Raw genomic sequence first — 57,671 nt, 5'->3', positions numbered from 1 at the left:
ATCCAGACGCACATGCGCTTCGTTCATGGCTTGCAGCATCAGGCGCGAGACCTGGCTGACCTGCCCCGCCTGCTCGATAAATTCGGCGCCTTCCTTGCCCTGGCTTTCCTTGAGGCCATAGGCGCCGTCGTCCGCCAGCCCGGCCTGCAACACATCGAGGTTGTTGGCGACACTGGAGACCGACCAACTGGCCATTTCCAGGGCCAGGTCCTTGGTCTGGGTCAGTTCGACAAACTCATCGAACGCCTTGCGATAGGCCGCCAGCGCCTGCTCAACGTCGGTCATCACCGGGACGTTGGCGGGCGACTGGCCCTTGAGAATCGTGGCCTGGGCGGCCAATGCGTCGACGCTTTCGTGCAAGGCGTCCACCGACTTGGGGTCGGCATGCAACGCGTAGTCCTGCTCGATCAAGCGCACCTTGAGCAGGCCACTGTTGAGCGCCGACATGGCTTTCAGGCCCTCGAAGCGCTGACCGACGGTTTGCAGCGACCACACGCCGATCGCGGCCACCAGCGCCGTCAACAGCAACACCAAGGCGAAGCCCAAGCCCAGTTTCTTTGCCATACCGAGGTTGGCAAAACGTCGTTGCACGGCAGAAATCATTGCACTTGAGTCCTCTTGCAATGGCGAATGCCATCAAGCCCGGTTTCAATGCAGCGAGATTCGCAACCCCGGGGCCCTGAACACAAGCGTTTGGCGCCACAATAATGGCAAAAAGCTACATCCTCGTCGTTTTCAGAATGGTAGAGGTCGATCCTGCCGGGCCCATGGCCTTGAACAGCGCGAGGGCGCGCTGATCTGAAGCATAGGCCACATTGATGCGCAGCCAGTCACTGTGTTCGCCGGTCGGGCTGAAAAGCGCGCCCGGCGTCAGCAACACCCCAAGCCGGCGAGCCTGCGCGTACAACGTCGAACCATCACCGACACCAGGGCGCGCCCACACAAACATGCCACCCGCAGGCACCGCGAAAACCTCCCACTCCTCGTCTTCCAGCACTTGCAGGGTGATGGCCATTTCGGTGTTCAAGCGCCGACGCAGACGTTGCACCCACTTGCGGTAGGTACCATTAGCCAGCAACGTCGCCACCACCGCCTCGGCGAACCGCGAGGTGCCGATACCGGTCATGGTCTTGACCTTGGACAACTGCGCGATGATCGCCCCGCTGGCCGTGAGATAGCCCACGCGCAAAGCGCTGCTGAGGGTCTTGGAAAAACTCGAGATATAGATCACCCGGTCCTCGTGGGGCAACGCCGACAGCCGAGTGCAGGTGGCATGTTGCAGATCGCCGTAGACGTCTTCCTCGACAATAAAGAAGTCCTGGGAATGGGCCAGTTGCAACAAGCGCTCAGCCACTCCCTGGGACAGGCTGGTACCGGTGGGGTTGTGATACAGGCTGTTGATGAACAGGCACTTGGGCCGATGCCCGAGCAACAGCGCCTCCAGTGCAGGCAGGTCCGGGCCACCGCGTGTGCGCGGCACTTCCAGCAGTTTGATACCGTGAAAGGCCAACTGGCGGTAGAGGTTGCCGTAGCCCGGGCTTTCCACCACCACGGTGTCGCCGGCCTTGAGCAGTGTGCGGATCAACAGGTCCTGGGCATGGCTAGCACCTTGGGTGATAAGGATATGGTCGACCCGGGCCGCCACATGAATGTGGGCCAGGCGCTTGAGCAACTGTTCCCGCAGCGCCGGCAGGCCCAGCGGCGTGCTGTAATTGAAGACGGCAGCGGTATCGGTGCGGGTGACCTCACGAATCGCGTAGCTGATGTCGTCGCTTTCGCGCCAAGTGTCCGGCAGCCAGCCGCATCCCAGTTTCAGTTCACCCAGTTGATTGTCGACAAAGGCGCCCCACCCGGACTCGGCGCCCTCATACCATTGGTTTTCGCAGCGAAGGCCACGCTCGGCGGGTGGCTGGGCCACACAGAAACCCGCGCCTTGCCTTGAGGACAGCACGCCTTGGGCAACCATCCGTTCGAACGCCTCGATCACGCTGGACTGGCTGAGCAGGTTCTCGTGGGCCAGTTGCCGAACCGAAGGCAACCGCGTCCCGGGACTGGCTCCGCTCTCGCGAATCCAGGCGGCCAACGCGCTGACGATTTGCTGCACTACCGGTACAAGGGCTTGTCGATCGATCCCTAAATCCATGAGCCACTCACTTAAACTGTTGTCATTTAACCCAAACCAGTTAAGCACAGAAGCCCAATGACAGCCGTGGTGAAGATTTATTAAATCATTGATTTAATTGGATTATTTACCTACTGATACACATTCGGCCAGGGCACCTGGCCACCTGCAGAAAAGCCTCACAGCGCCGCCAACGCTTTTCTGAATGGCATCAGCATCAGTTCCTAAATCGCGGTCGCACCACCGTCCACCGCCAATGCCTGGCCTGTGGTAAAGGCAGCGCCGTCACTGCACAGATAAAGCACCGCACTGGCGATTTCCTCGACTTTGCCAATACGCCCGACCGGGTGCATGGCGGCAGCAAATTCAGCTTTGCGCGGGTCGGCCTCATAGGCACGGCGGAACATATCGGTGTCGATCACCGCCGGGCATACCGCGTTGACGCGGATTTTCTTCTTCGCATACTCGATCGCCGCCGACTTGGTCAGGCCGATCACCGCGTGCTTGGACGCGGCATAGATGCTCATCTTCGGCGCCGCCCCAAGCCCGGCCACCGAGGCCGTGTTGACGATGGCACCACCGCCCTGGGCCAGCAGCAACGGCAGTTGATACTTCATGCACAGCCACACGCCCTTGACGTTGACGCCCATGATGGCGTCGAACTCATCCAGACTGCCGTCGGCCAACTTGCCCTTCTCGATCTCGATCCCGGCGTTGTTGAACGCATAGTCCAACCGACCATAGGTGGCCACGGTCTGCTGCATCAGCTGCTGTACGTCCGCTTCGAGGGTGACATTGCAGCGTACAAACACCGCTTCGCCACCGGCCTGATGAATCAGCGCCACGGTGCCCTCGCCGCCCGCCGCGTCCAGGTCAGCAACTACAACCTTCAAGCCTTCAGCAGCAAACGCCAGCGCAGTGGCGCGGCCAATGCCCGCGGCCGCGCCGGTCACCAGGGCGACCTGGCCGGAAAATGTCATGCTCATGGTGATGTCCTTCGATGGGGATGCTGGATGACCCCAGTCTAGCCAGAGCGGCCATGGGCACGTCAGCACTATCAAACGCCCGGTTGGCGGACCATGAGCGGCAGTGATAAGAGCACCGGCGTCATTATCATTGCAGTGGATCGACGGGCATTCGCAGGTACCGTGCACCTTGCCGGTGCGGCTCGAAGGGTCTATCACTCAAGGTCCACTTCTCAAGAGTCCCAGCCATGACTGCCCAGACCAACCGCCAATTCCTGCTCGCCAAACGTCCGGTCGGCGCTGCCACGCGGGACACCTTCACCTACCAGGAAGTACCAGTGGGCACGCCCCAGGACGGGCAGGTGCTGGTGCATAACGAATACCTGTCCCTGGACCCGGCCATGCGTGGCTGGATGAACGAGGGCAAATCCTACATTCCGCCGGTAGGTATCGGCGAAGTCATGCGCGCCCTGGGCGTGGGCAAGGTCATCGCCTCGAACAACCCGAAATTTGCCGTGGGGGACTACGTCAACGGTGCCTTGGGCGTGCAGGATTACTTCGTCGGCGAGCCCCGGGGTTTCTACAAGGTCGATCCGAAACTTGCACCTTTGCCGCGCTACCTATCGGCACTGGGGATGACCGGCATGACCGCCTATTTCGCCCTGCTGGATACCGGCGCGCCCAAGGCCGGGGACACCGTGGTGATTTCTGGCGCGGCCGGTGCGGTGGGCAGCATTGCCGGGCAGATCGCCAAGATCAAAGGCTGCCGCGTGGTGGGCATCGCCGGCGGGGCCGACAAATGCAAGTTCCTGGTGGATGAGCTGGGTTTTGATGCGGCCATCGACTACAAGAACGAAGACGTGCACGCCGGCCTCAAGCGCGAGTGCCCGAAAGGTGTGGACGTGTATTTCGATAACGTCGGCGGGGACATTCTTGACGCCGTGCTCAGCCGCCTGGCGTTGAAAGCGCGCGTGGTGATCTGCGGTGCCATCAGCCAATACAACAACAAGGAAGCCGTCAAAGGGCCGGCCAATTACCTGTCATTGTTGGTCAATCGTGCGCGTATGGAAGGGTTTGTGGTGATGGACCACGCGGCGAACTTTGCCACTGCCGGGCAGGAAATGGCCGGCTGGATGGCTCAGGGCAAGCTCAAGAGCAAGGAAGATATCGTCGAAGGACTGGAGACGTTCCCGGAGACACTGATGAAGCTGTTCAACGGTGAGAACTTTGGGAAGTTGGTACTGAAAGTCAGCTGACGCACCGCAGAACCAAATGTGGGAGCGGGCTTGCTCGCGAAGGCGGTGTGACAGTCAATGCATAAGGTGACTGATCTACCGCATTCGCGAGCAAGCCCGCTCCCACATTTTTTTTACCGTGCCCGCTTTGGATCGGGTAAGTCAGGCGATCTCGGCAACCACCGCTGCCAGCGCCTTGGCCGGATCGGCCGCCTGGCTGATCGGGCGACCGATCACCAGGTAATCGGAACCGGCGTCCAGGGCCTGGCGCGGGGTCAGGATGCGACGTTGGTCGTCCTGGGCGCTGCCCGCCGGGCGAATCCCCGGGGTTACCAGTTGCAGCGACGGGTGGGCGGTCTTCAATGCCTGGGCTTCCAGCGCCGAGCACACCAGGCCATCCAGGCCAGCCTTTTGCGCCAGGGCGGCGAGGCGCAGCACTTGTTCCTGTGGCTCGATGTCCAGGCCGATGCCGGCCAGGTCTTCACGTTCCATGCTGGTCAGCACGGTCACGCCAATCAACAATGGCTGGGGGCCGCTGCGTTGATCGAGCACTTCACGGCACGCCGCCATCATGCGTAAACCGCCGGAGCAGTGCACATTGACCATCCACACGCCCATCTCGGCGGCAGCCTTGACCGCCATCGCGGTGGTGTTGGGGATATCGTGGAATTTCAGGTCGAGGAACACCTCGAAGCCTTTGTCACGCAAGGTGCCGACAATTTCCGCGGCGCAACTGGTGAACAGTTCCTTACCGACCTTGACCCGGCAAAGCTTGGGGTCCAACTGGTCAGCCAGTTTCAGTGCGGCGTCACGGGTGGGGTAATCCAGGGCGACGATGATAGGAGTCTGGCAGACGGACATTGGAATGGGCTCTCAGGCAAGTCGAAATCGGCGCGGATTGTAGCGCAAGCAGCGCGTTTGCGGGATCCGATGATCGGTAATTCGCGATTTAGCCGCCAGATTGCGGGCTCCCGAGCAATTGTGTCGAAACAGATACATTCCCGACATGCCTGCAATACCCCCGAAGATTAGCCTCGCACACGTGAACCACCGTACAGAACTTCCAGCCCCGGTGCTGGGCGCCTATGCTGAACGCAACAACCTCGCCGCCGATCCTCGGCCCGGCGGCCCACCAGGTAGATGATCGCACCATGCAAACCCTGACTCCTGTGCTGAATGACGATCAAAAAGGCTCGCTTGTGGGTGAAGACAAGCGCTGGAACACCCGCGCGCTGATCGTCGACGACGACGTGCCGATCCGCGAACTGCTGATCGATTACCTGGCGCGCTTCAATATCCTCGCCAGCGGCGTGACCGATGGCGCCGCCATGCGCCACGCCATGCAAGCCGAAACCTTCGACGTGGTGGTGCTCGACCTGATGCTGCCGGGCGAAGATGGCCTGTCGCTGTGCCGCTGGCTGCGGGCTGAATCGGACATCCCGATCCTGATGCTCACCGCCCGCTGCGAACCCACCGATCGCATCATCGGCCTGGAACTGGGGGCCGACGATTACATGTCCAAGCCCTTCGAGCCCCGCGAACTGGTGGCCCGCATCCAGACCATCCTGCGTCGCGTGCGGGATGACCGCACCGAGCAACGGGCGAATATCCGCTTCGACAACTGGCGCCTCAACAGCGTACTGCGCCAGCTGGTGGCCGACGATGGCCTGGTGGTGCCGCTGTCCAACGCCGAATTCCGTTTGCTGTGGGTGTTTATCGAGCGCCCGCGCCGGGTGTTGAGCCGCGAGCAATTGCTGGATGCGGCCCGGGGTCGCTCCATCGAAGCCTTTGATCGCAGCATTGACCTACTGGTCTCGCGCCTGCGCCAAAAACTCGGTGACGACCCGAAGGCCCCGCAACTGATCAAGACCGTGCGCGGTGAAGGCTACCTGTTCGACGCCCGGGATATCGGCTGATGCGCAACGCCTTCAACACCCTGTTCGGGCGGCTGTTCGGTGTGTTGCTGGTGGCGATTGTGCTGGCCCACGTGCTGGCATTCTTCTGGTTTCACCATTATGGCCCGCCGCCGCCACCGCCCCACGAGACCTTCATCGAGCAGCCAGACGGCACCCTGACGCCAATGCCCAAGGAGCATCGTCGTCCCTGGTTCGGCGGGCCTGTGGTGCCGCTGACCTTCCAGTTTATCTCGCTGATCATCGCCGCCTGGTACGGTGCCAAGCTGCTCAGCCGGCCGATCCAACGCCTGAGCGCTGCGGCCGAACGACTGAGCCTGGACCTCGACAGCCCGCCGTTGAACGAGTCCGGCCCACGGGAGGCACGGCAAGCGGCGTCGACTTTCAACCTGATGCAAAAGCGTATCCGCGAGCAAGTCACCCAGCGTGCCCGCATGCTGGGCGCGGTGTCCCACGACCTGCGCACGCCGCTGTCACGGCTCAAGCTGCGCCTGGAACAGATCGAAGACACCAAGCTGCAGGGCCAGATGCGCCAGGACCTGGACGACATGATCGGCATGCTCGACGCCACCCTGAGCTACCTGCACGAACAGCGCACCAGCGAAACCCGGCATTGGCTGGACGTGCAGGCGCTGGTGGAATCCCTGAGTGAAAACGCCCAGGACCGCGGCTCCGACGTGCAATGCAGTGGTGAATGCGCGCCGCTGCAAGTGCAACCGATGGCCCTGCGCTCGTGCCTGAACAACCTGATCGACAACGCCCTGCGCTATGCCGGCACGGCGCGTATCGAGCTGGCGGACAGCCCACAGGCGCTGGTGGTCAAGGTGATCGACCATGGGCCGGGGATTGCAGCGGATAAACGCGAGGCGGTATTTGAGCCGTTTTATCGGCTGGAAGGCTCGCGCAACCGGAACTCCGGCGGCGTGGGCTTGGGGATGACGATTTCTAAGGAAGCGGTGGAACGCCTGGGCGGAAGGTTGAGCCTGGAAGAAACGCCGGGCGGCGGCCTGACAGCGGTAATGTGGTTGCCGAGGGCGTAGGAGTTATTCCTACGCCCTGTTTGAAACATTACTGCCCGGCTTTATCTTCCCGCCGTACCTGAGCCTGGCTAGCGCTCCAGTCCGTCAGCAAGCTATAGGCTACGGCCAGCAGCGTCGGGCCGATGAACAGGCCGATGAAACCGAACGCAATCAACCCGCCAAACACCCCCAGCAGCACGATCACCAGCGGCAGGTTGCCGCCACGGCTGATCAGGTAGGGTTTGAGCACGTTGTCCACGCCACTGATGATGAATGTGCCCCACACACCCAGAAATACCGCATAGGTGTAGTCGCCCTTCCACGCCAGCCAGGCGGTGGCCGGTATCCAGATCAGCGGCGGCCCCATGGGAATCAGGCTCAGCAGGAACGTGACGATGCCCAGCACCAATGCTCCCGGCACCCCGGCAATCCAGAAGCCGATCAGCGCCAGCAGCGCTTGGGCGGCAGCGGTGCCGATCACACCGTTGACCACCCGCTGCACCGTACCCGCGACCAGTTCGATGTAGTAGCCCGCCCGGTCGCCGATCAACCGCTCCAGCAGGCGATGGACAAACATCGCCAGGCGCGGCCCGTCCCGGTAGAAAAAGAACACGAACACCAGGCTCAGGGTCAGTTCCAGGATGCCGCCACCGATCTGCGCACTGCGAGCCAGTAACCAGTTGCCCACCTGGCCCAAATAGGGTTTCAACGTGACCATCAGCGCCGCGCCCTGCTGGTCGATGCTGTCCCACATCGCCACCAACCGCTCGCCGACAAACGGAATGGAGCCCAGCCAGGTCGGCGCCGCAGGCAAACCATCCACCTGAATATCCTTGATCAGGCCCACGGCGTCGCGTACATGGTCAGCCAGGTTGAATCCCAACCATACCAGCGGTAACGCCACCAACAGCATCCAGACCAGGGTGAGGATTCCGGCCGCCAGGGATTCGCGCCCACCCAGCCAGCGGGTGAGCAGGCGCATCACCGGCCAACTGGCAAACGCCAGTACCGCGCCCCAGAACAGCGCCGACCAGAACGGCGCCATCACCCAGAAGCTGGCACCAAACAACACCAGCAGCAGGATCTGCACCAGCAGGCGATCGTTATTGAGCATGTGGTTTCTCGAAAAGAAGTCTGTTAGAGGAAGAGCTTAGGCGAACGGCGCGGGTCCGTTCGCCCTGGAACGGTCAGCGTATCAGATGCAGGTGCAAACCCTTCGCCTCGGCGGTGCCGGTTTCCAGGCGGGCCGCACGTACGCCCTGATCGATCAAGCCCTGGCGCCATGCCTCGGCAGTGGGCCCGGTCAAACTGACCCGCAGGGTGGCATCCAGGTTCAATCCACGGGAAATAAGCGTGAGCCAGGTGGCGTCAGGTTCGGCGCCCAGCTTGGGGAAGTCCAGCTCGCCGGTGCTTTTCAGCTCCCGCAGCAGCGTGGCGGAAGTCGGTAGCAAGTCGCCCAGCGGTGCGCTGGCGTCCAGTTTCTCTACATGCAGATACGCCCGGCGATTGCCCCGGGTGATACCGTACAGCGCGACCAGGGAGTTGTCCTGAGGTGCTGCCAGACGTAGCAACAGGTATTCCTGTTGGCCGTCGGCGCCCACCAGCTTGGCGTTGCCAAAGACTTCATTGGCCCACAGGCTGCTTTCGCCGCAATCGCGGGCCTGGCACCAGAACAGCAACTGCGCGCCCTGGGCCTGCAAGGCTTCGCGGGTGGCGGTAAAGGCGGCACTGGAGGTGTGTTCAGCGGGCAGTTCGTAGGTGATGGCGGTGTTTAGCCCACGGGCGGTGGCCTGGGCTTCATAGCGCAACTGGCCGCTGATCTTGCGGATCGAGCCCAGCGGGTAGATGCGTTCTTTATCTTCGGCGGGGCGGTAGTCGACGATCTGCGCGTCGACCTGACGGGCCACGGCGGGCAAGTCCTGGCTACCCGGCACGTCGGCGGCAAACACCAGCGGGCTGAAACAGCACAGCCCCAGAATACGGATAAATCCCTTCGGCATACTCATCGGATGAGCGCGCCCTGGCCATTGGGGTGCGCTGCGGTGTTGAGATCGTTCATGGTTGACTCCCTTTCGATCCGCCCAGCCTCGGCAGTTGACCCCGCCAAGTCAAGGCGTGGAGAAGAACCGATTGAAACAGTCTGCAACAAGGGTAGCCCCTGACTCGTCGTTCAGGTGCAAATGATGGCCACCGGGCAAGGTGGTCACCTGGAACGGAAGTCCGGAAAGCAATTCGGAATGTTTCGCCAGCATGCCGTCTTCAGCGACCACCAGCTGTGTCGGACAGCCGACTCGACGGACGAAAGCCATCGCCTGTTCCTCTGTCAGGCGCATGGGGGAAGCCAGGGTCAGACGACTGTCGCTGCGCCAGGTGTAACCGCCCGGAACTGGCATAAGGCCGCGCTGGGCCAGCAGTTCGGCTGCTTCGCGGCTGACCGCCACTACGCCTTTCATCCGCGCTTCCACCGCACGATCAAGGGTGCTGTACACCGGTTTGCGCTTGTCCTGCAGGTTCAATTGCGCCTGCAACGCCATCCCAAGGCGCTCGGCGGCGTTGTCTGCGGTGCCGGTCGGCGGGATCACGCCATCAATCAATCCCAGGTGCGTTACGCGCTCCGGCAAGGCACCGGCCAACACCAGGGAAACGATGGCGCCGAGGGAGTGGCCAAGTAATGCAAAACGTTTCCATCCCAGTTGTTCGGCGACTTGCAGCACATCGTGGATGTAATCCCACAGGGAGTAACCGGCACCGACGGGGCGATGGGCCGAATGACCATGGCCGGCCATGTCCAGCGCGACGATGCGCAGGCCATGGAGTTTCGGCGCCAGGCGCGCAAAGCTGTTGGCGTTGTCCAGCCAGCCATGCAGGGCGATGACCGGCAGGCCGTCTTCAGGGCCGAACAGATGCGCCGCCAACTCGATGTGCGGCAGCGCCAGGCGGACTTCTTCGACAGGCGCAGTCATGCGCAACTGCGCTCGCGCTGGCGAGCTTCCCAGCGGGCAAACAGGTTTTTGATCAAGGTGGCGGTGTCCTGGGGGCGCTCAAGGGGAAACATGTGGCCGCCGGGCATGGTCAGCATTTCGCCCATGGGCATGCGCCCCACACCGCTGGCATGGTGACGCATCACTACCCGGCTCTGCCGACCACGCACCACCGCCAGTGGCACCTTCAGTTGCCGGGCCTGGCCGGGGCTGGTGTGGGGCACGCCACGGTAGATGCTGATCTCGGTGGCCGGATCAAAGCGCAGACGCAGGCGGTCGCCCACCTGCTCCAGGCCGTGATGCAGGTAGGCGTCAAAACAGTCGGGATCAAAGCCGCGAAACAGGGTCTTGCCGGCGAAGTACTGGCGCGCTGCCGCCAGGTCGGCGAACTCTTCACGTCGGCCCAGGGTGCGACCCGCCGGGGTCAGCCGGTCGATAAAGCCGAAGCGCTTGGCCGCACGGATCACCCAGCGATCCGCCAGGGTCAGCACCGGGGAGTCGAGCATCACCACCCCCCGATACAACTGCGGGCAACGCATGGCCGCGTGCAAGTGCAACACGCCACCCAACGAATGGCCCACGCCCCACACCGGCTCGGGTTGTTGCTCAAGGTGGTGGATCAGTTCGTCCACCAGGTTCTGCCAGTTGTCATCCACCGGAAATCGGGGGTCATGGCCGTGTTGCGGCAAATGCGCGACGGCGTACTCCGGGGCCAGGGCGGCAAACAATTTGCCGTAGGTCGCCGAAGGAAAGCCATTGGCGTGAGCGAAAAACACGTGCTGCGACATACCAGATCCATCACCGTAAACAGAGTGTTGATTCTCCCCAGACCGGGCAGTCACGGCAATGACTGTAACTGCCAGGAATGATGACACTCACGCCACGCCTATCGGGCCGGCGGGTTCTCGCCCAGCGGCACCACGGCCATGGTCAGTCGCGATATGCAGCTGGCCTTGCCTTCATCGCTGGTCAGGCGGATGTCCCATACGTGGGTGGTGCGTCCGATATGAATCGGCTTGGCCACCGCCGTCACCCGCCCGCTGCGCAAACCGCGCAGGTGGTTGGCGTTGATTTCCAGGCCCACGCAATAGAACTTGCTGGCGTCGATGCACAGGTAACTGGCCATGGAGCCCACGGTTTCCGCGAGTACCACCGACGCGCCGCCGTGCAGCAGGCCGTAGGGTTGATGGGTGCGGTGGTCGATCACCATGCTGGCGGTCAGGGACTCGTCGTCAAAGCTTTCGAAGCGGATATCCAGCACTTCACCGATGGTGTTTTTCTGGATTGCATTGAGTTGTTCGATATTCGGTTGGGTGCGCCACAGGCTCATTGATCGGTCCTTATTGGTTTTATGTCAGTGCTCAATCCTGCCACAGCACGGCTTCGGAGCGCGCGCTCCAGTCCAGGAACTGTGGCCCGTAGACGGCTTCAATCACGTTACGCTTGATCTTCAAGGTGGGCGTGAGGAAACCGTTTTCCACCGCCCAACTGTCTTTTACCACCACCAGCTGGCGCAAGCGCTCATGTTTATCCAGCGCCTGGTTGACCTCTTCCAGCAGGCGCTCGAGGCTGCCCTGCAATGCCTGCCGCCCCTGTCCATCGGCATCTTGCAGGCCCACCACCGATAACACGCACAGGCCCATGGGCGCGCTCAAGCCATCGCCCACCACGCACACCTGTTCGATACGCGCATGTTCGGCCAGGCGGTTCTCAATCGGCGCCGGGGCCACGTATTTGCCTTTGCTGGTCTTGAAAATTTCCTTGAGCCGTCCAGTCAGCCGCAGTCGGCCATCGGCGCCCTGCTTGCCCTTGTCGCCCGTGCGCAGGAAGCCGTCGGCGGTGATGGTTTCTGCGGTTTTCACCGGGTCCTTGAAATAACCGAGCATGGTCGCGCCGCTGCGCACCTGGACTTCGCCGTCGTCACCGATGCGCACTTCAACGTCCGGGCATGGCGGGCCGATCCAGCCGATTTTCTGCTCGCCGGGGCGGCACACGTGGGAATAGCCGCAGCTTTCAGTCATGCCGTAGACCTCCAGCACATCCAGGCCAAGCCTGCGGTACCAGACCAACAGGGCTTCGGGCACGGGGGCTGCGCCGGAGAGCGCCACGCGCACAGCGTCCAGACCCAACCCGGCGAGCACTTTGTGGCCGACTCGTTTGCCGATGAAGGGCAAGCGTAGCAAGGTGTCGAGGCGGCTTGCGGGGATTTTGCCGTAGACGCCCATCTGGAATTTGGTCCAGATGCGCGGTACGCCGAACAGTGCTGTCGGCCTGGCCCGCTTGAGGTCTGCCAGAAACGTGTCGAGGCTCTCGGCGAAAAATACGGTTTGCCCCGTGTAGATCGACGCCATCTCCACGAACATGCGTTCGGCGACGTGGCACAGCGGCAGGTAAGACAGCAGGCGGTCGCCCTCCCCCAGGCCGAACAGTTCAGTGCCGCGGATGGCCGCGAAGGCCAGGGCGCCGAAGCTGTGCATCACACCCTTGGGCAGGCCGGTGGTGCCGGAGGTGTAGATGATAGTGGCGAGATCGGACGCTGCGGGCGCGGGGTTGTCCTGGAAGGGGGAGCAAGCTTGCAGGTCGGCCCAGGTGAAATCGAATTCGCCCTCGGGGCACAGCGGCAGGCTGATGGTGGGCAGGTTGGCCTTTACTCCGGCGGACATGGCGGGCCAGTCGTCCAGTTTGCCAATGAACGCCAGCGCGGCTTCGGAGTGCTCGAGTACCTGGGCGACGGAGTCGGCGGTGAGGTTGGGGTAGAGCGGGACCGAGACGTGGCCGGCCATCCAGATGGCGAGGTCGGCGATGATCCAGTGGGCGCAGTTTTTCGAGATCAGGGCGATGTGGGAGCCCTGGGGCAGGTCGCGGGCTCGCAGCCAGTGGGCGGCGCAGCGGGCTTGGTGGCCGGCTTCGGCCCAGGTGAGGGTTTGGACCTCGCCGCCTTTGATGGGTTGGACCAGAAACCGTTGGCGCGGGTGTCGCGCTTCACGTTCGAAGAAGACCTGCAACGGCAAACGAAAAGCGACAGACATGGACGCGCTCCTTTGTGTTCCGATGATCGCCAACCAAGCACTTGCTTGGGTGGACTATTTCATGGGAGCGCGGGGGGTGCAAGTTCTGCTGTTTGGGGGTATATCCGTTATTTAGGTAACGGCCGCTTATGGTTCCGCTCTTACAGCGGCTCACTTTTGAAGAGCGCAAAAGTAAGCAAAACGCTCTTGCCCCACCACTCGGCTCCTCGCCTAGGCTCGGAGTGCCCTCACTCCGGCTTTGGACCGTGGGCCGCCGCGATGGGCCATCCTTGGCCCAGCGCGGCTAACCCGGCGTCCTGCCGGGTTACCCACGCTCCAAAGCCTGCGTTCGGCCAGCGTGGTTTAACGGGGCGCCTAAGATCAAAAGCAGATCAAGAGCGAGAGCACAGCGGCCTACCGGCCGGCTTGAGTGTTGTAGAGCAAAATCAAAAGCCAAAGCGGGCACGGTCCAAATGTGGGAGCTGGCTTGCCTGCGATGGCATCGCCTCGGTGTATCTGAAAGACCGAGATGCCTGCATCGCAGGCAAGCCAGCTCCCACAAAAAAGCAGAGCTGCATCAGCTTCAGATTTGGCTTTCGCTCTGGCTTTTGATCTGGCTTTTGATCTGGCTTCTAACACTCAAGCCGGCCGGTAGGCCGCTGTGCTCTCGCTCTTGATCTGCTTTTGATCTTGATCTGCGGGCCCCGTTAACCACGATGGCCGCAAGTAGGCACGGTGGAGCGGGTAAATCGGCAAGGATGCCGATTTAGCCGCGCCGGGCCATGGATGGCCCGTCGCGGCGGCCCGCGGAACCGGGCCGGAGTGCGGGCATGCCGAGCCTAGGCGAGGCACCGAGTGGTGGGGCAAAGACCTTTTGGTTACTTTTGGGGCGTTTGCCAAAAGTGACCCGCTGTAAGAGCGGAACCATAGGTGGCCGTTACCGAAGAAACGGATATGTACCCAAACCCAAACCCAACCTTAAGGATTCCGAACACTCAAAAGACTCATCAACCCCGCCAACGGAAAATCCCCTTCCAACTCCGCCAAACTCGCCGTACTCATAGCCTGCGGCTGCCGCAAATGCCCATGCTGCAAATAACTGATCAGCCCCCCTACAAACGGCTGATGACTAACCAACAACACATCATCATCATTATCGAGATGCTTGAGCACCTCCAGCGGATTACTCTCCGGCGTCAACCAAGACACAGTGCGAATCTCAGGCTCAAACCCCAACACCTCACGCACCAACTGCGCCGTCTGCTGCGCCCGCACATAAGGACTGGCAATAATCGCCCGCACAGGCTGCCCAATCAGATGCCCCGCACTGCGCAAAACCTCCTCGCGCCCATGGGCCGTCAAATTACGCTCAGCATCCGTACGCGCATGCCCCTCGGCCTCACCGTGACGCAACACCCACACCTTCATAGTTTGGGTTCCTCATCACGCACAGGATGCGGCGCCGGCGGCACGCTGTGAGCAGCCTCACCTTCAGGTGCACGGGGCGTCGGCCAATCAGCAAACGGCCAAGGCTTCTGATCACTATGAAAACTGCCAAACCGCCCAATCTGCGCCAGGAACTGACTCAGGCTGTCACCAAAATTCATCAGCCCCAGGTTCGGCGCGCCGTACACCAGGCGATAAACCAGTTGCACTACCACCAGCGCCCCCAGCAGAAACTGCGCCACTTGCCACACCAGGGCAAACACCAGCATCCACAGCACACGCAGGCCAATGGATTCGTATTTGGGAGCTGCTTTCGGATCGTTCATGACGCGTTCCTCAGTTGAAACCACTGGTGGAAATAAAGTCGACATCGGTCTTCGGCTCGGCCCGCATCAGCAACTCGATGACCTGGTTCAAGGTGCGCCCTTCAAACAGGATCGCGTGCAAACCCGCGACCAGCGGCATATACACCCCGACTTCCTGAGCCTTGGCCTTCAGCACCTTCAGGGTGTTGACGCCTTCGGCCACTTCGCCCAAACGCGTCACGGCGTCTTCCAGGCTCAGGCCCTGGCCGAGGGCAAAACCGACCTGATAGTTGCGGCTTTTCGGTGACGAGCAGGTGACGATCAGGTCGCCCACACCCGCCAGGCCAAGGAAGGTCATCGGGTTGGCGCCCTGGTTGACCGCAAAGCGCGTCATCTCGGCCAAGGCACGGGTGATCAGCATGCTCTTGGTGTTTTCGCCCATGCCCAGCGCAACCGCCATGCCGGCGATGATCGCGTAGACGTTTTTCAACGCCCCGCCCAGTTCGACGCCGAAGCGGTCAGCACTGGCGTAAACGCGGAAGGTGCGACCGTGCAGCACTGCCTGCACCCGCTCGCAGAGTTCTTCGTCTTCACTCGCGATCACGGTGGCGGTCAGGGCGTGCTCAGCCACTTCCCGCGCCAGGTTCGGTCCGGACAACACGCCAATGCGCGCCTCGGGGGCGATTTCTTCAAGGATTTCGCTCATCAACTTGAAGGTGTGCGCCTCGATGCCCTTGGTCAGGCTGACCAGCAGCTTGCCCGCCAGCCGCTCGGCGTGAGGCGCGAGCACCGAACGCAAGGCACTGGATGGCAACGCGACGAAGCACAAGTCGCACTCGGTCAACGTCGCCAGCAAATCTGTCACCGGCTCAACAGCCGGCAGAATCTTGATGCCTTTAAGGTAACGGGGGTTTTCCCGGTTGACCCGGATGGCCTCGGCTTGCTCGGGGTCACGCATCCATTGACGCACCCGGTGACCATTTTCAGCCAGCAGATTAGCCACGGCGGTACCAAAACTTCCGCCTCCCAGGACCGCAATAGGGCGCTGTTCAGTCATATGCAATCCGTTAATCCATAGCAGTGGCGATGGCCGCATTATACGGAGCGACCCGCTTGCGGCCAGCCCCCGCGTCAATTCAAACGCTGGTCGGAAAATGCGACATTTGTGCGAAGTAATTACAGGGCCGACGACTGGCAAAAGGCCCCACCTCAGTTAACATGGGCGGCTATCCGTAATTATCAAGGCCGTGCCGTGTATTTGGGCCCTCCTCCTCGTTCATCCCTTCTGCTGACGCTGTTGTGCATGCCATGGTGCAGTGCGCCGTTGCTGGCCGACGATCTGTTCCTCGACAGCCAACCGCTGCCGCAGGTGCTGACCGCCACTCGCCTCAAGCAATCGGCCGCCGCCGTGCCCGGCAGCATGACGGTGATCGACAGCGAGTTGATCAAGGCCAGCGGTGCGCGGGATATCCCGGAACTGCTGCGGTTGGTGCCCGGAATGATGGTCGGCTACACCACCGGCAACCAGGCCGCCGTGAATTACCACGGCACCCAGGCCGGCGACGCCCGGCGCATGCAGGTGCTGATCGATGGTCGTTCGGTGTACCGCGCGGGCCTGGCGACAGTGGACTGGAGCGATATTCCGGTAGCCCTGGAAGACATCGACCGCATCGAAGTCTTCCGCGGCCCCAACACCGTCAGCTACGGTGCCAACGCGCTGATGGCGGTGGTCAACATCCTCACCCGCTCCCCAGCCAACAGCCACGGCACCCGGATGAAACTTACCCAGGGCGGCCGCGGGATCAACGACTGGTATGCCAGCCAGGGCATGGGCTGGGAAACCGGCGACCTGCGCCTGTCACTCTCCGGCCAGCAGGACGATGGTTTTGACAGCGACCGCGTGGGCGCCGACCGCCGCGACAGTCGCCGCCTGAGCCGCTTCAGCCTCGCCGTGAGCCAGACCCTGAACGCGCAGCAAAGCATCGACTGGCAACTGGACGCCAAGGAAGGCACCAACCAACGCCCGTACACCTACCAACCGGTGTTCGACGGGATTACCGAAGGCGGTACAAATTCCGACGTCAGCGCCAAGGATTACGCCGGCTCCCTGCGCTGGAACTTCGACTTCAATCCTGATCACAGCCTGTATATCCAGGGTTCGGCCCAGCAGTGGGATCGCCGGCAGATCTGGCGCGCCTGCGATGCCAAGGTCTCCTTCAGCCCGGAGTTGACCCAACTGTGGCAGCTCAATCCCAACTATGCCGAGCGGCTGGCCCGGCACATGGAGGCATACAGCAATGGCTCGGCGCCTCCTGGCAGTGCGGCTGAACAGGCCCTGGCCAATCAGGTGCTGAATCAATGGCGTGAGGGTGCGAACCAGAGCGTGTGCGGCAACATCGACCAAAGCACCAAGGAAAGCCGCTACGACCTGGAGATTCAGGACACCCTCAGCCTGTCCGACAGCCTGCGCCTGGTCAGCGGCATGAACTACCGCTACGACCGCGCCGACTCCGACACCTATTTCAACGGCACCCTGGACGACACCACCTGGCGACTGTTCGGCCACCTGGAATGGCGCGCCAGCGAACATTGGCTGCTGCAGGGCGGTGCGATGTACGAAGACACCCACCTTAGCGGCAACTCGCTGACGCCCCGAGTGGCCGTCAACTACCTGATCAACCCGCGCCACGGCCTGCGCGCGGTGTACTCCGAAGCGATCCGCTCGCCGGACATGTTCGAGAACAACGTCAACTGGAGCTACCGCGTCACCAACCTCAGCTCACCGGCCTACGGCCAGAATTCCGGTCAATATTTCGTGGTGACCCGCGGCCCGGGCGACCTCAACAAAGAGCGGATGCGCTCCCGGGAACTGGGCTACAACGGCTTTTTTGCGGATATCGGGCTGAACGTGGACGTGAAGCTGTTCTACGACGAAATCAGCGACATGGTCAGCGAGCCACTGCGCAACAACCAATACATCGCCAGCAACTCGAACAGCTCGCGTTTCACCGGCACCGAGACCCAACTCGACTGGCACATGAGCACCGCCGACCGGCTGCGACTGACCTATGCTTACGTGGACGCCAGCGCCACCAACCCTCTGGACAGACAGCAAACCGCCCGCAACAGCGGCTCGGCGGGCTGGATGCGGGAGTGGGGCCAGGGCTGGTCCAGCGCGGTGTTCTACTATGGCGACGACGCGCTCAACCAGTATCGCTTCGAACGGGTCGACCTGCGGGTGGCCAAGCGCATTGCCCTGGGCAAAGCCAACGTGGAGCTGGCCGGCATGTTGCAACAGCGTCTCGACAATCAGCCCACCACCTGGCCCGACAACAACTATGACCAACGCCACGTGCTCTACTTCAGTGCGGAGCTAGAGTTCTAGTGGACAGCGACTCGTCACGGATGACCCCCTCCTTTACCGCCCGACTCTGGCGGTGCTGTGTGTTGCTTGGGGTTTTACTGTTTGCCGCCCCGACATGGGCGGCGGATATCCTGCTGACCGCCGAGGAAGACGGCCCCGGCGTACAAACCTTCGTCCAGGCCCTTGCCCAACAGCGCCCCGAAGACAGCGTGAAGTTCACCCCACTCAAAGACCTTCCCTCCCCGGCGCACTTGCCGGCCAGCACCCGCCTGATCCTGCTGGACCTGCCCAGCCTCGACTGGCGCCTGCAAGACACCCAGGGCCCGCCGACCCTGGTATTGCGCATCAGCCGCCTGCAAGCCCGCCAGCGCCTGGGTGATAGCGTGCCGCCCAAGATCAGCTTGTTGTGGAGCGACCCGCCGCTGGACCGCCAACTGCGCCTGATCAGCGGCATCCTGCCCCAGGCCCGGCGCATCGGCGTGCTCTATGGCATCGACAGTGAATTCCTGCTGCGCGAGCTGCGCCAGTACGCAGCCCCCATGGGCCTCGAGATCGTGCCCCAGCTGTGGGACAACATTAATGACAGTCGCCCGTTGCAAAGCCTGTTCAAGAACAGCGACGTCTTGCTGGGGCTGGATGATCCCCAGCTGTACAACCCGAAAACCGCGAAAAACCTGCTGCTTAGCAGCTACGCCAGGCAGTTGCCACTGGTCGGGCCTAACGCCGGGTTCGTCAAGGCCGGCAGCCTGGCCAGCACCTACAGCGATCAGGCCGACTGGCTGAACGTACTTGACCGGCTACTGGACCATGCGCCCGCCAACTGGCCACGCTCGCTGTACCCGGAACGTTTCAAAGTCGTGGGCAACCCGCAGGTTGCGCGCTCACTGGGGATCGAACAGGTGGACGAAACCAACGTCGCCGCCCGCCTGGCCGAAGGAGAAAAACGCCCATGACCTTACGTCGCCGTTGGGACATCAACACCCGAACCCAGCTCATCACCCTGGGCCCGGCACTCCTGCTGACACTGCTGTTGATCAGTTTCTTTACCTTCGTACGGATCCAGGACTTGCGCCAGGAGCTGGACCACACCGGCCAGTTGATCGCCAACCAACTGGCTCCGGCCACCGAATATGGGGTTATTTCCGGCAACAACGACGTGCTCGAAAGCCTGTTGCGGGCCACCCTGGCCACGCCCCATGTGCGCTTTCTGGAGATTCAGGACAGCTCCGAAAACATTCTGGTGTATGTCGAGCAGCCGTCAGAAAAGCATGATCGCTCGCTGTCGGTGAAAGTGTTCCAGGCGCCGATTCGCCTGCAGCATATCCAGTTGGGCAATGACTTCTTCCAGGACAGCACCACAGAACCCAAGGCTCCCCGCGCGGATTACCTGGGACGGGTGATTGTCGGCATGTCCAACGACGCGTTCAGCCAGCGCCAGCAGGAAATCCTGTTCAAGGCCGGGATTCTTGCGCTGTTCGCCCTGTTGTTTACCTTCCTGCTGGCCCGGCGCCTCGCGGCCAGCCTGTCGCAACCCATCAGCGCCATGGGCAATGCGGTCAAGGCGATCCAGCAGGGCGATTACCAGACGCCACTGCCTATCGTCGATGACTCGGAACTGGGCGACTTGTCGCGCCACATCAATAACCTGGCCGACGGTTTGAACCAGGCCAGTCGTGAACAGCACCAGGCCATGGCCCAGTTGATCCAGACCCGCGAAGAAGCCGAACGGGCGAACAATGCCAAGTCGGACTTCCTGGCGATGATGAGCCATGAACTGCGCACGCCGATGAACGGGGTGCTGGGCATGCTGCAACTGCTGGAAACCACCGACATGACCGAGGAGCAGACCGAATACGCGGCACTGGCCTCGGAGTCCACCGAACACCTGCTGAAGGTGATCAACGACATCCTCGACTTCTCGCGCATCGAGCGCGCGGCACTGGAGCTTGAGCACATTCCGTTCGACCTGGTGGAGCTGATCAGCAGTTGCGCCCAGGCTTTCCAGCATGCCGCCCAGCAACGCGGACTGGCGCTTGAAGTACCGATCCCGCAGGGCCTGGGCTCGCTGCAAGTACAGGGCGACCCGACCCGCATCCGGCAGATCCTGGTGAACCTGATCGGCAATGCCCTCAAGTTCACTGAGCACGGCACCGTCACCGTCGAACCCCATTGGCAGACCCTGGACCATGAATTGCTGTGGTTCACCTGCACCGTGCGCGACAGCGGGATTGGCATTTCCGCCGAGCGTCTGGAACTGATGTTCGACGCGTTCCAGCAAGCCGACAGTTCCATTTCAAGACGTTACGGTGGCACCGGACTGGGCCTTCCTATTGCACGCACCCTGGCCGAACGCATGGGCGGCACTCTTCGCGCCCAGAGCCAGGAAGGCCAGGGCTCGGTATTCACCCTGGAAATCCCCCTGGCGATCTACCAGCAGAGCTTGCCGGTGCTCGTGCCGAACGCCGAAGGCAGTGCCAACGCAGGCGAAGGCCGCAACGTATTGCTGGTGGAAGACAATCCGGTCAACCGCACGGTGGTCGAAGCCATGCTGCGCAGCCTGGGGTTCGAGGTGAGCATCGCCACCGACGGTGCCGAAGCGATTCGCAGTGCCGAGAGCCTGATTTTTACCGCGATCCTGATGGACTGCCGACTGCCGGGCATCGATGGCTACGAGGCCACCCGGCAGATTCGCCAGTTGCCCGGCTGCGCCGACCTGCCGATCATTGCCCTCACGGCCAATGCCTTGCAGGGTGACCGCGAAGCCTGTCTGGCAGCCGGAATGAACGATTACCTGGCAAAGCCGTTCAAACGCACGGATTTACAGCAAATCTTGCAGCGATGGGTGCAGTAACACGGTGCCATCAGCCAACTGCGACTGGCGTGAAAGACGAAAGTGCGGCAGTCTTAGGCACCCGAACGGGCCCGTAAACCGGCCCGGTTTATAATTTCAGTGCACAAGTGTACATTCATGACCTTGACGCTGTGACTTTCACTACAACGCAATAGTCTATGTGTAGGCTGCCGATATGAGGCATGAACGCTTCAGTCGGCCGGGAAGATTTGCCCTGCCCTGCCGCATGGGATTATTGAGGAGCTCGCATGACCAAACAAAACGCCTTTACTCGGGAAGACCTGCTGCGCTGCAGTCGCGGTGAGCTGTTCGGCCCAGGTAACGCGCAACTGCCCGCCCCGAACATGCTGATGGTGGATCGCATCACCCATATCAGCGAAGAGGGTGGCAAGTACGGCAAAGGTGAATTGGTCGCCGAGCTGGATATCACCCCTGACCTGTGGTTTTTCGCCTGCCATTTCGAAGGCGATCCGGTGATGCCGGGCTGCCTGGGCCTCGACGCCATGTGGCAGCTGGTCGGTTTCTACCTGGGCTGGCAAGGCTTGCCGGGCCGCGGTCGCGCCCTGGGTTCGGGCGAGGTGAAGTTCTTTGGCCAGGTCTTGCCGACCGCCAAGAAAGTCACCTACAACATTCAAATCAAGCGCGTCCTCAAGGGCAAGCTGAACCTGGCCATTGCCGATGGTTCGGTGACTGTCGACGGTCGCGAGATTTATACTGCCGAAGGCCTTCGGGTCGGCGTATTCACTTCCACTGACAACTTTTAAGGGTTATCCGCATGCGCCGCGTCGTTATCACTGGTCTGGGCATTGTTTCGTGCCTGGGCAATGACAAAGAGACCGTCTCCGCTAACCTGCGTGCAAGTCGCCCTGGCATCCGCTTCAACCCGGAATATGCCGAAATGGGTCTGCGTAGCCAGGTTTCCGGCTCCATCGACCTGCCCCTCGAAGAACTGATCGATCGCAAGATCTATCGCTTCGTCGGCCACGCAGCTGCTTACGCCTACCTGGCCATGAAGGACGCGATCACCGATTCCGGCCTGAGCGAAGACCAGGTGTCCAACGTGCGCACCGGCCTGATCGCCGGTTCCGGTGGCGCGTCGACCTTGAACCAGATGGAAGCGCTGGACATCCTGCGCGAGAAAGGCGTCAAGCGTGTTGGCCCGTACCGCGTCACGCGGACCATGGGCAGCACCGTTTCCGCCTGCCTGGCCACGCCGTTCAAGATCAAGGGCGTGAACTACTCGATCTCCTCCGCTTGCGCCACCAGTGCTCACTGCATCGGTACCGCTGTAGAGCAGATCCAGTTGGGCAAGCAGGACATCGTGTTTGCCGGTGGCGGTGAAGAAGAACATTGGAGCCAGTCGTTCCTGTTCGACGCCATGGGCGCCCTGTCGACCCAGTACAACGAAACCCCGGAAAAAGCTTCCCGCGCCTATGACAAGAACCGTGATGGTTTCGTCATTGCTGGCGGTGGCGGCATGGTGGTGGTCGAGGAGCTGGAACACGCCCTGGCCCGTGGCGCGAAGATCTACGCGGAAATCGTTGGCTACGGCGCGACGTCCGACGGCTACGACATGGTTGCGCCAAGCGGCGAAGGCGCCATCCGCTGCATGCAGATGGCCATGTCCACCGTTGATACCCCGATCGACTACCTGAACACCCACGGTACTTCGACTCCGGTCGGCGACTCCAAGGAAATGGAAGGCGTGCGTGCGGTATTCGGCGACAAGGCTCCGGCAATCAGCTCTACCAAGAGCCTGTCGGGTCACTCTCTGGGCGCCGCCGGCGTTCACGAAGCGATCTACTGCCTGCTGATGATGGAAGGCAACTTCATGGCAGGTTCTGCCAACATCGAGGAACTGGATCCGGACGTGGCTGACATGCCGATTCTGACCAAGACTCGTGAAGATGCGACCATCAACACTGTGATGAGCAACAGCTTTGGCTTTGGTGGCACTAACGCTACCTTGGTGCTGAAGCGCTGGCAGGGTAAGTAAGTCCCCGCGGCTTGATCGCCTGAAAACGCCCCGACTGGTTCGGGGCGTTTTTTTTTGCCTCGGTTGTTGGGTGTATATCCATTATTTGGGTGATGGCCGCCTATGGTTCCGCTCTTACAGCGGCTCACTTTTGAAAAGCGCAAAAGTAAGCAAAACGCTCATGCCCCACCACTCGGCACCTCGCCTAGGCTCGGTGTGCCCGGCTTTGGACCGTGGGCCGCCGCGATGGGCCATCCGTGGCCCAGCGCGGCTAACCCGGCGTCCTGCCGGGTTACCCACGCTCCAAAGCCTGCGTTCGGCCAGCGTGGTTTAACGGGGCGCCTAAGATCAAGATCAAAAGCAAAAGCACAGCGGCCTACCGGCCGGCTTGAGTGTTGAAGAGCAAAATCAAAAGCCAAAGCGGGCACGGTCCAAATGTGGGAGCTGGCTTGCCTGCGATGGCATCGCCTCGGTGTATCTGAAAGACCGAGGTGTCTGCATCGCAGGCAAGCCAGCTCCCACAGAAAAGCAGAGCTGCATCAGTTTCAGATTTGGCTTACGCTCTGAATCTTGCCTTTGCTTTCAACACTCAAGCCGGCCGGTAGGCCGCTGTGCTCTTGCTTTTGATCTTGATCTGACTGCCCCAATAAGCCCGAGGCCGAACGCAGGCAGTGCGGAGCGGGTAAACCGGCAGGACGCCGGTTTAGCCGCGCTGGGCCAAGGATGGCCCATCGCGGCGGCCCGCGGAGCAGTGCCGGAGTGAGGGAACACCGAGCCTAGGCGAGGTGCCGACAGGCGGGGCAGAGCCCTTTGCTTACTTTGGGCTGGGCCGGCATTCCGGCTTTTCCAAAGTGAGCCGCTGTAAGAGCGGAACCCTAAGTGGCCGTAACCTAAATAACGGATATACACCCCACTCTCCAAAAAACACGGGCCTACACCGAAAACCTAGCCACCATCGTATTGAGATCCACCGCCAACCGCGACAACTCCTGGCTCGCCGCACTGGTCTGATTCGCCCCCGCCGAAGTCTGCTGCGCCAAATCGCGAATATTCATCAAATTGCGATCCACCTCCCGCGCCACCGCCGCCTGCTCTTCCGAGGCACTGGCAATCACCAGGTTACGCTCGTTGATCAGCGTAAAAGCCGAAGCAATCTCCTCCAGCGCCGTCCCAGCCGACTTGGCGATATCCAGCGTCGACCGCGCCCGAGTATTGCTCTGCTGCATAGAGCTCACCGCCTGATCAGTCCCCTGCTGAATCCCACTGATCATCTGCTCGATTTCCTGCGTCGACTGCTGGGTCCGATGAGCAAGCGCCCGCACCTCATCCGCCACCACTGCAAATCCACGCCCGGCATCCCCGGCCCGCGCGGCTTCAATGGCAGCATTCAACGCAAGCAAATTGGTCTGCTCGGCAATCGAGCGAATCACATCCAGCACCTTGCTGATGCCATACACCTTCTGCGCCAGGTCCTCCACCTGCGTCGCATTGGCCGTCACGTCATCCGCCAGGGACTCAATCGACAACACCGTCTGATGCACCTGCTCGCGACCATGCTGGGCAATACGGTCCGACTCACGGGACGCCTGTGAAGTGGCCACCGCATTGCTCGCCACCTCCTCCACCGCCGCCGTCATCTGGTTCACCGCCGTGGCCGCCTGCTCAATTTCCTGACTCTGCTGATGCAGCCCACGGGTGGCATCTTCCGTCACACAGCTGAGCTCTTCGGAAGCCGACGCCAATTGGCTGGACGAATCAGAAATACGCCGAATAGTTTCCCGCAGGCTCTCCTGCATGCTTTTCAGCGCCTGCTGCAAACGCGCCGGTTCATCCTTGCCGCTGACGGTAATCACACCGGTGAGGTCGCCGCTGGCCACGCCCTGGGCGACTTTCAGCGACTGGGATAACGGCAGCACGATGCTGCGGGTCAGCAGCAACGCCAGGCCAATGGTGATCAGTGCCGTCACGGCAATCATGCCCACCACCCAACTGCGCGATTGGGTGAACACACTTTGGGCCAGGCTCGCCGCCTGATTGGCGCTGACCTTGTTCAGTGTCACCAGCTCACGCAGGGTGCCGGCCAATTCATCAGCCAACTGATTCATCTCGCCGTTGACCACCTTGATCGCGTCTTCCAACTGGTTAGCCCGGGAAAACGCCATCACTTGCTCTTGGCGTTGCAGGTAGCGCGCTTCCTCGGCTTTAAAGCGATCGAACAGCACCCGCTCTTCGGGCAGCACAATCAACCCTTCATAGAGCGACTGGGCCTTATGCAGACCGTTTTTCAGTTCGGTGATTTTCTGTTCATTCTGCGTGATCGCCTGCGGGTCGCGGTTAAGCAGCAGACGCAACGTCAAGGCCCGCACCCGCAGCAGGTCCTGATTCATCTCGCCGACCGCCATCACGCTGGGCAGCCAGTTGTTTTCCACCTGGTCCGACTGTTGACGCATATTGCCCATCTGCAACAAGGCGAACCCGCCCAGGGCAAATACCATCAGCGCCAGCAAACCAAAACCCAGGCCGGCGCGAGGGGCGATATTCAGACTTCTGATATTCATGCTCGGATCCTTCCAAATGCGCTGCATCCACCTGCAGCGGGCTCTTGAAAGGTATCGGCGAAGAACGGAGTTTGCGTAAGACGAAAACGCGATATCAAAACGCCTTATGATCGCCCTGCCCCGGCTGTAGCGATTCAGCTAAGCCCATCACCTGGGCTTGGGCAGAATCGCCAGGAAATTGTCCCGCGCGACCTTTCTGGCCACGTCCTCAGGCAGCGCATCAAGGAACGGGTCAAAGCTGCGCATTTCCTTACCGAGCTTGTTGAAACGTCCTACCACGTCTGAGCCGAGCATGAAGCGGTCCGGGAAGCGCTCTACCAGCTTTATCCACTCAGGGCGTGGCTTTCCCGCCTCATCCAGCAAGTAAGGCGTGAGCACGCTCCAGGAGAGGTCGACGTACAGGTTCGGATAAGCCTCCAGCATGCGCGCCAGGGTCGGCAGCAAAAAATCCATCTGCGTCTGGTGCCGATGGATTTCCATGCTGCTGCCCGCGTGGGCCCAGATAAACCGGGTGTGCGGATGGTTGCGCAGAGGCTCTTCCATTTCCGCCAGGTACAACGGATTTTTCTCACGCTTGGAGGTGATGTTGGAATGCACCATCACCGGCAGATCATTCTCCGCCGCCAGGTGATAGATGCGGGTCATCGCCTCGTTGTTGGCCCTTGGGGTGTCGCCGGAGGTCAGCGCAGTCAGGTCGTCGTGACGGGTAAAGACTTCGCCGATGCCTTGCCACAGCCCTGGATTGAGGTCGAGCATGCGCTGGATGTGGGACGCGGCGTTTTTATCGTTGGGGTTGAAACCGCTGAGGAACGGGTGAAAGTGCTGGCGTTGTTCCGGGGCCAGCTTATTCACCGCATCGGCGACAAAGACGTCAGTGGCGCTGTACCAATACGCATCGGCATCGTCGCCGGCGTAATAGCGCGGACGCTTGGGTTCGTCTTCATGCCATTTCTTGGCCACGGGAATGCCGGAAATCATCACATGCTCGATGCGATTATCGGCCATGGCCTTGAGCAACTTGTCCATGCCCGCCGACTCCTGGAAGAAGTCGACGTAGTGCAGGTGTGCATCGCTGTAGGCATAGTCGCGGGCCTGCACCGCAAGGCTCGCGGCGGACAGTAACAGGGCAATACTCAGGCGGGTCCGGCGCACAGGGGTCTCTCAAACAAGGGCTAATGAAGGTAGACCTCAGGCCTCATCCGTGGGTTCAGCGGTAAACAATGGGGAACACCAAGGTGCCAGCATGCTCTATAACTGCATGAGCTTCTTCCTGCCACCCTGTGAGGTTTGCCATGCCTGTTACCGTGAATACGCTGAACGCCGAAAACTTTCGTCACAGCGTCAACATCAATAACCATGAGCTGTTTACCGACCTGCCCAAGAGCCTGGGCGGCGACGATTCGGCGCCCTCTCCCCACGATTACTTCGATGCCGCGCTGGCGTCGTGCAAGGCGCTGACGGTCAAACTCTATGCGCAGAAAAAAGACATTCCGCTGACCGGCGTCACCGTGGAAGTCACCCACGACAGCACCGAAGAGCAAAAGGGCAAATACAAGCTCAGCGTCAAACTCACCCTCAAGGGCGTACTCACCGACGAGCAACGCGATGAACTGCACCGCGTGGCGGATCGCTGCCCGGTGCACAAGCTGATGACCACCGCCGAAGTCACCATCGAGACCAAGCTCTCGGAAGGCGCCTTCAGCCAGTAGCGGCAACCTCCCGTCGAGCGGGTTATGCTCATGCCATCTAACCCGCTCAGACTGGGATGCACCATGACCACAACGACCGTGATCCGCCCGCGCGCCGAAGATGTGGAAGGCCAACCGATCCTGCGCCCGCTGCCCTCCCGGCAATGCCGCAGCGTCGGGCCTTTCGTGTTTTTCGACCATATGCTGCAAACCCGTTATGCCCCGGGCACCGGCATGAATATTCGCCAGCACCCGCATATCGGCCTCTCCACCCTGACCTACCTGTTTGAAGGCGAACTCCTGCACAAGGACAGCCTCGGCTCCGACCAGTTGGTCAAGGCCGGGGACGTCAGCTGGATGACCGCCGGCAGCGCCATTGCCCACGTTGAACGTAGCCCCGAGGCGTTGAAGGCCAGTGGTTTCAGCCTGCACGGGTTGCAAGTGTGGCTGGCCTCGCCCCGGGAACATGAGCAAGGGCCGGGGCACTACAGCCATCACCCCGCCGCCAGCTTGCCGGTAAGTGACAACCTCGGCGTGCAGATTCGCCTGATTGCCGGTAGCGGCTTTTGCCTCGAGTCACCCGTGCCGGTGTTGTCGCCCACCTTGTATGCCGAGGTGCGGATGCAGACGGCTACGACGCTGCTGATCCCGGATGAGCATGCAGAACGGGCGGTGTATGTGCTGGAGGGTGAGGCGCAGCTGGATGGCGAGGTGCTGGAGGTGCATAGCCTGGTGGTGTTGCCGGCAGGCGAAAGCATGGCGCTGTTTGCCGAGACCGATTGCCATCTGATGGTGTTCGGCGGCGCGGCGCTGGATGGGCCACGGCGGATTAACTGGAATTTTGTGGCGAGTGATCCTGCGTTGATCGAGCAGGCTCGGCAGCGTTGGGCGGCTGGGGATTGGCCGACAGTGCCGGGGGAAAGTGAGCGGATTGAGTTACCTGGAGGCAAGGCTTAAGCGCTTTATTGCTGGTGAAACAGCCTTCGCGAGCAAGCCCGCTCCCACATTTTGACCGTGTACACCCTGAAGGAACGCGGTCGAAAGGTGGGAGCGGGCTTGCTCGCGAAGGGGCCAGCTCAGGCAACCGAACTATCAGCCCTTGAACACTTCATCCAGCAAGTTATGCATCGACTGGAAGGCCCGTGCAGCGGTCTTCGCGTCATACATCATCTTGCCCGGCACATTGGCGTGCGGGTCGGTAAACGAGTGCACCGCACCGCCGTAGCTCAGCAATTGCCAATCAACACCGGCTGCGTTCATTTCATCTTCAAACGCCGGCAGTTGCTCTTTCGGCACCAACGGGTCGGAAGCACCGTGCAACACCAGCACGGAACCCTTGATGTTTTTCGCATCGGCCGGGTTCGGTGTGTCGAGGCTGCCATGGAACGAAACCGCCGCTTTCAACGGAGCACCGGTACGCGCCAGCTCCAGGGAGCAGCAACCACCGAAGCAGAAACCGAAGGTCGCCAGCTTCGAGGTATCCACCGCGGCTTCGGTCTGGGTTTTCAGGTGATCAAGTGCAACCTGCATGCGCTTGTTCAGCAGCACCCGATCATTCTTCAACGGCATCATCGCCGCGCCCGCTTCATCGCCATTCGAGGGGCGAACCGTTTGCCCATAAAGGTCGGCGAGCAGCACCACGTAGCCCTTGCTGGCCACGCTCTTGGCGATCTCTTCAGCGCCGGCACTGACACCCATCCAGTTCGGCGCCATCAACAACCCTGGCAGCGGGCCCTTATGACTGGCATCAAACGCCAGGCGGCTTTCATAAGGCTGGCCATCAATCTGATAGACCACGGAACGCACGGTGATTTGGCTCATCATTTACTCCAGGTGAAAGGCTCTAGAACGAAAAAACCCGCCGAAGCGGGTTTTTCTACAACGGTGTTAAACCGACAGTTCAACCAACAGCTTGTTCAGTCGGCGCACATAAGCGGCCGGGTCTTTCAGGCTGTCGCCGGCAGCCAGGGCTGCCTGGTCGAAGAGGATGTGCGACAGGTCGCCAAATCGCTCTTCGCTCTGCTCGCCGTCGAGTTTCTCGATCAGCGGGTGAGCCGGGTTGAATTCGAAGATCGGCTTGGAGTCCGGAACCTTCTGGCCGCTGGCTTCCAGGATCTGACGCATCTGCATGCCCAGGTCCTGCTCGCCGATGGCCAGGATCGCCGGGGAATCGGTCAGACGGTGGGAAACCCGCACTTCGCTGACAGCATCGCCCAAGGCGGTCTTGATTCGCTCAACCAGGCCCTCTTTGGACTTGGCCACTTCTTCGGCAGCTTTCTTGTCTTCTTCGGAATCCAGGTTGCCCAGGTCCAGGTCGCCGCGGGCGACGTCAACAAAGCTCTTGCCGTCGAAGTCGCTGAGGTAGCTCATCAGCCACTCGTCGATCCGGTCGGTCAGCAGCAGCACTTCGATGCCTTTCTTGCGGAAGACTTCCAGGTGCGGGCTGTTCTTGACCTGAGCGTAGGTTTCGCCGGTCAGGTAGTAGATCTTGTCCTGACCTTCCTTGGCGCGAGCCAGGTAGTCGGCCAGGGAAACGGTCTGCTCACCGTCGTCACCGTGGGTCGATGCGAAACGCAGCAGGCCGGCGATTTTTTCCTTGTTGGCGAAATCTTCTGCCGGGCCTTCTTTCATGACCTGGCCGAAGTTTTTCCAGAAGCCCTTGTATTGCTCAGGCTCGTTCTTCGCCAGCTTTTCCAGCATGTCGAGGACACGCTTGGTCAGCGCCGACTTCATGGAGTCGATGATCGGGTCTTTCTGCAGGATTTCCCGCGACACGTTCAGCGACAGGTCGTTGGAGTCGACCACGCCTTTGATAAAGCGCAGGTACAACGGCAGGAAGGATTCCGCCTGGTCCATCACGAACACGCGCTGCACGTACAGCTTCAGGCCTTTCGGCGCTTCACGCTGGTACAGGTCGAACGGAGCACGGGCCGGTACGTAGAGCAACGAGCTGTATTCCAGCTTGCCTTCGACCTTGTTGTGACTCCAGCTCAACGGGTTCTCGTAGTCATGGGCGATGTGCTTGTAGAACTCCTGGTATTCCTCGTCTTTGACTTCAGTACGAGGGCGGGTCCACAGGGCGCTGGCACGGTTGACCACTTCCCATTCCTGGGCAGGCGCCTCTTCGCCTTCGACCGCCGCTTGCTCTTTCGGCAGTTCGATCGGCAAAGCGATGTGGTCGGAGTACTTCTTGATAATGTTGCGCAGGCGCCAGCCATCGGCGAACTCGTCTTCACCGGACTTCAGGTGCAGCACGATGCGGGTACCACGGTCAGCCTTGTCGACGGTGGCGATTTCAAATTCGCCCTCGCCTTTGGACGACCAGTGCACGCCTTCGCTGGCAGCAAGGCCGGCGCGGCGGCTGAATACTTCAACCTTGTCGGCAACGATGAAGGCCGAGTAGAAGCCCACGCCGAACTGGCCGATCAGGTGCGAATCTTTCTTCTGGTCGCCCGATAGGTTTTTCATGAAATCAGCGGTGCCGGATTTGGCGATGGTCCCCAGGTGGGTGATCGCATCGTCGCGGCTCATGCCGATACCGTTGTCTTCGAGGGTGACGGTTTTCGCGTCTTTGTCGAAGCTCACACGGATTTTCAGTTCCGCGCCGCCTTCCAGCAACTCAGGCTTGGACAGGGCTTCGAAACGTAATTTGTCGACAGCGTCAGAGGCGTTCGAGATCAATTCGCGAAGGAAAATTTCCTTGTTGGAATACAGCGAATGGATCATGAGGTGCAGCAGTTGCTTCACCTCGGTCTGGAAGCCCAGGGTTTCCTTTTGAGTTTCCACACTCATGGTCATCAAACTCCAATTGGATGGCAGTGGCCGCGCCCTTGAGGGTTGGCGGCGGGTTGTCATCAAAGTTGGGGGCTAAGACCAGGATTTCAAGGGCGGGCCGGTTCCTCAATCTTGAAATGTGCACGGGCGGTGGCAATCGGTTCGGCCGGGGTACTTTGCCATGCGGTAATCGCCACATTGGCTACTCGTCGGCCCTGGCGCCATACCTGGCATTTGGCGTAGGTGTCGCGAAACTGGCCGGCGCGCAGGTAATCCAGGGAAAAGTCGATGATTTTGGGGACGCCTGGTGCACCGGTGAATACCAGCAAATGCAACGCCGCGGACAGCTCCATAAAGCCGGCAATCACCCCACCGTGGATTGCCGGCAATATCGGGTTACCAATGTTGTCCTTGTTGGCCGGCATGCGGAACAGCAATTCATCCCCCAGCCGCGTGCATTCAATGCCGATCAGTTTGGCGTAGGGAATCAGGTTGAGCAGCGCCTCATAGTTGCCGCGCTCATGGGCCTGCTGCAGACGCGTCTTGAACTGATGCTTCATGGCTGTTCTCCCTTGATTGCATTGCCCAGGCCCTGGCTGCCCTTGAGGCGCTTGCCCATGCGCATGAAGGTGCCCACCACATGGGCAATCGGCTGCTGCGGGTCGTCCTGATAGGCGAAGCCGCGGGTGAAGATCACGTCGGTGGTCACCCGGTAGCACTGGGCAAAACCGAATACCGGCTTGTGGGGTTCGGCCGGGTGCATGTAGTCGACACGCAGGTCCAGGGTCGGGCAGACCTCGAACTCTGGCAACACACATAAGGTGGCCATGCCGCAGGCGGTGTCCATCAAGGACGTGAGCGCGCCGCCGTGGATCACGCCGGTCTGCGGATCACCGACGATATGCGGTCCATAGGGCAGCACCAGCGTCATGCCATCTTCACTGGCGGCATGGACCTGGATACCCAGCACCTGGCAGTGGCGCAACGCTGAAACAAAGCGCGTGGCACGGGATAAAAGAGGATTTTCGGTCATTCAGTCTGGACTCTTATTAGTGTTGACCCGCGGTGTAGACAGTGCGGGTGAAAGTTCCTTGGCGGCTGTGGTTTATATATCTGTGTAATAAAAGGAACTAATGCTGAACCCCTACGCTCGAAAGGCCAGAAGATATCTTCAATAAGGAGAAACACCCCATGCGCAAGACTTTAGCTATTTCCATGATGCTGGCCGCTGCCCTCGGTCTCGCTGCCTGCGACAAGAAATCCGAAGACAAGGCCCAAGATGCTGCTGCACATTCTGAGCAAGCTCAGAAAGACATGGCGAAGGCTCAGGATAAAGTGAATGACGCTGCGAAAGAAAACGCCGATGCTGCCAAAGCTCAGGCCGAATCGAACGAAGCCGCCGCAAAAGAAGCAGCACCTGCAACCGGTTCTTGAGTCTGACGACTTGAACACCGTGGCTTGAAAAGCCAGTGTTGCAAAGAAAGCCCGCCAAGTGCGGGCTTTACTTTGTCTGCTGCTTTTATCGGCGCAGTAACGTGCGAAAGATCGGACTAAGCCTCAATTGGCCCGAGGAACCAGCCCCACATTTAGAATCACTCAATTAACGCCCCGAAGGTACGGAGCTCCGCCATCGCTGGAATAGAAGGGAATGCCATGCTACTTCAGAGATAGAACCACCATGCTCACCCCCTCCAAACCCTCCAGCCCGGTATCCACCCCACACCTTGCCCCGCCGCCCACCAACAAACCGACGGCGCCCACAAGGCCGACAGCGCGACAAATTACGCAACCTCATACAGCGGGCTTGAATCACAGTGATTTCGTCACCCCCGGAGTGCGCGGCATAACGCCGGTCGTCGCGGATACCAACCGCCCCGCCACCGTCACCACCCAATCCCAATTGATTGACCAGCACCGGAAACTGAACAAACAAATTACTGACCTGCTAAGCCACCAGACAACATTCCATCGATTTATTCAGGTCCAGTTGAAAAAAGCCTTTCCCGAGCTCGATTCAATTGATCCGAATTCCATTCACGTCAAAACGTACGGTCAAAAGCCCGGCGCAGAACGCATCCTGACATCTACACAAACGCTGTCCCAGGCACTGTTCGACAAGATCATGGAAGTGAACCTGAACGCACTCACCGGTTCGCCTGACAAAGAAACTGAAACCGCCTTTTATATTGATGCACCAGACGGTGGTGCTCAGCGCAAGCTCGAACCCCGTTGTTCATTGCTCACGATCGCCCAAAATATTGCGACCCGGCTTCCCATCGCGCTCAGCAGCTATTGGAAAAAACCACCCTCAGGCCTCGGGTCCCAAGCGCCACGACAAGAGCAGTTGCTGGCCTTGCATAGGCAGATGCTCTCCACCGAGGCGGCGCTACGCGTTGAGGACGGGACACTCAGCCACCCCGGCAAACAGCTGATCGACACGGCCTTTCAGTACCCCACCCTCGCAGCACGCGAAGGTGCGTTTGCATCAGGCAGTCGCCCCGGGGTGTACCCCATCAGGATTAATGACAACACCCCCAAGGGGGCGCTTTTAGCCGGCTGCTTCCTTATCACCAGCAAAGACGGATCGTCAGCTGAAGCGCCCTACACAGCAACGGACATCCGAAATATAGGGCTCAACGCGCCTAACGGTCCCGTTGTGCTTTACACCCCCTGCGACGGGTTCGAGGAGTTCGCGACCCCGGCTGATGCCCGTGAAGCCTTGTTACGCAGGATCAACGGTGATGAGGAGAAAGCAGGCGTACTGCTGAAAAGCTTGCCGCTGTCGGTGCAGCACAGTCGCAACCCACAATGGGGCGACGACTTGATGCTGGGGTTCGCGCCGATATCGGGAGACGTGGTGGCCCAGGCATTGCCCTTGTTGCTGAAGCGCCAGGCAGATGAGGTCATGGAAACACTACAGTTCGCCTTCACCGCCGAGCCCGGCAAATATGGCACCGGGAATGTGCTGGATCCCGCAATCGCCACGGGCATCAATGACGCCGCCGACCTGTCGCTGCAATTTGATGGCAGCAATGCGATGCTCGCACGCAACGAAAAACTAATGGAACAACGCCAGCCGCCATGGCTAAAAGAACTGACCCCGGAGCAGGAAGCCCGCTACCGGGAGCTTGAGCAGGCGGAGCAGACCAGTTTCTCCCGCCTGCAACCGCTGCTGGAGAAATTGCCCTCCCTGGGAGATTTTGCAAAAAAACTGCTGCTCCAGGCACTGAAAGACAAACTGCAAAAGCGCTACCCGAAGGATGACGTCGATCCCGACAAACTGATGGTCCGGGTCACGACAGAAAAATCCATAAACCTTCGTCAAATTGTGCTGCCCCGTATCCCTTTGCCGCCTACCACCGAACTGATATCGCTGACCGACCTGGCCCTGCGGAACACCTCGGCCTGGGACGTTGGCGTCTCACTGCTGTCCACCCAAACAACCTGGGAAGCACACCTGGTCGGCGCCGACGGAAAACGCGTGACGCTGGATACGCAATGGCTTGAGGAGCTGATCAAGCCAGCCGATGTGGGTGGCAACTACCTGAGGCTGCTCGGTGAAAAGCTGGACCCGAGCGCCACATCGGGAGAGGCGGCGGCGTTGCGCAACGCCTGGAAGCATAACCAACAGGCGAGGCTGGCCAAGGACGCTTTTTTGACATCCCTCGATCCGGATGCCTATCTGAACAGGCAAAAAATCGCCGAGCAGTGGATCAACGCATCGATAGCCCATGCAGACTCCACCACATGGCCGGTTGTGAATGGGTCCTCCATTATCTCCCACCGTGTCGCAAGGGATGGAAAACCGGTTCAAGGCATGCTGGTCATCCAGCCAGCCGACCATCCATCGTTGGTGCTATACAGTCCGGACGCCCCCGACGGACGTCCCTTCAGGGAAATAGTCGGCCAGGGCCAACTGAACACTCTACTGGCCAAACCTGAGTGGCAAACCTATATGGACCAGCGGGTTTCACCTGCAGATAAGTACTCGATTCACGACAAACTCTTCATACACCCGGTCAACATGATCCTGAAGCAGCTGGCAGTCGACCATGAAGCCGGTATCGCGCTCAAACCGATCAAAAACTCCCTCGGCGAGCATCTCTACGCGCAAAACGTGGCCTTGGTGGCCGCCAAAGCCGGTAGCCAATTCATCACAAGCACTGAAGTAGCGGCCCAAAGCACCACCAACCAGCTGATATTTGCCGGCGAGGTGGCCATGTTGGTCCTGGACTTGATCCCTGTCACCAAAGGAATTTCCGCCGTCAGCAGGCTCTCAAAGGCTGCCTTGAAGGCCTTGCGCACTCCCGGGCGAAGCTTGCCTAAACTACTCACCCAGCCAGGCCAATGGGGCGCCGTCTATTCGGACTTTTCCATGGCCGCGGCAGGCCTTCCATTGCTTAGAAGAACACCGTTACGCCCGGTGTTCAGAGCGCCTACGCACGCACCTCAACAGCGCCGGCCAATCGCTGCTGGCAAAGCTATTGGGCCAAGCCGTCACGTCTCGCAGGCTCCGAGTACGTCACTCTCGGTGGCGCGCCCCTCCAGCCTCCCTACCCCGTTGCCAAACCCGGCTCGCCCCACGCAGCCGTTGAATCGGGGGGATCTCGTCGCTCATGCGCTGGATAATCAACTACGGGCAGGAAAACCGCTGAACGCCACCGGGCCACAGCACGTAGGTGAAAAAGGGTTGATCCGTTACACCGAAAACTCAGGCACGAGCAGCACGTCCAACTCCGGTAGTCGGCAATCAACGCCGCCGGGTCAAAAACCACATCCCGTGTTGACCAATACCAAAGCTCGTGACCTGAATGCCGAGAAACACCTGGCCGGCGCGGCATTGAACCCCAGGGCTCCTCGAGCGGAACTGGTGTCGATCACAAAGCCGGAGGACCTGAACGTGGTATCGAAACCCAATACCGTCAGCAAGTTCGTCTTCACCCAAGACAAGCAATTGATCGTGGGCAACATCGACAAGGATGCGCCGCCAAAATGGTTATCCCATCCTGCCATCGCGGAAATCGGTGCCGGCAGTGGTCAATCAGGACAGGTGGTCAGTGCAGGCTACATCAGGAAAGACATCATGGGGAAAATCCACCTTTCCAATGTATCTGGACACTATCTACCTAAACAAAACGATTTGAAGCCTGCCCAGGAATATTTGAAGAACCTGGGCGTGGATTCGACAAAGAGCATGTTGCCGATCCCCTGAAACAGGCAGATTGTCCTGACTCCGCGCATAAAAAAGCCCCGGAGCATTTGATCCGGGGCTTTTCGATTACGGCGTAGGCCGGAGGCTTTAAGCGATCGCTTCGCTACGCTTGCCCAGCACGCGGTCAACCACCACAGCAACGACCAGGGTCATCACCGAAGGCACCAGCCACGCCAGACCCTGCTCGCTCAGCGGCAGGTGAGCCAGTTGCGATGGCATCCAGTCCGCCAGGCCAGCGCCCTTCAACGCGTCAATGCAGCCGAAGATGAACGACACCAGCATCACCGGGCCGACGATCCGGCCCTGCTCCTGCCAGAAGTCCTTACAGAAGCTCACGGCCACCAGCACGATGCACGGCGGGTAGATCGCGGTCAGTACCGGGATCGAGAACGCGATCAACTTGGTCAGGCCCAGGTTGGATACAAACAGCGAGAACACCGCCAGGATCACCACCAGGGTTTTGTAGGACAGCGGCAACACACGGCTGAAATACTCGGCGCAGGCGCAGGTCAGGCCTACAGCGGTCACCAGGCACGCCAGGGAAATCAGCACGGCGAGGAAGCCGCTGCCCAGGGAGCCAAAGGTGTGCTGGACGTAAGCGTGCAGCACGGCCGCGCCGTTGGCGGCACCGGCGGCCACTTCATGGCTGCCCGACCCCAGGCGGAACAGGCTGATGTATACCAGCGCCAGGCCCACGCCGGCGATCAGCCCGGCAATGATTGCGTAGCGGGTGATCAGCTTCGGCGACTCGACGCCACGGGAGCGAATCGCGTTGACGATCACGATGCCGAACACCAGGGCGCCCAGGGTATCCATGGTCAGGTAGCCATTGATAAAGCCCTGGGAGAATGGCGCAGCTACGTATTCAGGAGTGGCGACACCCACATCACCGGCCGGCAAGGCGAAGGCGGCAATGCCCAATACGGCCAGGGCGATGATCTTCAACGGCGCCAGGAAGCGACCGACGGTATCCAGCAAACGGCCTGGGTACAGGGAGATGAAGAACACCAACAGGAAGTACACGGAGCTGTAGAGGAACAGCGCCAACGGGCTTTCACCGGTCAGGGGCGCCAAGCCCACTTCAAACGACACGGTCGCGGTTCGCGGGGTAGCGAACAACGGGCCGACTGCCAGGTAGGCAGCTGCTGCCAGCAAGCCACCGGCGATCTTGCCGATCGGGCTGCTCAACGCGTCCATGCCGCCACCGACCTTGGCCAGGGCCACAACGGTGATCACCGGCAAACCGACCGCGGTGATCAGGAAGCCCAGCGCCGCCATCCAGACATGAGGCCCGGACTGCAAACCGACGATAGGCGGGAAGATGATGTTGCCGGCGCCCACGAACAGGGCAAAGGTCATAAAGCCCAACGCCAGGATGTCCTGGCTTTTCAACACTTTCATTTGAGGAAATACCACACTACTGAATCGGAATTTAGAGAGGGCTTCCCTATGGATGAGGGAAATACTGCCGGTCCTGATGGGGACCGACCGGTCTAGCGCGAGGCTTCCTTTTGGGATGCGTACGCATAAAGAGGCGGCTAGCCTAACGAATTTGCGGGTCAAACGCACTGTTGGGGGGCGAACTGTCCGATAAGCGACATTTTTATGTCGCGTTTTTATATTTAAATTTTGAAATGCGATGGAATGTGGGAGTGCGCTTGCCTGCAATAGCATCACCTCAGTGCATCAGAAACACCGAGTAGCCTGCATCGCAGGCAAGCCAGCTCCCACAGTTGGTCGGCGTCATTCCAACCGATGAGTAATCCCCAGAATGCACAAAGGCCACCCGAAGGTGGCCTTTGTGTGGTGAAGCGTCAGTTAAGCGCGAGGCTTACTTGACAGCCCAACCGGTCAGCTCGGACAAAGCCTTGCCGATGTCTGCCAGCGAACGCACGGTTTTAACGCCTGCGTCTTCCAGGGCAGCAAACTTCTCGTCTGCAGTGCCCTTGCCGCCAGAGATGATTGCGCCAGCATGGCCCATGCGCTTGCCAGCAGGGGCAGTCACACCAGCGATGTAGGAAACAACCGGCTTGGTCACGTGTGCCTTGATGTAGGCAGCCGCTTCTTCTTCAGCCGAACCGCCGATCTCACCGATCATTACGATCGCTTCGGTCTTCGGGTCTTCCTGGAACAGCTTCAGGATGTCGATGAAGTTCGAGCCTGGGATCGGGTCACCGCCGATGCCGACGCAAGTCGACTGACCGAAACCGGCGTCAGTAGTCTGCTTGACAGCTTCGTAGGTCAGGGTGCCGGAACGGGAAACGATACCGACTTTACCTGGCAAGTGAATGTGACCTGGCATGATGCCGATCTTGCATTCGCCTGGAGTGATCACGCCCGGGCAGTTAGGGCCGATCAGGACTACGCCCAGCTCGTCGCACTTAACTTTAGCGTCCAGCATGTCCAGGGTAGGAATGCCTTCGGTGATGCAAACGATCAGCTTGATGCCGCCGAATGCTGCTTCCAGGATGGAGTCCTTGCAGAAAGGAGCTGGAACGTAGATCACGCTGGCGGTGGCGCCAGTGGCAGCTACAGCATCTTTCACGGTGTTGAACACTGGCAGACCCAGGTGCTCGGTGCCGCCTTTACCAGGAGTAACGCCACCAACCATCTTGGTGCCGTATTCGATGGCTTGCTGGGTGTGGAAACTACCTTGCGAACCGGTAATACCCTGGCAGATAACCTTGGTGTCTTTATTGATCAGGACGCTCATTATTTGCCCTCCGCAGCTTTGACAACTTGTTGAGCAGCGTCGGTCAGGCTGGTAGCAGCGATGATGTTCAAACCGCTTTCTGCCAGTACTTTAGCGCCCAGTTCAGCGTTGTTACCTTCAAGGCGCACAACAACCGGGATTTTAACGCCGACTTCTTTCACTGCACCGATGATGCCTTCGGCAATCATGTCGCAACGAACGATGCCGCCGAAGATGTTGACCAGTACTGCAGCGACGTTGGAGTCGGACAGGATGATCTTGAACGCTTCGGTAACGCGTTCTTTGGTGGCACCGCCGCCTACGTCGAGGAAGTTGGCTGGTTTGCCGCCATGCAGGTTGACGATGTCCATGGTACCCATGGCCAAGCCAGCACCGTTGACCATGCAACCGATGTTGCCTTCCAGGGCTACGTAGTTCAGTTCGAACTTGGCAGCGTGCGCTTCGCGCGGATCGTCTTGCGACGGATCGTGGAAAGTCTTCAGCTTAGGCTGACGGTACATGGCGTTGGCGTCGATGTTGATCTTGGCGTCGAGGCAATGCAGATCGCCGTCAGCCTTGATCACCAGCGGGTTCACTTCCAGCAGGGCCAGATCGTGATCCTGGAACAGTTTGGCCAGACCTACGAAGATCTTGGCGAACTGGGCAACTTGCTTGCCTTCCAGACCCAACTGGAATGCCAGCTCGCGACCCTGGAATGGCTGAGCGCCAACCAGTGGATCGATAGTGGCTTTCAGAATTTTTTCTGGGGTTTCTTCGGCGATCTTCTCAATGTCCACGCCACCTTCGGTGGAGGCCATGAACACGATGCGACGGCTCGAACGGTCAACGACAGCGCCCAGGTACAGCTCTTTAGCGATATCAGTGCACGATTCAACCAGGATCTTGGTGACTGGCTGGCCATTGGCATCAGTCTGGTAAGTCACCAGACGCTTGCCCAGCCACTGCTGAGCGAAGGCTTTGGCGTCTTCTTTGCTGCGAACCAGCTTAACGCCGCCCGCTTTACCGCGACCACCAGCGTGAACCTGGGCTTTGACAACCCACTCGGTGCCGCCGATTTTGTCGCAAGCTTCTGCTGCTGCTTCCGGGGTGTCTACTGCGTAACCCTTGGATACTGGCAGGCCGTATTCAGCGAACAGCTGCTTACCCTGATACTCGTGAAGATTCATGCTTATTACCGTCTTCGTTAGGTACTGCGCATTCGGCGCTGCGCTCTTTATTGAGTGCCGCGCCACCTGTGACTGCTGCTTGCACAGTCAAACCACCAAAGGCCTGGACCCTGGGTGGTGAAACTGCGCAAGACTGCGTCCAGCGGATATTCCGCGGTGAGTCTTGCGCACAAGGCTCACGACGGGCAACCGCCGTGGTTTCTTATTATCTCGCTTAGCGCTTCTTCTTGTTGGCGATGTGGATGGCATGGCCATTCACTGCCAACGCGGCTTCGTGCAGCGCTTCAGACAGGGTCGGATGGGAGAAAACCATCATGCCGATGTCTTCGGCGCTGGTGCCGAATTCCATACCGATTGCGCCTTGCTGAACCAGTTCTGCTGCGCCTGGGCCAATCACGTGGACGCCCAATACGCGGTCAGTCTTGGCATCAGCGATGACTTTGACAAAACCACCGGTGTCGTTGGCTGCCATGGCACGGCCAGAAGCGGCAAACGGGAAGGTGCCGACGTTAACTTCAACGCCTTCAGCTTTCAACTGCTGTTCGTTCTTGCCGACCCATGCAATTTCCGGGTGGGTGTAGATAACAGACGGGATCAGGTCGTAGTTCATCTGGGTCTTGTGACCCTTGATACGCTCGACAACCATGATGCCTTCTTCGGAAGCCTTGTGCGCCAGCATCATGCCGCGAACCACGTCGCCAATGGCGTAGACGCCTGGCACGGTGGTAGCGCAGTGATCGTCCACGTGGATGAAGCCACGCTCGTCGATGTTCACGCCGCTGTCGGAAGCCAGCAGATCAGTGGTCACTGGACGGCGACCAACGGCTACGATCAGCTTGTCGAAAGTGATGGTTTTTTCGCCATCCTTGTCGGTGTAGGTCACGACGACTTCTTCGCCGTTAACCTTGGAACCGGTAACGCGAGCGCCCAGCTTGATGTCCAGACCTTGTTTGGTCAGGGTTTTCAACGCTTCTTTGGACACTGCGGTGTCGGCAGCCAGCAGGAACGTGTCCAGGGCTTCCAGCACGGTCACTTCGGAACCCAGGCGGGACCAGACCGAACCCAGTTCCAGGCCGATCACGCCAGCGCCGATCACGCCCAGACGTTTTGGAACCGATTGGAATTCCAGGGCGCCGGTCGAATCAACGATCACCTTCTGGTCAACAGGAGCCGGTGGAATGTCGATTGGACGCGAACCTGGAGCCAGGATCACGTTCTCGGCTTCGATGACTTCTACCGAACCGTCAGGCTTGGTGATTTCAACTTTCTTGCCGGCCAGCAGTTTGCCGTGGCCTTGCAGGGAAGTCACGCCGTTGGCCTTGAACAGGGTCGCAACGCCGGAAGTCAGGCCTTTAACGATGTTGGCCTTGCGGCCGACCATTGCTGGCACGTCCATGGTCACGCCAGCGTGGTTGATGCCGTGGATGGCAAAACCGTCTTGGGCTTCGTGGAATTTCCAGGAGCTGTCCAGCAGCGCCTTGGAAGGAATGCAACCAACGTTCAGGCAAGTACCGCCCAGAGCCAGTTTGCCTTCCTTGTCGGTGTATTTTTCGATGCAAGCAGTCGAGAGGCCCAGTTGTGCGGCCTTGATGGCGGCAACGTAGCCGCCAGGGCCTGCGCCAATCACTACAACGTCAAATTTCTGCGACATGAAAAAAAATCCTCTTTAGCTAAAAGCTTCAAGCCGTGAGCCGCACTCCGGCCTGCCTTGCGGCAGACCGGGTGGTACGGCGCACCGCCGCTTTATCAGATATCCAGCAGCAGACGAGCCGGGTCTTCCAGCAGGTTCTTGATGGTCACCAGGAAAGTCACGGCTTCTTTACCATCGATCAGGCGGTGATCGTACGACAGCGCCAGGTACATCATCGGGCGGATAACCACTTGGCCGTTGATCGCCATAGGACGCTGCAGAATGTTGTGCATGCCCAGGATCGCAGCTTGTGGCGGGTTGACGATCGGAGTCGACATCATCGAACCGAAAGTACCACCGTTGGTGATGGTGAAGGTACCACCGGTCATCTCGTCGATGGTCAGCTTGCCGTCACGGGCTTTCTTGCCGAAGTTGGCGATGCCGCCTTCGATTTCAGCCAGGCTCATCAGTTCGGCGTTACGCAGAACCGGTACCACCAGGCCACGGTCGCTGGACACGGCAACGCCGACGTCAGCATAACCGTGGTAAACGATGTCGCCGCCGTCGATGGAAGCGTTGACTGCCGGGAAGCGTTTCAGCGCTTCGGTGGCCGCTTTCACGAAGAACGACATGAAGCCCAGGCGCACGCCGTTGTGGGACTTCTCGAACAGATCCTTGTACTTCGAACGCAGGGCCATGACTTCGGTCATGTCGACTTCGTTGAACGTGGTCAGCATCGCCATGTTCGACTGTGCTTCAACCAGACGCTTGGCCACGGTGGCACGCACGCGGGTCATCGGTACGCGCTTCTCGGTGCGGTCGCCAGCGGCGAACACAGGAGCAGCGGCAGCCGGGGCAGCAGCCTTGGCAGGTGCGGCAGCTGGAGCGTTTTTCTTGGCTTCAACAGCGGCAACCACGTCTTCCTTGGTTACACGGCCGTCTTTGCCGGTGCCCTTGATGGAAGCCAGGTTGATGCCGTTTTCGTCAGCCAGCTGACGTGCAGCCGGTGCAGCGATTGGATCTTCGCCGCCCGCAGCCGGTGCAGCAGCTGGAGCTGCGGCAGCAGCAGCGGCCGGTGCAGGAGCGGCGGCGGCGGCAGCAGGAGCAGCAGCAGCGCCGCCCTCTTCGATCGAGCCCAGAACCTGGTTCGACAGAACGGTAGCGCCTTCTTCGGCAACGATTGCGCCCAGCACGCCGTCAGCTTCAGCCAACACTTCGAGCACGACCTTGTCGGTTTCGATGTCGACGATCAGGTCGTCACGCTTGACGGCCTCGCCTGGTTTCTTGTGCCAGGTGGCAACGGTGCCATCGGCAACCGATTCCGGGAATGACGGGGCTTTGATTTCGATAGCCATTATCTGTGGGTCCTTAAAATTCGGTTTCAGTCAGCGCGAAGGCGTTAAACAGTGAAAGCATCTTGCAGCAGTTTTTCCTGCTGCTCGGCGTGCATCGACGCATAACCACACGCAGGTGCAGCAGAAGCATCACGACCGGCGTACTCCAGGCCCAGTGCCTGTTTGTGGTTGCCGATGCTGCGACGCAGATGATGCTGACTGCTGTACCAAGCGCCCTGGTTCATCGGTTCTTCCTGACACCACACCACGTTGGTGAGGTTGGTGTAAGGCGCGATGGCCTCCATCAGGTCGTCTTCCGGGAACGGGTAAAGCTGCTCGATTCGCACGATGGCGATGTCTTCGCGGCCTTCGGCACGGCGTTTTTCCAGCAAGTCGTAGTAGACCTTGCCGCTGCACAGGATCAGGCGAGTGACCTTGGCCGCGTCCAGGGTGTCGATTTCTGAAATAACGGTCTGGAACGAACCATCCGCCAGATCTTCCAGGGTCGAGATGGCCAATTTATGACGCAGCAGCGATTTCGGAGTCAGTACTACCAGCGGCTTGCGCAGCGGACGGATCACCTGGCGACGCAGCAAGTGGTAGATCTGGGCCGGGGTAGTCGGCACGCACACCTGAATGTTGTGCTCAGCACACAATTGCAGGTAACGCTCCAGACGGGCCGAAGAGTGCTCCGGACCCTGACCTTCATAACCGTGTGGCAGCAACATGGTCAGACCGCACAGACGGCCCCACTTGTGCTCGCCGCTGGTGATGAACTGGTCGATAACCACTTGGGCACCGTTGGCGAAGTCGCCGAACTGGGCTTCCCAGATCACCAGCGCCTGAGGCGTGGTGGTCGAGTAACCGTATTCGAACGCCAGTACGGCTTCTTCGGACAGGAACGAATCGAACAGGTCGAAACGTGGCTGGCCTTCGTACAGGTTCTGCAACGGGATGTAGGTGCCCGCGTCTTTCTGGTTGTGCAGCACAGCATGACGGTGCGAGAACGTACCGCGGCCGATGTCCTGGCCAGTCATACGGATCGGGTGACCTTCGAACGCCAGGGTCGCGTACGCCATGGTTTCAGCGTAACCCCAGTTGATCGGCAGGCCGCCGGCTTGCATCTTCTGACGGTCTTCGTAGATCTTCGCAACCTGGCGCTGTACGACGAAACCGTCTGGAATTTCCAGCAGCTTGGCCGACAGTTCCTGCAGGGTTTTCAGATCGAACGAGGTGTCGTGACGCGCAGTCCAAGCGTGGCCCAGGTACGGACGCCAGTCAACGAACAGCTCTTTGTTCGGCTCTTTAACCAGGCTTTTCACTACATGCAGGCCGTTGTCCAGCGCGTTGCGGTATTCATCGATCTTCGCTTGAACACGAGCATCGTCCACCACGCCGGCCTTGATCAGGCTATCGGCATACAGCTCACGGGTGGTGCGCTGCTTGGTGATTTGCTGGTACATCAACGGTTGGGTGCCGCTAGGCTCATCCGCTTCGTTGTGACCGCGACGACGGTAGCAGACCAGGTCGATGACCACGTCACGCTTGAACTGCATGCGGTAATCGATGGCCAACTGGGTCACGAACAACACGGCTTCCGGATCATCACCATTCACATGGAGGATCGGCGCCTGGATCATCTTGGCAACGTCGGTCGCGTACTCGGTAGAGCGCGCGTCCAGCGGGTTGCTGATGGTGAAGCCCACCTGGTTGTTGATGACGATGTGAACGGTACCACCGGTCTTGAAGCCGCGAGTCTGCGACATCTGGAAGGTTTCCAGGACCACGCCCTGACCGGCGAATGCCGCGTCACCGTGGATGGAAATCGGCAGGACCTTCTCACCGGTGGAATCGTTACGACGATCCTGGCGAGCACGCACCGACCCCTCGACCACTGGAGAAACGATTTCCAGGTGGGATGGGTTGAACGCCATGGCCAGGTGAACTTCACCGCCGGTGGTCATTACGTTGGACGAGAAGCCCTGGTGATATTTAACGTCACCGGAACCCAGCTCGACCTTCTTCTTGCCTTCGAACTCGTCGAACAGCTCGCGCGGGTTCTTGCCGAAGGTGTTGACCAGCACGTTCAAACGGCCACGGTGGGCCATACCGATCACGATTTCCTTGGTGCCGTAGGAACCGGAACGCTGGATCAGCTCGTCGAGCATCGGGATCAGGCTTTCGCCGCCTTCCAGGCCGAAACGCTTGGTGCCCGGGTATTTGGTACCCAGGTATTTTTCCAGGCCTTCCGCTGCAGTGACGCGCTCGAGCAAGTGGCTCTTGACGTCTGCAGACAGCACCGGGCGACCACGCACGCCTTCAAGACGGTGCTGGAACCAGTGGCGCTGCTCGGAATCAGTGATGTGCGTAAATTCGGCACCGATGGTGCGGCAATATGTCTGCTGCAACGCTTCGTGAATTTCGCGTAGGCTCGCTTCCTCTTTGCCGATGAACAGGTCGCCGGCACGGAAGGTCGTATCAAGATCGGCATTGGTCAAGCCGTAATGATTGATCGACAGGTCTGCAGGTGCAGGACGCTGCCACAGCCCCAGCGGGTCAAGCTGGGCTGCCTGGTGGCCACGCATACGGTAGGCCTGGATCAGTCGCAATACTTCAACTTGCTTCTTCTCGTGCTCACTGCTCACGCTTCCGGCGGAAACCGGCTGGGCGCGGCGCTGGTTCTTTGCCAGCAGCACGAACTGATCGCGAATTGTTGCGTGCGATACATCGGTGGCAGCGTTGCCGTCTGAAGACAACGTCTGAAATTTGGTGCGCCATTCTTCTGGCACAGCGTTAGGGTCGTGCAGGTAGAGCTCATAAAGCTCTTCCACATAGGCAGCGTTACCACCTGAAAGATAGCCGCTGTTCCACATGCGCTGCATCACGCTTTCTTGCATGCTTGGTCACCCTCGATTTGGGGACACCACCGGCGAAAACACCGAGTTTGCTTGCAAAAGGCCAAGTGCAGCGACCAAAACAAGCCACTTAGGATCACGCTGATAGTTCGGGTACCAACCCGAATGCCCCTGCTTGTCTCATTTCTTCAAAATAAGAGCCGCGTCTTTGTAAGTCGCTGCTCAAGTTAAAACTACGGCGCCGGTTGAAGCCTGCGCCGTAGCATCTACGGGCACAACGGTCCTGCTTTTACTACAACGTCGGTTACACGCCGCTTTGCAGCAGCATGCTACGTACGTGACCAATGGCCTTAGTCGGGTTCAGGCCTTTAGGACATACGTTGACGCAGTTCATGATCCCGCGGCAGCGGAATACGCTGAACGGGTCATCCAGCGAAGCCAGACGCTCGGCAGTCTTGGTGTCACGGCTGTCTGCCAGGAAGCGGTACGCTTGCAGCAGGGCAGCTGGGCCCAGGAACTTGTCGGGGTTCCACCAGAAGGACGGGCAGGAAGTCGAGCAGCAAGCGCACAGGATGCACTCGTACAGACCGTCCAGCTTCTCGCGCTCTTCCGGAGTCTGCAGACGCTCGATGGCCGGAGCCGGCGTGTCGTTCTGCAGGAATGGCTTAACCTTCTCGTATTGCTTGTAGAAGATGCTCATATCGACGACCAGGTCACGGATAACCGGCAAACCTGGCAGCGGACGAACAACCAACTTGTTGCCTTTCACCACGGAAGACAGCGGCGTGATGCACGCCAGGCCGTTCTTGCCGTTGATGTTCATGCCGTCGGAGCCGCAAACACCCTCACGGCAAGAGCGACGATAGGAGAAACCTTCGTCCTGCTCTTTAACCAGGGCCAGCACGTCCAGCACCATCAGGTCTTTACCACCGGTATCGACCTGGAATTCCTGCATGAACGGCGCAGCGTCCTGATCAGGGTTGTAGCGATAAACACTGACTTTCAACATGGCAGCCACCCTTAGTAAGTCCGAATCTTCGGTTCAAACGTCGGAACCGTCTTCGGCGAGAAGTTCACGGCACGCTTGGTTACGCGCTTGTCACCCGGGAAGTACAAGGTGTGGCACAACCAGTTTTCGTCGTCGCGGTCTTCATAGTCTTCACGAGCGTGAGCACCACGGGATTCTTTACGAACCTCGGCGGCGATTGCAGTCGCTTCAGCCACTTCCAGCAGGTTTTGCAGCTCAAGGGCTTCGATTCGAGCGGTGTTGAACGCCTGGCTCTTGTCGTTGATCTTGACGTTGGCGATGCGCGAACGCAGGTCAGCCAGCTGGGCGATACCTTTCTGCATGTATTCGCCGGTACGGAACACACCGAAGTAGTTCTGCATGCAGCTTTGCAGCTCTTTGCGCAGCGAGGCAACGTCTTCGCCTTCGGTACGCGAGTTCAGGCCATCCAGACGCGCCAGGGCAGCGTCGATGTCGGACTGGCGTGGACGCGCGTAATCAACGCCTTCCTTGAGGGTCTGTTCCAGGAACAGGCCGGCGGCGCGACCGAATACCACCAGGTCGAGCAGCGAGTTGCCGCCCAGACGGTTGGCACCGTGAACCGATACGCAAGCCACTTCACCTACCGCGAACAGACCAGGGATGATCTGGTCAACGCCGTCGGCGTCCTGGGTGATCGCCTGGCCATGAATGTTGGTGGCAACGCCGCCCATCATATAGTGGCAAGTTGGAACAACCGGGATCGGCGCAACAGCCGGGTCAACGTGAGCAAAGGTCTTGGACAGCTCCATGATGCCTGGCAGACGGCTGTGCAGCACTTCTTCACCGAGGTGATCGAGCTTCAGCATTACGTGGTCGCCATCGGGACCACAACCGTTACCGGCGATGATCTCTTTAACCATGGAACGGGCTACAACGTCACGACCGGCGAGGTCTTTGGCGTTCGGAGCATAACGCTCCATGAAGCGCTCGCCGTTCTTGTTGATCAGGTAACCACCTTCACCACGGCAACCTTCTGTAACCAGTACACCGGCGCCGGCGATGCCGGTCGGGTGGAACTGCCACATTTCGATGTCTTGTACCGGGACGCCTGCACGCAGCGCCATGCCGATACCGTCACCGGTGTTGATCAGGGCGTTGGTAGTCGAAGAGTAGATACGGCCTGCACCGCCGGTCGCCAATACGGTGGCATTAGCCCGCACGTAAGAGGTTTCGCCGGTTTCGATGCAGATAACGATCATGCCTACAAAGGCACCGTCTTCGTTCTTCACCAGGTCGACGCCGTAGTATTCGTTGAGGAATACGGTGCCGGCCTTCAGGTTGGCCTGGTACAGGGTGTGCAACAGCGCGTGACCGGTACGGTCGGCTGCGGCACAGGTACGAGCGGCCTGGCCACCCTTACCGAAGTCTTTGGACTGACCGCCGAACGGACGCTGGTAGATGCGGCCCTGTTCGGTACGGGAGAACGGCAGACCCATGTGTTCCAGCTCGAAGACCGCTTCCGGGCCTACGGAGCACATGTATTCGATAGCGTCCTGGTCACCGATATAGTCGGAACCCTTGACGGTATCGTACATGTGCCAGCGCCAGTCATCGTTTGGATCGGCGGAGGCGATGGCGCAGGTGATGCCACCCTGGGCCGAAACGGTGTGGGAACGGGTCGGGAACACCTTGGTGATCACGGCAGTCTTGTGACCGCCCTGGGCCAGTTGCAGCGCAGCGCGCATGCCGGCACCGCCGCCGCCAATGATGATGGCGTCGAATGAAAGCGTATTAACTGTGTTAGCCATGAATCAGATACCCCAAAGAATCTGCACACCCCAGACGAAGTAAGCGAACATCGCGACGCCGCATACTGCCTGGAAGAGAAACCGTACTGCTGTCGCGGACTTGCCCAGCGCCATCGGCGTCAGGTAGTCGGTCGCGATGGTCCACATGCCAACCCAGGCGTGAGCGCCCAGGGCTACAAGGGCCAGCAGACTGAAGATGCGCATCCCGTTATGAGCGAACAGGCCGTGCCATTGGGCGTAGCCAATGCCAGGGTTCGCCGCGAGGTACCCGATCAGGAAGATGAAATAAGCCGCGAGAACAACCGCAGACACACGTTGCGCCATCCAGTCATAGAGGCCCGAACGCGACAGGTTCGTAACGCTGGTTACCATATCCAAACTCCCGCCAGAACGATCAGCACCACGGAAATGGCGATGACGATTTTCGAGCCCAGCTTGCCGCCTTCCAGCGTCTCACCGATACCCATGTCCATGATCAAGTGGCGAATACCGGCCACAAGGTGATAAAGCAGAGCGGACAGGAGGCCCCAGGCGACGAATTTGGCCAGCGGACTGGTCAAGCATGCCTTCACCTCGGCGTACCCTTCTTCCGAACCCAGGGATTTGCTCAATGCATAAAGCATGATGCCCAGGCCAAGAAACAGGATGATGCCGGATACACGGTGCAGGAACGACGTTACGCCGGTGATGGGGAGTTTGATGGTCCTTAGGTCTAGGTTTACAGGTCGTTGGCTATTCACGGCTTTTTTTCACACTGAAGAGCCCCTAACAATCAGGGCAAAGTTGTTGGGGAGTGCACTGGTCAGGTAACCACCACCCAGGGAGTGCGACCCCCATCAAAACGGGCCCAAAAGCCCCTGGCGGTCGGAGGCCGAGTATAGACAGTTAGGCAACTAATGACAACGCGCACTCCTCACCCTAATAGCGCATTGCGCTGGCGGCATAAAAGGCGTAAATGGCAGGTAATTTCGAGGAAAAAGTACGGTTAAAGCCTTCTGGAGCAAGACTTTAGGCAAATTGACATCTGAATTTATCTCACTATAGTGGTGCGGGCCCTGCGTGGGGGGTCTGTCTGATGATTTGAAGCATAAATAGGAGGCCACATGGCTGACAAAAAAGCGCAGTTGATCATCGAGGGCGCAGCCCCCGTCGAGCTGCCCATTTTAACCGGCACCGTTGGTCCCGATGTTATCGACGTACGGGGCCTGACGGCCACGGGCCGTTTTACATTTGACCCAGGCTTCATGTCGACCGCCTCTTGCGAGTCGAAGATCACCTATATCGACGGTGATAACGGTATCTTGCTGCACCGCGGCTACCCGATCGAACAGCTTGCTGAACAGTCGGACTACCTGGAAACCTGCTACCTGCTGCTTAATGGCGAATTGCCAACAGCCGAGCAAAAGGCCCAGTTCGTCAGCACCGTGAAGAACCACACCATGGTTCACGAGCAGTTGAAGACCTTCTTCAACGGCTTCCGTCGCGACGCCCACCCAATGGCCGTCATGTGCGGCGTAGTCGGCGCCCTGTCGGCCTTCTATCACGACTCCCTGGACATCAATAACCCGCAGCATCGCGAAATCTCCGCGATCCGCCTGGTTGCCAAGATGCCTACCCTGGCCGCAATGGTTTACAAGTACTCCATGGGTCAACCCATGATGTACCCGCGCAACGACCTGACGTACGCTGAAAACTTCCTGCACATGATGTTCAACACCCCGTGCGAGATCAAGCCGATCAGCCCGGTGCTGGCCGCCGCGATGGACAAGATCTTCATCCTCCACGCCGACCACGAACAGAACGCCTCGACGTCTACCGTGCGCCTGGCGGGCTCTTCGGGTGCCAACCCGTTCGCCTGTATCGCCGCCGGTATCGCCGCACTGTGGGGCCCTGCCCACGGCGGTGCGAACGAAGCCGTATTGACCATGCTCGATGAAATCGGCGATGTATCCAACATCGACAAGTTCATCGCCAAGGCCAAGGACAAGAACGATCCGTTCAAGTTGATGGGCTTCGGTCACCGGGTCTACAAGAACCGCGACCCGCGCGCCACCGTGATGAAGAAGACCTGCGACGAAGTGTTGAAGGAACTGGGCATCAAGAACGATCCGCAACTCGAACTGGCCATGCGCCTGGAAGAGATCGCCCTGACCGACCCGTACTTCATCGAGCGCTCGCTGTACCCGAACGTCGACTTCTACTCGGGGATCATCCTCAAGGCGATCGGCATTCCAACCAGCATGTTCACCGTGATCTTCGCCCTGGCGCGGACCGTGGGCTGGATCTCCCACTGGAAAGAAATGCTCTCCAGCCCGTACAAGATTGGCCGCCCGCGCCAGCTGTACACCGGCTACGAGTCGCGTGACATCACCAAGCTGGAAGACCGCAAGTAAGCTAACCGCTACTTGGCCACACCGAAAACGGCCTCCTTTGATAGGGAGGCCGTTTTTATTTGTGCCGGATTTGAGAAACAGTTTTGTCGTATTCGTTACCAATAAAGGCAAAAAAAAGCCCCGATCTCACGACCGGGGCCTTTTTTTTGTAACGGTTACACGCTTAGTGGCTTACCGCCCCACTCGCCCCCAGGCCAGTCTGCGAACGCACAAACTGCGGGAAGTACAGCGCACGCTCCTTCTCTGCCGCCGCCGACTTGTCGGTGATGGAGAAGAACCAGATGCCGATGAACGCGATGATCATCGAGAACAGCGCCGGGTATTCGTAAGGGAAAATCGCCTTCTCATGGTGCAGGATCGAGACCCAGATGGTTGGGCCGAGGATCATCAGGCCAACGGCGCTGATCAAGCCCAGCCAGCCACCAATCATTGCACCGCGGGTGGTGAGGTTTTTCCAGTACATGGAAAGCAGCAGCACCGGGAAGTTACAGCTCGCCGCAATGGAGAACGCCAGGCCTACCATGAACGCAATGTTCTGGCTTTCAAAAAGGATGCCCAAGCCAATCGCCAGCACTGCCAGGGCGATGGTGGTGATCTTCGATACCCGAATCTCATCCTTCTCGTTGGCCTTACCTTTCTTGATCACGCTGGCGTACAGGTCATGGGACACCGCCGAAGCACCCGCCAGGGTCAAACCGGCAACCACTGCCAGGATGGTGGCAAACGCCACGGCCGAGATGAAGCCCAGGAAGATACTGCCGCCCACCGCGTTGGCCAGATGCACCGCCGCCATGTTGTTACCGCCGAGCAAGGCACCTGCAGCATCCTTGAACGCCGGGTTGGTGCTGACCAGCAGGATCGCGCCGAAGCCGATGATGAAGGTCAGGATATAGAAGTAGCCGATGAAGCCGGTGGCATACAGCACGCTCTTGCGAGCTTCCTTTGCGTCACTCACGGTGAAGAAGCGCATCAGGATGTGCGGCAGGCCGGCGGTACCGAACATCAGTGCCAGGCCGAGGGAGAACGCCGAAATCGGGTCTTTCACCAGGCCGCCCGGGCTCATGATCGCTTCACCTTTAGGGTGAACCTTGATCGCCTCGGCAAACAGCATGTTGAAGTCGAAGTTGACGTGTTTCATCACCATCAGCGCCATGAACGAGGCGCCGGACAGCAGCAGTACTGCCTTGATGATCTGCACCCAGGTGGTCGCCAGCATGCCGCCGAACAACACATAGAGGCACATCAGGATGCCCACCAAGATCACCGCAACATGGTAATCAAGGCCGAACAGCAGCTGGATCAGCTTGCCCGCGCCGACCATCTGCGCGATCAGGTAGAACGCCACCACCACCAAAGAGCCACAGGCCGACAGGCTGCGGATCTGGGTTTGCCCGAGGCGGTAGGACGCCACGTCGGCAAAGGTGTATTTGCCCAGGTTACGCAGGCGTTCGGCGATCAGGAACAGAATGATCGGCCAGCCCACCAGGAAGCCGATCGAGTAGATCAGGCCATCGTAGCCGGAGGTGAACACCAGCGCGGAAATCCCCAGGAAGGACGCCGCCGACATGTAGTCACCGGCAATTGCCAAACCGTTCTGGAACCCGGTGATCTTGCCGCCGGCCGCATAGTAGTCGGCCGCCGACTTGTTGCGCTTGGACGCCCAGTAGGTGATGCACAAGGTCGCGCCAACAAAGGCCACGAACATCAGGATCGCTGCGATATTCAGCGGTTGTTTATGCACTTCGCCGGTCAATGCATCGGCCGCCCAAACGGCAGGTGCAAAGGCCGAAGCGCCGAGTACAGCCAATAGACGACGGATCATTGCGCAGCCTCCTTGAGAATCGCATTGTTCAGGTCGTCGAATTCGCCGTTGGCGCGTCGTACATAGATGCCGGTGAGGACGAAGGCCGACACAATCAGCCCGACCCCGATAGGGATCCCCCACGTGATGGACGAACCGGGGCTGATCTTGGCCCCCAGTATTTGCGGCCCATAGGCAATCAGAAGAATGAAAGCGGAGTACAGCCCTAGCATGATCGCCGAGAGAATCCAGGCGAATCTTTCCCTTTTACTAACCAGCTCCTTGAAACGCGGGCTGTTTTGAATCGAGAGGTAAATGCTGTCGTTCATTGTTTTTATCCTCGCAGCACAGCTTTTTATTATTGGAACATATCCACTGTATGCGGCTGCGGAACAGGTTCCAGACGACCTTAGTAGTAGAAGGAGTGTAGCGAGGGATATTGAAGGCGCAGGAATAATTGGCGGGGCGAAATAATGTGGGAGCCGGGCTTGCCCGCGATGAGATCACCTCGATACATCAGGTGCACCGAGACGTCTGCATCGCAGGCAAGCCAGCTCCCACAAGGGTCTTATTTAGCAGTCCACTCGGCGACACGCTCAGGGTGCTTGGCCACCCAATCCTTGGCCGCCGCTTCAGGCTTGGCGCCCTCTTGGATCGCCAGCATGACTTCGCCGATTTCATCCTTGGAGGCCCACTGGAATTTCTTCAGGAACGCCGCGACTTCCGGGGCTTTCTTTTCCAGGCCTTTGCTGCCGATGCTGTTGACGGTTTCAGCAGCACCATAAATTCCTTTTGGGTCGTCCAGGAAACGCAGTTTCCACTTGGCGAACATCCAGTGTGGCACCCAACCGGTGACCGCAATGGATTCCTGTTTGTCTTCGGCACGGGTCAGCTCGGCGATCATCGCCGCGCCCGAACTGGCTTGCAGCTTGTAGTCCAGGCCATAGGCCTTGATCGCTTCATCGGTCTTGAGCATCACGCCTGAACCGGCGTCGATACCGACGATCTTGTTCTTGAAGGTGGTATCGGTCTTGAGGTCTTCGATGGATTTGGCTTTCACGTACTCAGGCACGATCAGGCCAATCTTGGCGTCCTTGAAGTTGGGGCCGTAGTCGACCACCTTGTCCTTGTTCTTGGCCCAGTATTCACCGTGGGTCACCGGCAGCCAGGCGGAGAGCATGGCGTCGAGTTTGCCGGTGGCCACGCCTTGCCACATGATCCCGGTGGCGACCGCTTGCAGTTTCACGTCATAACCGAGCTTTTGCTTGATCACTTCTGCCGCCACGTGGGTGGTGGCGACACTGTCTGACCAGCCATCCACATAGCCGATGCTCAGGGTTTTGCTGTCGGCGCTGGCCAGTGTGGAGCTCATCGCAACTACCAGAGTGGCAGCTGCGCCCAAGAGTCGTCGCATCTTCATAGTGCTTCCCCGAAAGTGCTGCGCCCGGCGGATGCCGAGCGACGTCAACCTGTTGTTATGTGGTGCACCGCGCCCCCTTCACGCGCATCGATCACGTGGGTGCCTCGTCAGTGGAGGGCTGACACTTCGATCATCAACCTGCTGCCACAAGCGACCTGCTCTGACTGCGACCTCAGGTAAGCAAGAAACGACATCACATCGCCAGCAGGATGATTTGTAGGACATTCACCGACGATCCCGCCCGAACTTTGCATGTCAAAATTATGCGGCCCCACTGGGACGGCTCAAATCCGGGTAAGATGCGCGCCTTTGCCCCCAGACGGCCTGATCATGCCCGCGACTGCCCGCTTCCCGCTCCTGCCCTATTTATTTGCCCTGATCCTCGGTGTGTTGGCCCTCGGCGGCTATTGGTATGGCCTTGGCCAACCGGTGGTGCTGCCGGACGTGGCCAGCGCCAGCCACAAGCTGCAATGTGCGTCCTACACGCCCTTCGACAAAGACCAATCGCCGTTCGACCAGCCGTTCAAACTGCGCCCCGAGCGCATGGACGCCGACCTGGCGTTGCTGGCCACCCGTTTCGAATGCATCCGCACCTACTCCCAGACCGGCCTTGAAGACTTGCCGGCACTGGCGCGCAAACACGGCCTGAAGCTGATGAGCGGCGCATGGGTCAGCAGTGATCCGGTGGCCACCGCCAAGGAAGTCGAGGCACTGATCGCTTCGGCCAATGCCAACCCCGACGTCGTCACCTCGGTGATCGTCGGCAACGAAACCCTGCTGCGCAAGGAAGTCACCGCCGGGCAGTTGGTCAAGCTGATCCATCACGTCAAGGACCATATCAAGCAACCGGTCACCTACGCCGATGTGTGGGAGTTCTGGCTGCAACACCCGGAAATCGCCCCGGCCGTGGACTTCCTGACCATCCACCTGCTGCCTTACTGGGAAGATGACCCGTCGGGCATCGACCAGGCGCTCAAGCACGTGGGCGATGTGCGCCAGACCTTCGGCAACAAGTTCGCCCCCAAGGACGTGATGATCGGCGAGACCGGCTGGCCGAGCGAAGGCCGTCAGCGGGAAACCGCAGTGCCGAGCCGGGTCAACGAAGCCAAGTTCATGCGCGGGTTCGTGGCCATGGCTGAAGCCAATGGCTGGCACTACAACCTGATCGAAGCGTTTGACCAGCCGTGGAAACGCGCCAGCGAAGGTGCTGTGGGTGGTTACTGGGGTCTGTTCGATGCGGATCGCCAGGACAAGGGCGTTCTCGCCGGCCCGGTGACCAATGTGCCGTACTGGCCGGTTTGGCTGGGGGTTGGCGGGATTATCCTGCTGGGTACGCTGCTGTTGGGCGGCCGCGTACGCACCACCCGTGCTGCGTTGGTGTTGCCGTTGCTCGGTGCCGTCGCTGCCTGCTCAATCGGCACCTGGGGCGAATTGAACCGGGTCACAGCGCGCTTCACCGATGAGTGGGTGTGGGCTGGATTGCTGGTGGCCTTGAACCTTGCGGTACTGGCTCACGCCGCCCTGGCGTTGAGTGCACGAGAAGGTTGGCGTGAACGCGCCTTCAACTGGATCGAGCAACGCGCTGGCTGGCTGGTGGCAATCGCCGGGTTCGCCGGTGCGGTCATGATGCTGGCGCTGGTGTTTGACCCGCGTTATCGCAGCTTCCCGAGTGCCGCGCTGGTGCTGCCGGCGCTGGTGTACCTGGTGCGTCCGGTGAGCGGGCTGCGGCGGGAGATTGCATTGCTGGCGTTCATCATCGGTGCCGGTATTGCGCCGCAGTTGTTCCGTGAAGGGTTGATGAACCAGCAGGCGTGGGGTTGGGCAGTGGTGAGCCTGCTCATGGTTGTAGCGTTGTGGCGATGCTTGCGGGTGCGCAAGGCTTAAGACCGCTATCGCAGGCAAGCCAGCTCCCACATTTGGATCTGTGAACACGGTCAAATGTGGGAGCTGGCTTGCCTGCGATGGGGCCCTGTCAGGCTGCCCGAGGCGCCCTGACCAACCGCAACCCCGCAATCACCACCGCAAACACCGCAAAGGTCGTGTTGTACAACGCCAACGCCGGAAACCCGAACACCAGCGCCAACACCGCCAACACCCACCCGGCTCGGCCCGGCACAAAAAACGCCAGCACCGACGTGATCAACGCCGCCCAGCCCAGCACCTTGAAGTGAATCATCAGCCCCAGGTTGGAACGCACCTGGCATTCCCAGCGGCTGGCCTCGTCAGCACAAATGCCCACCCAGCGGCCGTCCTCCATGAATCCGTAACGCGCGCCATAACTGGCGGCCAGCCAAAGCGGCAGGGCAATAAGCAACAGAATCAGCGGAAAACGGCGGGACATGAGGCACTCCGATAGACGAAAACGGCGCCCAGCTTAATCCCCCGGCAGCCGTTGGCAAGGCTTGGAAACAGATAAGTATTCATTAGTGCGTGCCAAAGTGTATCGTCTGGCTACTATTACCCCGATTCCGACGTTTTTTCCGACTTTTCGTGCCGAAGGCTGGCACTTCGGCAGCAACGCGGTGGTCATAGCCTGCGAACTCCACTTCAGCACGTTTTCCTCTTAGGGATTTAGTCATGCTCCGTTCCTTGCGCTGTGCGGCCCTGTTGGGCAGCCTTTTTCTGAGTGCGTCAGCACTGGCGGTCGATATCGACCAGGCCAGCTATGGCTACCCTTTGACCAACCCATTTGAAGCGACCATCGCGACCACCCCGCCGAACCTGCGGCCGGAACTGCCGTCCGACGATGAAATCAATCAGTCCGACTACACCCTGACGATGCGCCCCGAGCGTGAATTCAGCCTTCCCGACAATTTCTGGGCAGTGAAGAAACTCACCTACCGCATCGCCAAGCAAGACCGCGCCGCACCGCTGATCTTCCTGATCGCCGGCACCGGCGCACGCTTTGACAGCACCATCAACGAATACCTGAAAAAGCTGTACTACAAGGCCGGTTACCACGTCGTCCAGCTGTCGTCCCCCACCAGCTTCGACTTCATCGCCGCCGCCTCGCGCTTCGCCACGCCCGGCATCAGCCAGGAAGACGCCGAAGACATGTACCGCGTGATGCAGGCCGTACGCGCGCAAAACCCGACGCTGCCCGTAACCGACTTCTACCTTACCGGCTACAGCCTCGGCGCCCTCGAC

General features: G+C 59.9%; 47 protein-coding genes and 2 pseudogenes (2 of these 49 cut by a window edge). 15 read left to right on the top strand and 34 right to left on the bottom strand.

Annotation, left to right across the window (positions count from 1 at the left end):
* From BLU46_RS33630 to BLU46_RS25760, 3 genes and pseudogenes are all read right to left on the bottom strand, one after another.
* Window positions 1-564: pseudogene (locus tag BLU46_RS33630) on the bottom strand (HAMP domain-containing protein); its annotated part reaches 504 nt to the left of the window's first position; the annotation flags it as partial.
* Window positions 565-718: 154 nt separating this feature from the next.
* Complete coding sequence (locus BLU46_RS25765; RefSeq protein ID WP_063028245.1) at window positions 719-2,143, bottom strand: aminotransferase-like domain-containing protein; 1,425 nt, start codon at window positions 2,141-2,143, stop codon at window positions 719-721.
* 203 nt (window positions 2,144-2,346) lie between these two features.
* Entirely contained in the window at window positions 2,347-3,108 is a 762-nt protein-coding gene (locus tag BLU46_RS25760) for an SDR family oxidoreductase (RefSeq protein WP_008431261.1), read from the bottom strand.
* Window positions 3,109-3,335: 227 nt separating this feature from the next.
* Here BLU46_RS25760 and BLU46_RS25755 point away from each other — a divergent pair, with 227 nt between their 5' ends.
* On the top strand, window positions 3,336-4,343 hold the full coding sequence (locus BLU46_RS25755) for an NADP-dependent oxidoreductase (RefSeq protein ID WP_093207616.1): 1,008 nt from the start codon (window positions 3,336-3,338) through the stop codon (window positions 4,341-4,343).
* Window positions 4,344-4,484: 141 nt separating this feature from the next.
* Here BLU46_RS25755 and pyrF read toward each other — a convergent pair whose 3' ends face one another.
* Window positions 4,485-5,183 carry an orotidine-5'-phosphate decarboxylase gene (gene pyrF / locus BLU46_RS25750; protein WP_063028243.1) on the bottom strand — a complete coding sequence of 233 codons (699 nt, stop codon included), beginning with the start codon at window positions 5,181-5,183 and terminating at the stop codon, window positions 4,485-4,487.
* A gap of 290 nt (window positions 5,184-5,473) precedes the next feature.
* Between pyrF and BLU46_RS25745 the strand changes: the two genes are divergently transcribed.
* On the top strand, window positions 5,474-6,238 hold the full coding sequence (locus BLU46_RS25745) for a response regulator (protein ID WP_063033925.1): 765 nt from the start codon (window positions 5,474-5,476) through the stop codon (window positions 6,236-6,238).
* On the top strand, window positions 6,238-7,275 hold the full coding sequence (locus tag BLU46_RS25740; RefSeq protein ID WP_063028241.1) for a sensor histidine kinase: 1,038 nt from the start codon (window positions 6,238-6,240) through the stop codon (window positions 7,273-7,275). The genes BLU46_RS25745 and BLU46_RS25740 overlap by 1 nt, the downstream gene beginning before the upstream one ends.
* A gap of 28 nt (window positions 7,276-7,303) precedes the next feature.
* Here BLU46_RS25740 and BLU46_RS25735 read toward each other — a convergent pair whose 3' ends face one another.
* The 9 genes from BLU46_RS25735 to BLU46_RS25685 all read right to left on the bottom strand — a co-directional run bounded on the left by BLU46_RS25735 (window position 7,304) and on the right by BLU46_RS25685 (window position 16,051).
* Window positions 7,304-8,368 carry an AI-2E family transporter gene (locus BLU46_RS25735; RefSeq protein WP_063028239.1) on the bottom strand — a complete coding sequence of 355 codons (1,065 nt, stop codon included), beginning with the start codon at window positions 8,366-8,368 and terminating at the stop codon, window positions 7,304-7,306.
* 73 nt (window positions 8,369-8,441) lie between these two features.
* A complete protein-coding gene (locus tag BLU46_RS25730) occupies window positions 8,442-9,260 on the bottom strand; it encodes a DUF4892 domain-containing protein (protein ID WP_093207613.1) in 819 nt (272 codons plus the stop codon).
* 102 nt (window positions 9,261-9,362) lie between these two features.
* Entirely contained in the window at window positions 9,363-10,217 is an 855-nt protein-coding gene (locus BLU46_RS25725) for an alpha/beta hydrolase (RefSeq protein WP_093207610.1), read from the bottom strand.
* Complete coding sequence (locus BLU46_RS25720; protein WP_063028233.1) at window positions 10,214-11,023, bottom strand: alpha/beta fold hydrolase; 810 nt, start codon at window positions 11,021-11,023, stop codon at window positions 10,214-10,216. Before BLU46_RS25720 ends, BLU46_RS25725 begins: the two co-directional genes overlap by 4 nt.
* 98 nt (window positions 11,024-11,121) lie before the next feature.
* Complete coding sequence (locus BLU46_RS25715; protein WP_063028231.1) at window positions 11,122-11,565, bottom strand: hotdog fold thioesterase; 444 nt, start codon at window positions 11,563-11,565, stop codon at window positions 11,122-11,124.
* Between the two features lie 31 nt (window positions 11,566-11,596).
* Entirely contained in the window at window positions 11,597-13,264 is a 1,668-nt protein-coding gene (locus tag BLU46_RS25710; RefSeq protein WP_093207607.1) for an AMP-binding protein, read from the bottom strand.
* 957 nt (window positions 13,265-14,221) lie between these two features.
* A complete protein-coding gene (gene sixA / locus BLU46_RS25695) occupies window positions 14,222-14,671 on the bottom strand; it encodes a phosphohistidine phosphatase SixA (protein WP_093207601.1) in 450 nt (149 codons plus the stop codon).
* On the bottom strand, window positions 14,668-15,015 hold the full coding sequence (locus tag BLU46_RS25690; RefSeq protein ID WP_063028225.1) for a DUF4389 domain-containing protein: 348 nt from the start codon (window positions 15,013-15,015) through the stop codon (window positions 14,668-14,670). Before BLU46_RS25690 ends, sixA begins: the two co-directional genes overlap by 4 nt.
* A gap of 10 nt (window positions 15,016-15,025) precedes the next feature.
* Window positions 15,026-16,051 carry an NAD(P)H-dependent glycerol-3-phosphate dehydrogenase gene (locus BLU46_RS25685; RefSeq protein ID WP_017480199.1) on the bottom strand — a complete coding sequence of 342 codons (1,026 nt, stop codon included), beginning with the start codon at window positions 16,049-16,051 and terminating at the stop codon, window positions 15,026-15,028.
* 195 nt (window positions 16,052-16,246) lie between these two features.
* Between BLU46_RS25685 and BLU46_RS25680 the strand changes: the two genes are divergently transcribed.
* From BLU46_RS25680 to fabB, 5 genes are all read left to right on the top strand, one after another.
* Window positions 16,247-18,379: a TonB-dependent receptor plug domain-containing protein gene (locus tag BLU46_RS25680; protein ID WP_093207598.1), complete on the top strand. Its 2,133-nt coding sequence runs from the start codon at window positions 16,247-16,249 to the stop codon at window positions 18,377-18,379.
* A 20-nt stretch (window positions 18,380-18,399) separates the two neighbouring features.
* A complete protein-coding gene (locus BLU46_RS25675) occupies window positions 18,400-19,311 on the top strand; it encodes an ABC transporter substrate-binding protein (protein ID WP_063033924.1) in 912 nt (303 codons plus the stop codon).
* The gene (locus BLU46_RS25670) at window positions 19,308-21,209 is read left to right on the top strand and encodes an ATP-binding protein (RefSeq protein ID WP_093207596.1); all 1,902 of its coding nucleotides are present in this window, start codon (window positions 19,308-19,310) and stop codon (window positions 21,207-21,209) included. Before BLU46_RS25675 ends, BLU46_RS25670 begins: the two co-directional genes overlap by 4 nt.
* A 248-nt stretch (window positions 21,210-21,457) precedes the next feature.
* A complete protein-coding gene (gene fabA / locus BLU46_RS25665) occupies window positions 21,458-21,973 on the top strand; it encodes a 3-hydroxyacyl-[acyl-carrier-protein] dehydratase FabA (protein ID WP_003210552.1) in 516 nt (171 codons plus the stop codon).
* An 11-nt stretch (window positions 21,974-21,984) separates the two neighbouring features.
* A complete protein-coding gene (fabB, locus tag BLU46_RS25660) occupies window positions 21,985-23,205 on the top strand; it encodes a beta-ketoacyl-ACP synthase I (RefSeq protein ID WP_017480195.1) in 1,221 nt (406 codons plus the stop codon).
* A gap of 911 nt (window positions 23,206-24,116) precedes the next feature.
* Here fabB and BLU46_RS33625 read toward each other — a convergent pair.
* The 3 genes and pseudogenes from BLU46_RS33625 to BLU46_RS25645 form a co-directional block, all read right to left on the bottom strand.
* Window positions 24,117-24,980, bottom strand: a complete 864-nt coding sequence (locus tag BLU46_RS33625; RefSeq protein WP_404942412.1) for a methyl-accepting chemotaxis protein — start codon at window positions 24,978-24,980, stop codon at window positions 24,117-24,119.
* A pseudogene (locus BLU46_RS33620) lies at window positions 24,972-25,742 on the bottom strand (MCP four helix bundle domain-containing protein); the annotation flags it as partial. The pseudogene BLU46_RS33620 and the gene BLU46_RS33625, both read right to left, overlap by 9 nt.
* A 147-nt stretch (window positions 25,743-25,889) precedes the next feature.
* The gene (locus BLU46_RS25645) at window positions 25,890-26,894 is read right to left on the bottom strand and encodes an amidohydrolase family protein (protein ID WP_063028218.1); all 1,005 of its coding nucleotides are present in this window, start codon (window positions 26,892-26,894) and stop codon (window positions 25,890-25,892) included.
* Between the two features lie 140 nt (window positions 26,895-27,034).
* Between BLU46_RS25645 and BLU46_RS25640 the strand changes: the two genes are divergently transcribed.
* Both BLU46_RS25640 and BLU46_RS25635 read left to right on the top strand, forming a co-directional pair.
* The gene (locus tag BLU46_RS25640) at window positions 27,035-27,451 is read left to right on the top strand and encodes an OsmC family protein (RefSeq protein WP_017477540.1); all 417 of its coding nucleotides are present in this window, start codon (window positions 27,035-27,037) and stop codon (window positions 27,449-27,451) included.
* A 63-nt stretch (window positions 27,452-27,514) separates the two neighbouring features.
* On the top strand, window positions 27,515-28,387 hold the full coding sequence (locus tag BLU46_RS25635; protein ID WP_093207593.1) for a pirin family protein: 873 nt from the start codon (window positions 27,515-27,517) through the stop codon (window positions 28,385-28,387).
* A 135-nt stretch (window positions 28,388-28,522) separates the two neighbouring features.
* Here the strand turns inward: BLU46_RS25635 and BLU46_RS25630 are convergent, their stop codons facing one another.
* The 4 genes from BLU46_RS25630 to BLU46_RS25615 form a co-directional block, all read right to left on the bottom strand.
* A complete protein-coding gene (locus BLU46_RS25630; RefSeq protein ID WP_063028214.1) occupies window positions 28,523-29,251 on the bottom strand; it encodes a dienelactone hydrolase family protein in 729 nt (242 codons plus the stop codon).
* 66 nt (window positions 29,252-29,317) lie between these two features.
* Window positions 29,318-31,222, bottom strand: a complete 1,905-nt coding sequence (gene htpG, locus BLU46_RS25625) for a molecular chaperone HtpG (protein ID WP_063033923.1) — start codon at window positions 31,220-31,222, stop codon at window positions 29,318-29,320.
* Between the two features lie 89 nt (window positions 31,223-31,311).
* The gene (locus BLU46_RS25620; protein ID WP_063028212.1) at window positions 31,312-31,764 is read right to left on the bottom strand and encodes a PaaI family thioesterase; all 453 of its coding nucleotides are present in this window, start codon (window positions 31,762-31,764) and stop codon (window positions 31,312-31,314) included.
* Window positions 31,761-32,237, bottom strand: a complete 477-nt coding sequence (locus tag BLU46_RS25615; RefSeq protein ID WP_063028210.1) for a PaaI family thioesterase — start codon at window positions 32,235-32,237, stop codon at window positions 31,761-31,763. The genes BLU46_RS25620 and BLU46_RS25615 overlap by 4 nt, the downstream gene beginning before the upstream one ends.
* A 158-nt stretch (window positions 32,238-32,395) precedes the next feature.
* On the opposite strand from BLU46_RS25615, the gene BLU46_RS25610 reads away from it, so the two are divergent.
* Together BLU46_RS25610 and BLU46_RS25605 are read left to right on the top strand one after the other, a co-directional pair.
* A complete protein-coding gene (locus BLU46_RS25610; RefSeq protein ID WP_017477534.1) occupies window positions 32,396-32,638 on the top strand; it encodes a hypothetical protein in 243 nt (80 codons plus the stop codon).
* A 244-nt stretch (window positions 32,639-32,882) separates the two neighbouring features.
* The gene (locus tag BLU46_RS25605; RefSeq protein WP_157721315.1) at window positions 32,883-36,416 is read left to right on the top strand and encodes a dermonecrotic toxin domain-containing protein; all 3,534 of its coding nucleotides are present in this window, start codon (window positions 32,883-32,885) and stop codon (window positions 36,414-36,416) included.
* Window positions 36,417-36,503: 87 nt separating this feature from the next.
* Here the strand turns inward: BLU46_RS25605 and brnQ are convergent, their stop codons facing one another.
* The 10 genes from brnQ to sdhC form a co-directional block, all read right to left on the bottom strand.
* The gene (brnQ, locus tag BLU46_RS25600) at window positions 36,504-37,817 is read right to left on the bottom strand and encodes a branched-chain amino acid transport system II carrier protein (protein ID WP_093207588.1); all 1,314 of its coding nucleotides are present in this window, start codon (window positions 37,815-37,817) and stop codon (window positions 36,504-36,506) included.
* Window positions 37,818-38,247: 430 nt separating this feature from the next.
* On the bottom strand, window positions 38,248-39,129 hold the full coding sequence (sucD, locus tag BLU46_RS25595; RefSeq protein WP_003210566.1) for a succinate--CoA ligase subunit alpha: 882 nt from the start codon (window positions 39,127-39,129) through the stop codon (window positions 38,248-38,250).
* A complete protein-coding gene (gene sucC / locus BLU46_RS25590; RefSeq protein ID WP_003210567.1) occupies window positions 39,129-40,295 on the bottom strand; it encodes an ADP-forming succinate--CoA ligase subunit beta in 1,167 nt (388 codons plus the stop codon). Before sucC ends, sucD begins: the two co-directional genes overlap by 1 nt.
* 214 nt (window positions 40,296-40,509) lie before the next feature.
* Window positions 40,510-41,946, bottom strand: a complete 1,437-nt coding sequence (gene lpdA, locus BLU46_RS25585) for a dihydrolipoyl dehydrogenase (protein ID WP_017477531.1) — start codon at window positions 41,944-41,946, stop codon at window positions 40,510-40,512.
* 95 nt (window positions 41,947-42,041) lie between these two features.
* A complete protein-coding gene (odhB, locus tag BLU46_RS25580; RefSeq protein ID WP_093207585.1) occupies window positions 42,042-43,280 on the bottom strand; it encodes a 2-oxoglutarate dehydrogenase complex dihydrolipoyllysine-residue succinyltransferase in 1,239 nt (412 codons plus the stop codon).
* A 44-nt stretch (window positions 43,281-43,324) separates the two neighbouring features.
* Window positions 43,325-46,156, bottom strand: a complete 2,832-nt coding sequence (locus BLU46_RS25575) for a 2-oxoglutarate dehydrogenase E1 component (protein ID WP_063028202.1) — start codon at window positions 46,154-46,156, stop codon at window positions 43,325-43,327.
* 262 nt (window positions 46,157-46,418) lie between these two features.
* Window positions 46,419-47,123, bottom strand: a complete 705-nt coding sequence (locus BLU46_RS25570) for a succinate dehydrogenase iron-sulfur subunit (protein WP_003210571.1) — start codon at window positions 47,121-47,123, stop codon at window positions 46,419-46,421.
* A gap of 11 nt (window positions 47,124-47,134) precedes the next feature.
* Window positions 47,135-48,910, bottom strand: coding sequence for a succinate dehydrogenase flavoprotein subunit (gene sdhA, locus BLU46_RS25565; RefSeq protein ID WP_063028200.1), 1,776 nt, complete (start codon window positions 48,908-48,910; stop codon window positions 47,135-47,137).
* 3 nt (window positions 48,911-48,913) lie between these two features.
* On the bottom strand, window positions 48,914-49,282 hold the full coding sequence (sdhD, locus tag BLU46_RS25560) for a succinate dehydrogenase, hydrophobic membrane anchor protein (protein WP_003210573.1): 369 nt from the start codon (window positions 49,280-49,282) through the stop codon (window positions 48,914-48,916).
* Window positions 49,276-49,650 (bottom strand): succinate dehydrogenase, cytochrome b556 subunit, encoded by a 375-nt coding sequence (gene sdhC, locus BLU46_RS25555; RefSeq protein WP_008433998.1) that lies wholly within the window; start codon window positions 49,648-49,650, stop codon window positions 49,276-49,278. The genes sdhD and sdhC overlap by 7 nt, the downstream gene beginning before the upstream one ends.
* A gap of 363 nt (window positions 49,651-50,013) precedes the next feature.
* Between sdhC and gltA the strand changes: the two genes are divergently transcribed.
* A complete protein-coding gene (gene gltA, locus BLU46_RS25550) occupies window positions 50,014-51,303 on the top strand; it encodes a citrate synthase (protein ID WP_003210575.1) in 1,290 nt (429 codons plus the stop codon).
* Between the two features lie 163 nt (window positions 51,304-51,466).
* Here the strand turns inward: gltA and BLU46_RS25545 are convergent, their stop codons facing one another.
* The 3 genes from BLU46_RS25545 to BLU46_RS25535 form a co-directional block, all read right to left on the bottom strand.
* Window positions 51,467-53,125: a cation acetate symporter gene (locus tag BLU46_RS25545; RefSeq protein WP_003210576.1), complete on the bottom strand. Its 1,659-nt coding sequence runs from the start codon at window positions 53,123-53,125 to the stop codon at window positions 51,467-51,469.
* Window positions 53,122-53,433 carry a DUF485 domain-containing protein gene (locus BLU46_RS25540; protein ID WP_003210577.1) on the bottom strand — a complete coding sequence of 104 codons (312 nt, stop codon included), beginning with the start codon at window positions 53,431-53,433 and terminating at the stop codon, window positions 53,122-53,124. The genes BLU46_RS25545 and BLU46_RS25540 overlap by 4 nt, the downstream gene beginning before the upstream one ends.
* 239 nt (window positions 53,434-53,672) lie before the next feature.
* Complete coding sequence (locus BLU46_RS25535; RefSeq protein WP_026077970.1) at window positions 53,673-54,524, bottom strand: glycine betaine ABC transporter substrate-binding protein; 852 nt, start codon at window positions 54,522-54,524, stop codon at window positions 53,673-53,675.
* 330 nt (window positions 54,525-54,854) lie between these two features.
* Here BLU46_RS25535 and BLU46_RS25530 point away from each other — a divergent pair, with 330 nt between their 5' ends.
* Window positions 54,855-56,408, top strand: coding sequence for a glycoside hydrolase family 17 protein (locus BLU46_RS25530; protein ID WP_093210195.1), 1,554 nt, complete (start codon window positions 54,855-54,857; stop codon window positions 56,406-56,408).
* Between the two features lie 88 nt (window positions 56,409-56,496).
* On the opposite strand, the gene BLU46_RS25525 is transcribed toward BLU46_RS25530, so the two are convergent.
* Window positions 56,497-56,865: a hypothetical protein gene (locus BLU46_RS25525; protein WP_093207582.1), complete on the bottom strand. Its 369-nt coding sequence runs from the start codon at window positions 56,863-56,865 to the stop codon at window positions 56,497-56,499.
* A 236-nt stretch (window positions 56,866-57,101) separates the two neighbouring features.
* Between BLU46_RS25525 and BLU46_RS25520 the strand changes: the two genes are divergently transcribed.
* Window positions 57,102-57,671, top strand: the start of a protein-coding gene (locus BLU46_RS25520; RefSeq protein WP_010166231.1) for a serine protein kinase PrkA. Its footprint extends 729 nt past the window's final position; the window shows 570 of its 1,299 coding nt (coding positions 1-570); it begins with the start codon at window positions 57,102-57,104; its stop codon lies beyond the right edge, outside the window.

The organism is Pseudomonas yamanorum (genome assembly GCF_900105735.1).
GTDB lineage: Bacteria > Pseudomonadota > Gammaproteobacteria > Pseudomonadales > Pseudomonadaceae > Aquipseudomonas > Aquipseudomonas yamanorum.
Note: the sequence above shows the minus strand (reverse complement) of the source record. Positions and strands in the feature narration are given on the sequence as shown.

Coding starts and splice junctions, on each gene's coding strand:
- BLU46_RS25765 (WP_063028245.1), bottom strand. CDS start 2,143: ATGGATTTAGGGATCGATCGACAAGCCCTTGTACCGGTAGTGCAGCAA.
- BLU46_RS25760 (WP_008431261.1), bottom strand. CDS start 3,108: ATGAGCATGACATTTTCCGGCCAGGTCGCCCTGGTGACCGGCGCGGCC.
- BLU46_RS25755 (WP_093207616.1), top strand. CDS start 3,336: ATGACTGCCCAGACCAACCGCCAATTCCTGCTCGCCAAACGTCCGGTC.
- pyrF (WP_063028243.1), bottom strand. CDS start 5,183: ATGTCCGTCTGCCAGACTCCTATCATCGTCGCCCTGGATTACCCCACC.
- BLU46_RS25745 (WP_063033925.1), top strand. CDS start 5,474: ATGCAAACCCTGACTCCTGTGCTGAATGACGATCAAAAAGGCTCGCTT.
- BLU46_RS25740 (WP_063028241.1), top strand. CDS start 6,238: ATGCGCAACGCCTTCAACACCCTGTTCGGGCGGCTGTTCGGTGTGTTG.
- BLU46_RS25735 (WP_063028239.1), bottom strand. CDS start 8,368: ATGCTCAATAACGATCGCCTGCTGGTGCAGATCCTGCTGCTGGTGTTG.
- BLU46_RS25730 (WP_093207613.1), bottom strand. CDS start 9,260: ATGAGTATGCCGAAGGGATTTATCCGTATTCTGGGGCTGTGCTGTTTC.
- BLU46_RS25725 (WP_093207610.1), bottom strand. CDS start 10,217: ATGACTGCGCCTGTCGAAGAAGTCCGCCTGGCGCTGCCGCACATCGAG.
- BLU46_RS25720 (WP_063028233.1), bottom strand. CDS start 11,023: ATGTCGCAGCACGTGTTTTTCGCTCACGCCAATGGCTTTCCTTCGGCG.
- BLU46_RS25715 (WP_063028231.1), bottom strand. CDS start 11,565: ATGAGCCTGTGGCGCACCCAACCGAATATCGAACAACTCAATGCAATC.
- BLU46_RS25710 (WP_093207607.1), bottom strand. CDS start 13,264: ATGTCTGTCGCTTTTCGTTTGCCGTTGCAGGTCTTCTTCGAACGTGAA.
- sixA (WP_093207601.1), bottom strand. CDS start 14,671: ATGAAGGTGTGGGTGTTGCGTCACGGTGAGGCCGAGGGGCATGCGCGT.
- BLU46_RS25690 (WP_063028225.1), bottom strand. CDS start 15,015: ATGAACGATCCGAAAGCAGCTCCCAAATACGAATCCATTGGCCTGCGT.
- BLU46_RS25685 (WP_017480199.1), bottom strand. CDS start 16,051: ATGACTGAACAGCGCCCTATTGCGGTCCTGGGAGGCGGAAGTTTTGGT.
- BLU46_RS25675 (WP_063033924.1), top strand. CDS start 18,400: ATGACCCCCTCCTTTACCGCCCGACTCTGGCGGTGCTGTGTGTTGCTT.
- BLU46_RS25670 (WP_093207596.1), top strand. CDS start 19,308: ATGACCTTACGTCGCCGTTGGGACATCAACACCCGAACCCAGCTCATC.
- fabA (WP_003210552.1), top strand. CDS start 21,458: ATGACCAAACAAAACGCCTTTACTCGGGAAGACCTGCTGCGCTGCAGT.
- fabB (WP_017480195.1), top strand. CDS start 21,985: ATGCGCCGCGTCGTTATCACTGGTCTGGGCATTGTTTCGTGCCTGGGC.
- BLU46_RS33625 (WP_404942412.1), bottom strand. CDS start 24,980: ATGCAGGAGAGCCTGCGGGAAACTATTCGGCGTATTTCTGATTCGTCC.
- BLU46_RS25640 (WP_017477540.1), top strand. CDS start 27,035: ATGCCTGTTACCGTGAATACGCTGAACGCCGAAAACTTTCGTCACAGC.
- BLU46_RS25635 (WP_093207593.1), top strand. CDS start 27,515: ATGACCACAACGACCGTGATCCGCCCGCGCGCCGAAGATGTGGAAGGC.
- BLU46_RS25630 (WP_063028214.1), bottom strand. CDS start 29,251: ATGAGCCAAATCACCGTGCGTTCCGTGGTCTATCAGATTGATGGCCAG.
- htpG (WP_063033923.1), bottom strand. CDS start 31,222: ATGAGTGTGGAAACTCAAAAGGAAACCCTGGGCTTCCAGACCGAGGTG.
- BLU46_RS25620 (WP_063028212.1), bottom strand. CDS start 31,764: ATGAAGCATCAGTTCAAGACGCGTCTGCAGCAGGCCCATGAGCGCGGC.
- BLU46_RS25615 (WP_063028210.1), bottom strand. CDS start 32,237: ATGACCGAAAATCCTCTTTTATCCCGTGCCACGCGCTTTGTTTCAGCG.
- BLU46_RS25610 (WP_017477534.1), top strand. CDS start 32,396: ATGCGCAAGACTTTAGCTATTTCCATGATGCTGGCCGCTGCCCTCGGT.
- BLU46_RS25605 (WP_157721315.1), top strand. CDS start 32,883: ATGCTCACCCCCTCCAAACCCTCCAGCCCGGTATCCACCCCACACCTT.
- brnQ (WP_093207588.1), bottom strand. CDS start 37,817: ATGAAAGTGTTGAAAAGCCAGGACATCCTGGCGTTGGGCTTTATGACC.
- sucD (WP_003210566.1), bottom strand. CDS start 39,129: ATGAGCGTCCTGATCAATAAAGACACCAAGGTTATCTGCCAGGGTATT.
- sucC (WP_003210567.1), bottom strand. CDS start 40,295: ATGAATCTTCACGAGTATCAGGGTAAGCAGCTGTTCGCTGAATACGGC.
- lpdA (WP_017477531.1), bottom strand. CDS start 41,946: ATGTCGCAGAAATTTGACGTTGTAGTGATTGGCGCAGGCCCTGGCGGC.
- odhB (WP_093207585.1), bottom strand. CDS start 43,280: ATGGCTATCGAAATCAAAGCCCCGTCATTCCCGGAATCGGTTGCCGAT.
- BLU46_RS25575 (WP_063028202.1), bottom strand. CDS start 46,156: ATGCAAGAAAGCGTGATGCAGCGCATGTGGAACAGCGGCTATCTTTCA.
- BLU46_RS25570 (WP_003210571.1), bottom strand. CDS start 47,123: ATGTTGAAAGTCAGTGTTTATCGCTACAACCCTGATCAGGACGCTGCG.
- sdhA (WP_063028200.1), bottom strand. CDS start 48,910: ATGGCTAACACAGTTAATACGCTTTCATTCGACGCCATCATCATTGGC.
- sdhD (WP_003210573.1), bottom strand. CDS start 49,282: ATGGTAACCAGCGTTACGAACCTGTCGCGTTCGGGCCTCTATGACTGG.
- gltA (WP_003210575.1), top strand. CDS start 50,014: ATGGCTGACAAAAAAGCGCAGTTGATCATCGAGGGCGCAGCCCCCGTC.
- BLU46_RS25545 (WP_003210576.1), bottom strand. CDS start 53,125: ATGATCCGTCGTCTATTGGCTGTACTCGGCGCTTCGGCCTTTGCACCT.
- BLU46_RS25540 (WP_003210577.1), bottom strand. CDS start 53,433: ATGAACGACAGCATTTACCTCTCGATTCAAAACAGCCCGCGTTTCAAG.
- BLU46_RS25535 (WP_026077970.1), bottom strand. CDS start 54,524: ATGAAGATGCGACGACTCTTGGGCGCAGCTGCCACTCTGGTAGTTGCG.
- BLU46_RS25530 (WP_093210195.1), top strand. CDS start 54,855: ATGCCCGCGACTGCCCGCTTCCCGCTCCTGCCCTATTTATTTGCCCTG.
- BLU46_RS25525 (WP_093207582.1), bottom strand. CDS start 56,865: ATGTCCCGCCGTTTTCCGCTGATTCTGTTGCTTATTGCCCTGCCGCTT.